We start from the raw sequence: 57,671 nt of genomic DNA, 5'->3' as shown, positions 1-57,671 counted from the left end.
GAAGTGTTATTACACCAGAGCTCGTACAAAATAATAAAGAAAATATTACGTTTCAGTTCCCGGCTGATGCTGAGAAAAAATTTACCGAAGCGATTATGTCTGGCCAAGAAAAGGATTATAAAGAACAATTGGAGCTATTGTTTCAACAATCAAGAGAAATGCATTATAACAATATGATGTATTCGATCCTGCATTTATTGGCTCTAGTCAACAACGCGGTGAGGGAAATGAATAGCCGTGCCGTTAGGCAAATCAATTTGGACTTAAAATGGCAGTTTCAGTACGTACTGAAGCAGGAAACACTGGAACCGATATATGCCCTTTTTCTGGAGATCTTTCAAGAAATTCAGAAGCAGCGCTCCCAAGATGTCAAAGTACAGTCCAATCAGATCTTGATCGATACCATCAAAGAAATGATCGAGGAACAATATCAAGATTTGAATTTGAGCCTTCAAAGCATTTCTGCCGCAATGAAGTTGTCATCTGCACATGTGAGTAAACAATTTAGATTGTATGAATCGAAATCGATCAGTGAATACATGAATGATGTCCGCTTGCAGAAGTCGCTGCTATTGTTAGAAACCAGCGATTACAGCATCAATCGTATTATGGAAATGGTCGGTTATAGTAATGAAAGCTATTTTTTCAAGCTTTTTAAGAAAAAGTTTGGTACGACGCCGAAAGAATACCGTTTCAAGAGAGTCATCGATGAATAAGCTTTCTAGGGCACATAAGCCCCTGGAAAGCTTTTTTTCTATGGATAAACGGGGGATTTATTGAAAATACAGTGTTTTCGGTATTGTGCGGGGGAAAAGTAGAGCGTTTTTCATTTATTACAGTAGTAATTTATACAGTTTTATCGTGATAATAAGGGCATACAACAAAGGTTGAACACACAAGGAGGGGAGCAAATGCTAAAGACGGAGTGGAAACACTTCAAGCGTAATCGGGAATTGTTCGTCATGTCATTGCCGGCAATTCTGTATAAATTGATTTTCAATTACTTGCCCATGATTGGTTTAGTGATTGCTTTCAAAAATTATCGGTACGATCTTGGCATATGGGGAAGCGAATGGGTAGGATTTAAAAACTTTCAGTTCTTTTTTAAATCGGATGCTGCATTTACGGTTACACGCAATACGATTCTTTACAATGTTTCTTTTATTCTCTTAACGTTGGTTATTGCATTGACGCTATCGATCCTGCTGAACGAAATTTCGAGAAAATGGATAAAATTGCATCAGACGGTTTTATTCCTGCCTTATTTCTTATCTTGGGTGGTTGTCGGCTACGTCGTATTCGGGTTCCTCGACCATCAGAATGGATTTATGAATGTCATCCTGGGGATGTTTGGACAAGAGGCGATTAAATGGTATGAGCAAGCGCAATACTGGCCATTTATTATTGTTCTGACTCAAATTTGGAAAGCGGTCGGGTTCTCTACGCTCATCTACTACGCGGGAATTCTCTCCATTGATTCGAGCTATTATGAAGCTGCCCGGATTGACGGCGCTTCCAAGTGGCAAATGATACGCCGTATCACGCTGCCATTGCTGACGCCGCTGATTGTCATCTTATTCATCGTAGATGTGGGTAAAATATTCCGTTCCGACTTCGGCTTGTTTTACTTTATCCCTAACGATACGAGCTTCCTGTATAACGCGACAGACGTTATCGACACGTATGTGTACCGTTCGCTCAAGGTTGTCGGCGATATTGGTATGTCTACCGCAATCGGGCTTTATCAAGCCGTCATTGGCTTTGTTCTGGTCTTGCTCGCTAACTGGGTTATCAAAAAAATAAACGAGGATAATGCGCTTTGGTAAGGGGGGAATGTCTATGTCAAATTCGGTCGGCTTAGAAAGAAACGGATCTAATTGGTCAGCGAGAGTAATCAATGTGTTCTTCTGTCTATTATCTCTGGCTTTTATCGTTCCACTTGTTCTGGTCATATCCATTTCGTTAACGGATGAAAAATCTCTCCTCGAAAAAGGGTATCATTTATTTCCGAAGGTATTTAGCCTACAAGCCTACAAGATCATTTTGCAAGCTCCTGATGCATTGCTGAATGCTTATGGAATAACGATTCTGGTCACAGTTATTGGAACGTTCATCGGCTTACTGCTCACAAGCTTAACGGCTTATACGATTTCGAGGCGCGATTACCGATATCGCCGGGTCATGACCATGTACGTCTTTTTTACAAGTTTGTTTAGCGGGGGACTTGTTCCGTTTTATATACTGGTCACGCAGTATTTACACCTGAAGGATTCGTTCTGGGCGCTCATTGTTCCTTATTTGCTCAGTCCGTTTTACATCCTGGTGATGAAAGGCTTTATGGATAAACTCCCGATTGAAATCTTCGAATCTGCTAAAATAGATGGCGCGAATGAATGGCGCATTTTTTTCACCATGGTGCTTCCATTGTCGATTCCCGCTCTCGTTACGATCGGGCTGTTCATCTCGTTCCAGTATTGGAACGATTGGTGGCTGGGTTTATTGTTCATAGATAACCCTAACCTGGTCCCGCTTCAGTTGCTGCTTTATCGCATTATGAGTACAATTGATTTCTTGTCCAATAATATCGGTACGGTCAATGTCAACATCAATATGGCGGATTTCCCGAGTCTGTCGGCAAGAATGGCCATGGCGGTGCTCGCGGCAGGTCCGATGATGATCATTTTTCCGATGTTCCAAAGATTTTTTATCAGCGGTCTTACAGTTGGTGCAATTAAGGGTTAATTAAGACGATCGTTATCACATTGCAGCGCGCTATTAGCGGAGCTGCAATTGATATAAATGAAATGTAGACGTTTACATCAGTTCGAAAAAACATTTAGTAGGGGGTAATCGATTTGAAAAGAGAATTGGTTAAGGTAGCTGCCGGGGCTATGAGTATGGCTTTGGTTTTAACGGCGTGTGGCGGTGGCAGTACGAAGTCCGGAACTTCAACAACGAGTCCGACTTCGACGGCAAAAGCAGAATTGTCTCCTGTCGAGTTGATTTGGAATTTCCCATTGAGCGCCATTCCGCAGGATCTGGCAACCGTGCAAGAGGCCGTCAATAAAATTACGAAGGCGAAAATTAATGCGACTGTCAAGCTGCAGCCGCAAACATTCGCAGACTACAAGCAAAAGATGAATACGGTCGTTGCCTCCGGTGAAAAATTCGATATTGCTTGGGTGTCTAACTGGAACTGGGACTATGTGCAAAATCAATCCAAAGGAGCATTCTTGCCCCTGGACGACCTAATCAGCAAAAATGCGCCTACACTTGCAAAGTCAATGCCGCAATTCGTCTGGGATGCAACCAAGATTCAAGGGAAAATCTATGGAATTCCAAACTATCAAACGGTGACGAATAAAGAAGGATTTATGATTCAAAAGAGGTTCGCAGACAAGTACGGCTTGGACACAGCTTCCATTAAAAAGCTTGAAGATATTGAACCTTTCTTACAGAAAGTGAAAGCCGGCGAATCCAAGGATGTCGTTCCGTTCCTCAGCGATCGTCTCGGAAGATTCGGCAACATGATGCGGACTTACGGGCTGGAGGGAATTACAGGTAATTTTGGCGGGGTTGATCTCAAAAATCCGGACAAAGTGATTAATTACTATGAATCCCCACAATTTAAACAATATTTGGATTTGATGAAAAGCTGGCATGATAAAGGTTATATCAATGACAACGCCGCAACGCTCAAAAATAAAGCGGACATCGAGAAAACAGGTAAAGCTGTAGTCCAATACCACAACGTTCTTAAACCAGGCGGCGAGGTTTCAACAAAATTAGCAAACGGCGGACAAGATATTATTTATGTACCAATTACAGAAACATTCGCCAACACAGGCTCTATCATCACGACGATGCAGGCGATCAGTAAGAGTTCCAAGAATCCGGATCGTGCGATGATGTTTATTAATTTGTTGAATACGGATAAAGAGCTTTATAACACAATCAGTTATGGCGTGGAAGGAAAGCACTATACGAAGGTATCCGATAACGTTATTAAAATAAACAAAGACGCTGGTTATAACCCTAACGCTAGCTGGGTATTCGGCAACACGTTTAATGCCTCGCTCGTTGAGGGTATGGACGCAAGCGTTGTGGAGCAAACGAAGAAAGAAAACGAGACAGCTAAACCATCTCCACTAATGGGTTACAAATTCGACAATACCCCAGTCTCTGCAGAAATTGCGAATATAGCTACTGTTATCGACCAATACCTGCCAGGTTTGACAACGGGTACTGTGAGTGCCGACGAGAAATTAAAAGAATTCCAAGACAAGTTGAAACAAGCGGGCAGTGATAAGGTCATTGCTGAAATGCAGAAACAGTTGGATGATTGGAAGAAAACAAAGTAAAACATTCATGCATAATTGAAGAATCATGCTTACGGTGATCAGACAGCTTATGCTGCCGTAAGCATGATTCATTTTATAGGAGAACAGTCTGATCCGCATCTATTATTTAATGTATTTCCTTGATATGGGGGTTACTAACGTGTTAAATCAATTGACGCTTCGGCAACTGAAGAATGCTTTGGAAGATACGAAGCACGAGTCCTATTCCCTCTTCGCGGAAGCAAGCTCTCCCGAACGTTGGAAGAGGGCAAGGGAAAATGCCAGATATCAATCTTATTGGTTAAAGCAAGAGGAACAGGCAAGACAAGTAATGGAAAATCCGGCTAGTCCGCCGCTTTTCTCCGAATTTACCCTTTTTGGCGATTCGGGCGACAGAGGAATTTATCAGACGAAGCTAAATCAATATTATGCTGGGCTCAACGCATTCAGCATGCTTGCAATAACCGAGAACAGACCGGAATGGAAGACGGGTTTGGAAAATGCCATTTGGGGTATATGTAATGAATATACATGGGTGCTGCCTGCTCATGTAGGGCTTTATCATAACGATTATCCGAACGGCATATGGGACCAGCCTGTCCCGCCTCGCGAAACCGTGGATCTGAACGCTGCTGCGATCGCATTTAGCCTCGCAGAAATCGTCCATTTGCTGGGGGATCGATTGCACCCGTGGGTCGTCCATCGCGTGAAGGAAGAGATCGACCGGCGCATCTTTCAAGTTTATTTCAATAGCCCCCTTCCTCAAAACTGGGAGCTGAAAACCAATAATTGGCCTGCAGTCTGCTCGTCCAGTATTGGAGCCGCGGCGATTTACATGATCGAAGATAGCGAGAAACTTGCAGGCATGATCTGGCGTGTGCTTGGCGTACTCCGAAATTACTTGTCAGGCTTTGATGAGCAAGGGGCGACCCCGGAAGGACCGGCGTACTGGCATTACGGCTTCTCTCATTTTGTTTATTTCGCTGAATTGTTGAAAGAGCGTACAATGGGACGAATCTCGCTCCTTGAGGATGCCAAGGTAGGAAGCATATCGCAATTCCCTCAATTGTGTATGTTGTCCGGCGGCAAAGTGGTCAATTTCTCGGATTCAGCCGACGAAGTTCGGATGAGTACAGGACTCCTTCATCGCTTGCAAAGCTATGTGCCTGCACTTCAACTGCCCTCCGATGCCTATTGGTTGGACCCGTCTGCGTGCAGTTGGCTCGATGCCTCCAGACTCATGCTATGGTCACCGGACCGGCTGGTTTCTGAAGGAAATCAGCAAGGGATTCGGGAACAAATTTTCACCGGGAATCAGTGGGTGATTTCCAAAGTCAGCTATGCGGAAGGACGCACGTATGCCTTTGCTGCCAAAGGCGGATATAATGAAGAGCCACACAACCATAATGATTTGGGGCATTTTATAATCCATGTGGATGGCGAGAATGTACTGGCAGACACCGGCATTGGTGTCTATACCAAACAGTATTTTCAACCTAAGTATCGGTATGAGTTGATCAATGCAGGCTCTCATGGTCATTCCGTCCCCATCGTAGACGGTTGCAGACAAGGGTTTGGAAAATCGTACCGGTCGGAAATTCTGTTCAGCGAAATATCAGAAAATGAAGTTGAGGTCCTGCTGGATCTAACAAAAGCTTATGATTGCGCCTCATTGAAACGTTTCACTCGTAAATTTGTATGGAGCCGATCCAAGAATGAGATTCCTCAGTTAGTCATCTCAGATATGGCGGCCTTTTCCCAGGTGCCCGCATCCTTCCAGGAAGTGTTCATCAGCAGTAGGTTGCCCCAAGAGGCAGGTTCAGGACGACTTCAGATGGGCCCTGTGATGTTGAACTACGATCCGGAGGTGTGGAATGCGGACGTGGAGACTATAACGGTAGTTAATCATTACCATGTAAGCCATCTGTTTTATCGTGTGTTGTTGAACTGTAAAAATCTGAAACCGGAGATAGCCTCTGAGTTTCGTTTCGAAATTGTTTGAATTCGGCGTCTCGCTTTCCAGGCTTGCGAGCAATATGGTGCGCCCCGGAAGCTGGCCAATGTATAAGTGCCCGGAAAGCTTTTCTTTTTTCATGTTTAGTTGAAAATACAGTGTTTTCGGGATTGTACGGGAGAAAAGTGGAGTGTTTTTCATTTATTACAGTAGTTATTTGTACAGTTTTCCCCCAATAATAAGGGCATACAACGACGATTAAACGCCGCAAGGAGGGAAGTAAAGGCTGCAACGGGTGTGTAATCGCAAAGCGTCAGCGCAAGTATGGAAAGTCAATTCCGGTTTGAGATCACGAATCAACGGGGATAGTTACTCCGGCAGTTCAGGTTTGCCCGTGAGGCTGCAGCTGCAGCCTCACGGGCAGCCTATCGCATACAGCATCTAGAATACAAAAGTTTTGGAGACAAGAATCTGTCAGCAAACTCTGATTATATTTTTTCAAACATTGATAACGCTTACAAATGACTGATTTCCAAAAAAGAAGTTAGAGCACGATCGTCAAGGATGAATTACACATAGGAGGTAATAAAATGCTTAAATCAAGTGGAATTAAGACGTACAAATGGATTTCCCTGGTATTAGCGTTGCTAATGATTTGCACACCAATTTTATCGATACCGGCGAAAGCGTTTGCATCGACGGCAACAAACTTCTACGTTGATGGTACGAATGGGAACGACGCTAACAATGGTCAGTCCGCATCGACAGCTTTTAAGACGATCCAAAAAGCTGCCGATATTGCGGTTTCTGGCGACAAAGTCAAAATTATGGCCGGTGTTTACCGTGAAACAGTCACACCTAAAAGTGATGGGGTGACGTTTCAGAACTACAATGGTGACAAAGTAACCGTGTCCGGAGGTGATTTGGTCACTGGATGGACGCCCACAGCAGATGCTGGTATCTATTCGGCACCTATGCTGTGGGATTACCAGAACGGTTATGGCAACATTGTCTATTACACGGATGCTGCGGGAAATGATACATCGCTAAGTCAAGCTAGATGGCCCAATATTCCTGACAGTATGATGTTTAACAAAACAAAGTATGCCAAATTTTCATCGACAGCGGCTATTAACGGTACGATAAGCAACGGGGGAGCCAATCTGCAGATGAACAATATCGCCCTTGCCGCTGCAAATCCATTGCCTAATACTACAACAGATGCTTGGAAAGATGCTCTGATTGTTGCATCAGCAGCCAATGGGTTCGTCATCTATACTGGAAAGGTTACAGGCAGTAGCACTACTTTGAATTTTGAGTGGCCTTACACCACCGGTTACCTTCCCAAATCCGCATCTCCCGGGTTTGGTCTATACCTCACAAATTCCTATCAGGCGCTGCTTTATGATGTGGCAAATCCGATTACTGGCGTAGCTGGCGTACCGGGAGTAGCCGCATGGTATAAGGACGTTGCGAATCAAAAATTGTATGTTGCTGTTCCCAATGGAGCAGATCCAAATACCGGTAAGATTGAGGCCAAGAAACGAGAGTTTGCTTTTGACTTAGCCGGTCGTAAAGGAATTACCATCAGCGGGATTAATGTACGGGCTGCTGGTGTCAACTTTGCAAATTCCAGTAACAACATGTTCAAAGGTGCTACCGTTGAAATGGTGGATTCCTACAACAAGCCTTTTGCTGTTGATACACCGTTGTCGGGATTTGTATCTGGTTTTGTATTGGATGGTGACCACAATACGATTCGTGATAGTGAAATTAAAAATATGTTTGGCTTTGGAATCATTGTCAAAGGCCACGACAACAATGTGATTAACAATGACATTCACGATTTTAACCGTTATGGACTCTATGCTGATGGGATCAATGTTAATGGGTACAATCATCTGATTAGCCAGAATAGTATACATCTGGGAGGTCGTGCTGCCATAGGTGGCAGTTTCACAAGCACTGTTATTTCGTATAACGACATCTATGACGTTATGAAGATTTCCTTTGACGGTGGTATTCTTTATGTTGTGAACAGCGATTTTGGCAGTTCAGAGATTCACCACAATACCGTGCATGATACTCTGTCGGGTGAAGGAATTTATTTTGATAACTTGAGTTTTGATGCCGCGGTTTATAACAACATTGTCTGGAATGTTAAGGTAGGTATGCTAATTAACACAGCCAATGAACGGATGATTTTGTTAAATAATACAGTATACAACACTACTGATAAGGCTTTTGGACATTGGGGTGATGCTGCCGCCGATGGAATCGGTGCTTATGGAACCGTTCTTATGGGCAATATCATGGAAAATGCTGGGTTTCAAACTGCAGCTCCAAACGGTGCATATGAAGTACTCAATACCTTAGATACAGACGCCAATATTCAAAATATGTTTGTAGACCCAGTCAACAAAAATTTTGCACTTAAAAACCCAGACAGTCAACGAAGTGTCGTGATTCCCGGTGTTACCGACGGATTTACTTCCGCTGCACCTGTAAGGGGTGCGGTTCAACCCGGCGTGCCATGGAAAGCGGGACACAATTTTGACAATGCAGCAAACATCAACCCGACTTTCAAGCTAAACGATATTCCTTATAAACAGTTGCTGAAAAATGCCGGTTTTCCTTTCGGTGATCTGAACGGTTGGACTAAAACGAATACGCCAGAAATCGTAGTACATAATGGATGGGATTTCAGAGCCAGCGGTTTGATAAGAAACGGGATTTATGGTGTTGCCTTGAACGAAGGTGATGGTATTGCTCAGACGGTTACAGGTTTGAAACCAAACACCACCTACAATGTAAGTGTTTGGGGTAAAGTACTGGGAAAACATGTTGCAGCAACCACTATGGCTTCCGGAAGTGATCCTGTTACTCCTGTTAATTATCGCTCAATGAGTGGTTACATGATTCCAGGAACGAAAACTACCCTGAAATTTACAGGTGTTGATTTCGGAGCGAGCTTATACGACAAAGTGAATTTTGCTACAGTTGCTGCTTCCGGTACCGGCAAGATTGAGATGTACATTGGTGACCCCATGAACGGGGGTACTCTAGTTGCGACGGATCCTCTTTCCGATGACACAGCGGGACAAAAAGGCCAATGGTATTATAGAAATGCCATACCATTATCAGCCGTATCAGGGACTCAAGACGTTTATTTAGTTTTTTCTAATACGAATACAACGGTTCCTCTGAATTGCTATTTTGCTGATTTTACATTGTTTGATTCTACAGTTGATCCAGCTACGGATTACATTGAGCTAGGAGCTAGCGGGCTTGTCAATGGTACAGTGTCAAATAAGATTACTACTACTACCTTTACTAAGGGTGTAACAAGCCGTCCTAGCAACTTTTCCTTTACTACAGGACCAAGCGATACCAGTGTGACCATCTATGCAAAAAAAGCAGGTGGTGGCGGATTGACCGGTTATGTGGATGAGTTTGGTTTGGCAGAGAGTACAACCCCTGCTTATCCGGCACCCTACATTTATAAGGATGGTTTTGAAGATCCAACATGGAACCCGCTCAACTGGACATGGGGACTTGGTAACCCGACGCAACTGGACGGAACCATTTATAAGGAAGGCACACGCAGCTTTCAACTGGATGGAAGTGCTGATCAGAGTGCAATCTACAAAACATTTGGTGCGTTGAACAAAGTTGCCAGTGTAGATTTCTATGACAACTTGTCTGAATCCAACAACATCATCGCACATGTGGATAATAGTGGAACTGCAAATTTATCGACGCTAAGCAAAATGTATGGTATGGGAGTAAATACAGACAATTCAGTACAGTATTACTCGTATACGCTAGGTACAGGAACATGGGCAACATCCAGTGTTCATCGTACAAAAGGCTGGCATACGCTGGCGTTTGATTATTCATCCAATACCCATGTGGATATATACATCGATAATACATGGGTAGCGGCTTCCAGCACCATTACTTCTTTTAATACGATTGCACTGGGAGATTTCTTTGCAAATAGTGTAAAAAGTACAGGTAATTTTGATAATGTTTTTATTACAGATATAACGAGTCTTATACCACTTACGACGGATGATGCGAATCCGGCTTGGCAGAACACTGCGCAGACTGTTCATTTGACTGTAACGAATGGGTTGAACAGCAATATGCGCACGTTCTACAGCGTGGACGATAGCGAGTTTGTAGAAGGCAATACGGTTACCGTCGATCAGGAAGGCATCCATATCATTAAGTATTACAGCATCAATTCGTCAGGAGGTCAGGAAGCTGTCAAACAGGCGACGGTGAGAATCGATCTGACGTCTCCCGTCGTTCAAACAACGGTAACGACATCCGTGTATCAATCCGCAGAGACGATTATCGTGTACCATTCGGATGCAGTGAACATTCCGTTTGTGATCAATGATGCCTTAAGCGGCGTCGCCGGAACGGAAGTGAAGCTGGATGGTGCAGTCGTGAATCAGCCCATTGCCGCGGCGCCATTATCGTTAGCCATCGGAGATCATCCGATTATCGTTACCGCCAAAGACAATGCCGGCAACATCACGGTACAGCAATACGTGCTGAAGGTGACGATGGATATCCATCACCTGGACGAAGTACTTCAAGCAGCCAGCAGCCAAGGATGGATAACGAATCATGGCATATTGAACAGCCTGCTTGCAAAAGTTGATGCAGTCCAAAACCAGCAAAGCGACAGCACGAATGTGTTGAATGGATTGAACGCCCTGGAACATGAGGTGCAAGCGCAATCCGGCAAAAAGATCAACGCGGAATTTGCGGATTTGCTGTTAAGCGATATCGCCTACCTTATGAATCAGATCAGCAAGTAGAGCAGAAATAGATGAGAACCCGCGGCATACTTCGATGATGTCAGTATTCAATAAATAAGCAAGAAAATGCTGCTGCCAGATACGAGTCATTCGACTTGTATCTGGCGTTTTCATTATTCGTGGTGCCTCCACGTAAAAACACAGTCTTTTCCTCATTGTATGGAGGAAAAGTATAGTGTTTTCCGTTTATTACAGTAGTAAAATGTGTTGATTTAACGGGATAATAATGCAAGAGCAGTAGCAGTATGAAGTGAAAGGGGGTTAGAGACCGTATGAGAAATCGACCACTCCGAGTTTTTTGCATCGGATTGCAGGATCAATGGCTTTCGCACTGGGTTTCTTGCCCTGATGTGCAGATCATAGGTGTAACCGATATGTATCGTGAATTGGATTCTCGTGAATTGGATTCTCATTTTGCCAGTTTGCCGCAGTTTGAGGATATCCCGAGCGCATGCAATTACTTCGTCCTGATCTCGTGACCATGGTGACTCCGCCACACGAAAAAACGTGTCCGGATACGATTAGAACGGTTCTGGAATGCGGTTACGATGTGTTTCTTGAAAAATTCAGACCTCGTTCCTGGGAAGACGGGGCGACACTGTCGGCTCTCTGCCGATCGACCGGCAGACAGGTTGCGATTTGAGAGTCTTATAGATTCGATAAGATTGTAGAGAAAGCCAAGCTGGTCATTCAAAGTGGGCGCCTCGGCAAGCTTGGGCAGATCGTATGGAGATGTCAGCGGCCTAAAATCCAAGCGTCATGGATGAACGCATACGAGCATGTCATACTGGAGGATTTAACTTATCATCATCTCGGTGTGCTCCATTACTTGCTCGGAGCCGATCGCTTCAATCAGGTATATGCGACCTCATTGCTGCCATCCTGGTCAGTGGAGCAGTCACCTTCGGTGGTATCGCTGATTGCACAAGGCCAAGAGGGACTTCAGCTCAACTATTATGCAACGTGGGCCGCTCATGGCGGCGGCGAGGTTACTTCGTGGCTCGGAGAGTTTCAAATCGATGGCTCGGAAGGGACGCTGCTGCTTTGTGACGGTACATTAAGATTCATCAATCGTGAGGGGCAGGAGGAAGTTCTTTCACCTTGCGAGTTGGTTGATTTTGAATTTCGTGCAGGTATCGTTAAGGAATATGTAGACTCCTTTCAGAATGGACGAAAGTTCATTTTGAATATTTTTGCTTTTCATCCAGTAATTAGGATGATTCAAGCGGCCTTGGAATCTGTGAAAACCGGGAAGCCGGTTGACATTTAGCGTTGTATTTTACAAAAAGAGGCGGGAGAAACGATGGAATACGCGATCTTGGGGAAAACAGGCTTCAGGGTGTCGAAGATCGGTCTGGGCGGCGCTCCGCTCGGCGGCGATTTTGGTGCGACGACCGATGAGGACGTGACTCGTGTGATAGATGGGGCCTTGGATGCCGGTATCAATTTTATCGATACGGCGCCTTTATATGGCCGAGGGGAAAGTGAGCGAAGAATTGGGCAGGCGCTCAAGGGCAAACGGGATCAAGTGATTTTGGCGACGAAGGCAGTTATGCGGGGGGACCCCTACTCTTATGAAAATACGATAAAGTCAGTGGAAGATAGCTTGAATAGACTGCAAACGGACTATATTGATCTGATTCAAATGCACGAGTTGGAGCAAACGACGTATGAAGAGGCGGTGAATGAGACACTGCCTGCCTTTCTTAAACTAAAGGAACAAGGAAAAGTAAGAGCGATAGGTGTGAATGCTGGCAAACTTGAGCTGTTGATGCCCTTCCTCAAAGAGGATTTGGTGGATACGATTCAAACTTACGCTAAGTATACATTGGTTGATTACACGGCTAAGGACGAACTGCTGCCGCTCGCGAAAGAAAAGAATATTGGCGTTATTCATGGCAGTCCACTGGCGATGGGCATATTGGCAGATCAGCCGGCCCCCTTTTTACAGAATAATGCGGCTTTGCTGGAAGAAGCGAACCGGAGAATGGTGCAGCTGCAATTTTTGCGAAAAAGCGATCAGAAAGGTTTGGTGGAGCCGGCGCTTCGATTCAGCCTAACATGTCCCGACATTGCGGTTACATTGATGGGGACGACTTCTACTCGTTCTTTGCGCTTAAATGCGAGTTATTGCGATGGGGTAGGGTTGCCGGCTCATGAATTGGAGAAGTTATATACTTTGTTCCCTGGGCAACGATTGTTTTAACAGGATGAATGGGAGGATATCGATATGGAAACGGGAGTAAGAGAACCATGGGTTGAGGAAGTTTGGAATAAGGTTGTTGCCAAAGTTGAGAGAACGAGCAAGAGGATTGGTTCAACTTTCCCTTATGTATCTTTGGACGGCAAGTACAACGCGGAACCGGCGGAATGGTGGACAGCGGGATTCTGGCCAGGGCTGCTTTGGCTGATCTATCGGGAAAATGGGAACAAGGACTTGCTGGACATCGCTGTATCCTGTGAAGAGCAAATGGACGAACCCTTGTTAGGTTACGAGAAGCTGCATCATGATGTAGGCTTCATGTGGAGCTTGGCTTCAGTAGCTCAATACAAGCTTGTGGGTACGGATCGGTCACGACAACGAGGGCTGATGGCGGCCAGCCACCTTGCCTCACGATACAATGTCAAGGGACAGTTTATAAGGGCGTGGAATGGCGAGAATCAGCAAGGCTGGGCGATCATCGATTGCCTCCTCAACCTGCCGCTGCTCTACTGGGCAAGTGAAACAGCAGGCGATCCGCGCTTCCGTCATATCGCGGTTTCACATGCGGATACGGTATTGCGCGAATTTATTCGCCCGGATGGTTCTTCTCACCATATTGTATGCTTTGATCCCGAGACCGGGGAGAGGATCGAGGCAAGAGGCGGGCAAGGCTACTCGCCCGATTCGGCTTGGTCACGTGGTACAGCGTGGGCTTTGTACGGGATGGCGCTTAGCTGCCGGTATACCGGGCATGCCAGATACTTGGATGCGGCGAAACGCGCAGCTCATTTCTTTATCGCGAATATGGACGCAAATCTTGCGCCATATTGGGATTTTCGCGCTCCGCGAGAGGAAGAAACGGCCTATGATACGTCAGCGGCTGCCTGTGCGGCAAGCGGACTGTTAGAGATCAGCCGATTGGTCCCAGAGCACGAAGCGCAGGTATATACAGAAGCAGCGAAGCGTATTTTATGCATGCTAATTGAGCGTTATGCCACATGGGATGAGGAGGAAGAGGGCATTTTGACCATGGCTACGGCTAATTTTCCGAAGAGAACCTTTGTCAATGTGCCGATCATTTATGGAGACTTCTTCTTTGCTGAAGCTCTTGCGAAGCTTAGAGGGCGTACGGAGTTGTTTTGGTAATGAAAAGAAACCTGTTTTACGCGCAATTACGAAAGGATGCATCGGACGGGTTTCGTTCTGCTATTGAACGTGACGGGGAGTCATTCAGGAATCAGCTGGTATCAAAGGGAGTACTGACCTTTTCACTTTTCATCATCGGATGCCATGCAGGCGTATATTTGGAATCGTTGGACAACGAGTATGAGTGGGATTGGCCGGATGCCTACCGGATCTGGCTGGAGGAATGGCCGGGGGAAGGCGAAGCTCGCCTTTCTGTACCGATGATTGACATTTTCCATGACGGAGTGCCGGCAGATCCTGCATCCTGGCGAGGAGCGAGTGATGTGGAAAAGAGAATTGGCTCCTTTGCAAAGCTGAAACCGGATATGGCGGCAAGTTATATATTCTATCATTATCAAAAGCAGGAAGAGACGCCAGATAGCTTCAATAAAACGTATATCATCGGCGCGCATGGTCCGTTGCTTTTTTCTTACTATGAACTGCCTGCAAGCTTGAGCGAAAGCAAGAGAAAGGGAGTGCTTTCGACGAATAACTCGCCTAAGGATTGGCATGCGGTCATGCAGCCTCATTTTGTCCCATGGGGAGATGCGGCAGATGGTCAAGAATACTGGCAGCCGGCAGCATTCATATATGGATTTTAAAGGAGGAAATGTTCAATGAAACCGGATATAAGCGCACTCGGAAATTGGCTGATGTCCTGGTTGCAAGAGGACGGAGCCATTCACGGCTTTCATAATCATTCAGTGTGGGGGTCCAATCCGTACCGGTGGGCCGACTTCACTAGCGGACACAGCACCTGGGCCAGTCCTATGATGGCTGCTCTCAGCCGCATTGCAGCGGAGCAGGGGGATTCGGAGCTGAAAGACCAAGTGCTGCAAATGATTCGTTTTCAAACGAGCCGGTTCCAGGAAGACGGACAATACAAGCACATTGGTTTTCAGGTTGGCGAGATGCTGAATCAGGGTTTAATTCATAATATGATGCCTAACGTGGCTCTGGGGCTAACGGCGATACATGGCAGCTCATGGCTTCCTGCGGAGGCATTGACAAGTATCCGGACGGCTATCCTGCGCAATATGAATGCTTGCGATGCGATTTATCCATTCAAAAAAACAAGGAATATCAGCAACCAGGAGTACTGTCGTCTATGGGGGAAACTGCTTTTTCAATCGGCATTTCCTGACTCCCCTTGGTCCGGGGACATTCAAAACGATCTGAATTTTATGATTGAACATTTCCATGTAAGCGGAATTCCCGATCAGGACTGTGAAGCCACTTACCGATATTTGGGGGATTCCACGATTGTTGAGCCTGCCGAATATTATGGCTTGATGATAGCCCCGTTGGTGCTGGCTTACGAAATGTTCGGAGATCCCAAATATTTGAATCACGCCGGTGCGCTATGCCGTCACGTGGCTCGTTGCGCTTGGAACGATCATAGGGGACAGAAACGATTACATCGCATGTGGCTGCGCAGCGGAACCGAGTGGAGAAAGATGAACGGTCCTATGCTGATCGCGGGAATGGGAATGACACTTTATGGTATTGCGCGCTATGTAGAGCACCAGCAGGAAGAAGAGTTGACTCTTTTTCTAAAGGAATGCGATGAAACCTATGCCCATTATCAAACGCCCAGAGGTTATTTCGCTTCGGCAACTGGTTGGCACAATGAAGCAGATATAGCGCCGAGCTCAGCTTGGCACGCACATGATTTTTATTATCTGCTGCATCGTCATGGTCTTGTAGAGCATATGGCCGATCAACTCAGGAAGCCTTATCACGGGATGTCCGTTCTGCTTGGCGAGCAATGCATGTGGGTGGAGGATGGCGAACACTGGGCAATCAACGATTATTATTGGCAGGATGTCCATAAGCTTATTGGCCGTAAGGACGAGGCCGTTTTTGGCCGTGATACGGGTTGGGTCGGTGGAGAACGTGCGCTTCCGAGCCACTTCTTGTTCCCGAATCAGCCCATATTTGTGAAAACAGATGAAGGCATTTATTTAAAAGCGGACCGTACAGCTGCTCAAGAAATTGAAGTCAGCAGCATCACCGCGGTACCTTATTTAGGCTTGTGGGAATGAATGGAGGAGTGTTTACCTATGAGTGATGTTGAAATCCGGCAATCGATTCCGCGAATGACGGCTAGCCGGCAAGTGGTTCCGCCGCAGTGGGCATTAACGGAGCGCCTGCTAATCGATCAATTGGATAAGGCAGCAATAGAATTTGTCGCGCGCTATACGCGAGCAGACGGAACCTTGATATGGCGTCAGGATTGGCCGGGCATGGACGGGTCGGACGACCCCTATGAAGGCTTTATGAATCTGGCGCTTTTATACATGCTTGGCGGAAGCAGCAAGCTGCATGAGCTGGCACGGAAAATCTGGGAAGGCATTACTTGGCAGTGGACGGAATATGGCCAAATTCATCAGGAGTTTGATAGCTACTACGATTGGATGCATCACGGGGAAGGGTACTTATATGTTTATTTCCTCGGGCTTGCAGGCCCTGTAACCTTAAAGGATCGTCAGCGCGCCGTTCGATTTGCAGGCATGTACACAGGGGAGGATCAAGAGGCTCTTAATTATGATGCTGAGCACAAGCTGATCCGCTCGCCGATTACAGGCAGCAGGGGACCGCAGTTTGAGCTGACAGCAGAGGATTGGAGTACTCATAGGGGTATTTTGGATGATTACTTGGCGCCTTATGAGGATATCCCTGGTGTGGATTTTGCAAGCGGCAAATGTCAATGGTCGAACGATGAGGTGTATGCGGACATTATACGAATGATGAATGAACGCATGACCCGTGGGGATGTGCCGCTTAATCTCAATGCGACGGGTCTTGTGGCCAACGCTTTTCTACACACCGGCGAAGAGAAATATCGCAGCTGGGTGCTGGATTATTTATCAGTTTGGGAGAAGAGAACGCAGCAAAATGGCGGGATCATACCGGATAATGTAGGACTATCCGGCGAAATCGGACAATACAATGACGGCAAATGGTGGGGCGGTTATTACGGTTGGCGTTGGCCGCACGGGTTCATGACGATCATCGAGCCGCTAACGAACGCCTGTATGAACGCTGTGCTTCTCACAGGGGATATGAGCAAGCTCGATTTAGCCCGTAAACAGTTGGATGCCAACTGGGCGCTGCGCAAGGAGCAGGATGGCATGTGGCTTGTTCCGAATAAACATTTTGATACTGGGTGGACCGATTATCGCGAAGCTACGCCGAAATATCCTGTGTATTTGTGGATCATGTCGATGGCGGATGAAGATTTGGAACGGATTGAGCGTATCCCAAGAGATCATGACTGGAATGAGGTGATCGTTCCGAAGCTCTCCGGTACCGATAAGAAGACAGGAAGAAATACCAAGCATTACATTGGCAATACGCAGCCGTGGTTCCAATATATCAGAGGGTTGAATCCTGGGTATCCGCAACAGATCTTGGACGCGAATATCAGACTGGTTGAACAACAGCTTACGAAAATGCGTTCTGAAGCGGGAGATCCTCTGAACTGGACGAATCAATACAGTGAAGATGATTTCTCAAGTATCCACGCATGGCAGGAAATGTGCCCGGTTTACATGGAAAGTCTTATCCAGTTGACCTTAGGCGGTCCGATGCATATTTCTCATGGGGGATTCCAGCATGCGAGGGTTCGTTATTATGATGCAGAAGCGAAAAGGCCGGGACTTCCGGAGTCGGTTGCTGCTCTGGTAAAGGAACTCACAGCTGACTCTGTCATCCTAGAGCTTGTGAATATAAGTTTGTTTGATATGCGTTCGACGATCATTCAGGCAGGTACCTTTGGGGAACATCAATTTAAAGAAGCCCATGTGTTGAACGAGGAAGGGGCTGTTATAGAAACGACTTCCGTTAACGCACAATGGCTATTAGTCGATCTTCCGGCAGGCACTGGAGTGACACTGCGATTAAGCATGGATCGGTTTGTGAATACACCTTCCTATGATATGCCTTGGTCAGATCGTGAAAAGAACGTTTTGCTCGAAGGTAGAAAGCTTTAGGAATGGAAGTCTGGAAAAAAGAATATGCAAGTAGCGGGTTTTGTGGATGATGGCGTTGCGAACCGTGGGATTGAGGTGAATACACCGACCTCAACGACGAAGTATTGCATTCGCTTTAGGCGGGACGCATACTGCAACTTCCGTCACACGTACGACCGATTGGCATGAATTCAAGTGGTATTATACGTCAGGCACGAAAGTGGATCTATACATTGACGGTACACTTGTTGCATCACCGACAGGTTTGACTAGCTTTAACAGGATTCAAATTGGGGATCTATGGTCAGGGAATACGAACACAGCTTATTTTGATGATGTAACTATTCAATAAAAGATGAACCTGGACTGGACTCATCAGACTTCAGTCCAGGTTCATCTATTTTAGGAGGTGCAGCATGTTTTCCACAGATGAAATGGATTATCTAGAAATTTTAACGGGACCCAATCCTATTCAACCCTACATCGATAGGTTTAAACAAGAAAGTAAGCAAGATAATTTTGAAGAAACCGGGTTATCTCGTGACATATATTTGGATTTTGCCGAAGCGCGAGTTCGTCAATTTGTTCTCTTTCAAAGTGAAAACGGAGGGATCTTGGATCCTAGCGATGGGAAAGAGCATGAATATGCTACCGCTTCTTTTGCCAAAGCTGGGGCGATTCTTAAAGCGAATGGTCGCTGCAAGGATTTAGAAGAACAGATTTTGCTTGCGATGGATTGGGCTTGCACCTGTTTAGGCGAGAATAGAGTTCCTGACGATCACGCTGATTTCACGACATACATGCTGGTTCGGGCCTATCAACTTCTGAAACCGATGGTCGATACGAAGAGGAGCGATGCTTGGAAAATAAATTTATCCACCGTTGAGCCAGAATCCTATTATTGTCAAACGGTTCGGAATTTCCCTGATATTCGTACCATTCGTAACTGGGCTACCTATGCCATGCATGGTGAAATGATGAGGCATAGTGAAGGGTTCACGAACTCGATGGCTTTCATCGATAAGTATTTGAAGCCGCAAATGACACGTTTCACGCGGGAAGGGCTTTATCGCGACCCGAATCTCCCAACTGCCTATGATTTGGCGGCGCGTCAGCAGCTCAGCGGATTAATCGATGCCGGATATAACGGCGAATGGAAGGTATTCCTGGAGTCACAGCTGCGCAAAGGTGCCCAAACGATGCTGTTTATGCAATCTACAACAGGGGGGACGAGCTCTGGAGGCAGGAGTAACCAAATCATTTGGAATGATTTGACCTTTGCCAATCTCTGTGAACGTGAAGCCGCGCGCTATGCGAAGGAAGGAGATCTAGCATGGGCTGGTATCTTCAAGCGCGCTGCACGCAAAGCGCTGCAATCGATTATGCGCTGGATCGAAGATCCCGCCGAATTCCGGTTGTTGAAGAATCGGTTCGAGAGCGAACTTCGAAATGGTTGGGAATTTTACGCTTATTATTCGACGTACAGTTTATATGCTGCGCAAATCGCTGCTTCGTGCTTTGAAAGTGCGGACGAAAGCATTCCTGAAAAGGCTGTTCCTTCGGATATAGGCGGGTATGTGGTGCCGATTGAATCCTTTCATCGGATCTATGCAACAACGGGGCCGAAGCAAGGTGGTTATCATGTAACGATGGATACGGCTGCGCAAATGGGACATGATGCAACCGGTTGGGTGAGGCTGCATAAAGCAGAATATCCAGAGGAAACAGCTCTTTCGATGGGGATACCTGGTTTGAGCGGCAATATTCATTTGAATTATTTTGTGGCCAAACAAACCATTCCACGCCCGCATACACCAGCAGCTATCGGTCTGACTTGGAGGGATGGGCACGGCGTCTGGCATAGGCTTGCGGGCTATGGCAGAAGAAAGCATGAAACATTTGCATCATTGAATGAGGAAGGTGCACCAGTCAAACCTGAGAAGCTGCATTGGCAGGCTCATCTTGACAAAGTGGCTGTAGATCAAGAGACGCTTTCCTTCCAACTACGTTACAACTCAACGGGACTGCAGCTTTTAAACGATATGGATTTACGTACACCAGATGATGATCTTCATCCAGCCTATAGGCGAGGCGTAGCTGATATGCTTCCAAGGCCAGGGATTGAAGGCGTTACGGCCATTACAGAATCATATCGGATTGCACAAGAAGGTGTGTCCACGTCGTGGTCAGTGGAAGCGGCAGAGGAGACTGAATTATCCGCGATTGGTGTAACGGTTCCGGTACTCGTATCAAACGGAACAGATGAGAGTGTTATTCGTCTGGATGGAAATAAGCTTGTTATCTCCTACTCCAATGTCAGCTATGTGATTCAACCTGAAGATAAATCAGACGATGTAGAACTAGAGCTTCTTCCTGGGTTGATGCCGAATCGAAATGGCAACTATCGTCTCGTACAATGGATTCGTAAGGATGCGAAGAAGGCAATTACGCTTCATTTCTCAATGGAGAAAGACCTTACCCCTTCGGAACATTCCGATAGGCACTAGGGGCAGAACCGGTCATTTTTTTAAATAATCTTGAAAAGTAATAAGGATCCGTGATCCCGATGGATGCAGCAACTTCTTTGATCGTCAGACCTGTTAAACTGAGCATTTGGGCAGCCCTCTGAATTTTCATACGCAAGAAGTACTCAATCGGCGGGAATCCGGTCTCTTCATTGAATAACAAAATGAGATGCTGTTTCGACAAACCCGTGTGCTTGGCCAATTCAGGGAGCTTAATCGAATCCTCCAAACGATCACTCATGTACCGGATGGCGAGTTCGAGATATTGCTCTCTTTTTTTGTCTTTTGCTGTGCCACCAGCGCTAATGCCTATGCCGCTAATCAGCTGCCGAATAGACTGCGATACGTGCGTATGGATCGGCAACGAATAGGTTTTGTCAGATAGAAGGGCATAGCACTTATCAAAAACATCTTTGAAATCGGTCTGTGCGCCAATCGGTAGATGGAGTGGGCCGGCATCCATGTCATACATGCGGATAAAAGCGGCAGCGTGGTCGCCTTGAAGATGAAACCAGTAAATACTCCATGGAGCATTTGAGGATGCTCCATATCGATGCGGTGTTTTGGCAGGAATGACAGCTAGGTGATTCTGGGTCAAAGGGAATGTTTTATGCTGATCTAACTCGATCCAGCCTTCTCCGTCTGAGCAAAAAATGAAAATATGGGAGTCGCTCCCTTCAGGGCGTTCCCGGTAATGATGACGGGCACGCGGGAAAAATCCAATATCGCTAATGAATAAATCACGCGTTAGCTCTGAGCGGGATAGTTCTGTTTGCATGTAATCGGGCAGCACAAATAATTTCTCTTCTTCAAAGCCTTCTGGTTTCCTAGTGTTATCCAATTATGAGCCTCCCATCTGAATAAGAATATAATCCATTACATTAAGCATTTTGTCAATTGGCGATTGGCTTCTGTCAAGGTAAAGTAGAGACAATAAGATAAGGGAGTGATGATTGTGAGTCAGCAAGTTCGCATTTGGGAAGAAGAGACTTTGATTCCGACTTATGGCATCGGAGAACCAGATCGCAATCCGATGTTTCTAGAGAAGCGTGTCTATCAAGGAAGCTCCGGTAAGGTATATCCGCATCCGGTTATCGATAAAATTGAAGATGAGAAGAAACCGCAGTCCTATCGGATGGTGATTCTGGAAAACGAATATGTTCGCATCGAGATCATGCCTGAGCTAGGCGGACGCATTTACCGTGCGTTAGACAAAACGAATGATTACGATTTCGTCTATTACAATCGCGTTATTAAACCGGCGCTGGTTGGCTTAGCTGGTCCTTGGATCTCTGGCGGTATCGAGTTTAACTGGCCACAGCATCACCGTCCGAATACGTATGGTCCTGTTGAATACAAGCTCACCGAAAATGAAGACGGAAGTGCTACCGTATGGGTGAGTGAGATCGACCGCATGTATGGGACGAAAGTTACTGCTGGTTTCACACTATATCCGGGCAAAGCCTATTTGGAAATTTCCGCACAGCTGTATAATCGAACACCGGAACCACAGACATTCCTCTGGTGGGCAAACCCAGCTGTTGCGGTAAACGATCATACGCAATCCGTATTTCCGCCAGATGTAACGGCTGTTTTCGACCACGGTAAACGTGATGTTTCCAGGTTTCCAATCGCAACGGGAACGTATTACAAAATGGACTACTCCGCTGGTGTTGATATTTCACGCTACAAAAATATTCCCGTACCTACTTCATATATGGCTTATAAATCCGACTATAATTTCGTCGGTGGTTATGATCATGGCGTTCAAGCCGGATTGTTGCACGTGGCGAACCATCATGTTTCACCAGGTAAGAAACAATGGACGTGGGGGAACGGTGAATTCGGGCAAGCATGGGATCGCAACCTGACGGATGAGGACGGTCCTTACATCGAGCTCATGACCGGCGTCTACACCGACAACCAACCGGATTTCACGTGGCTGCAGCCGTATGAAGAGAAATCGTTCAAACAGTATTTCATGCCATACAAAAATATTGGCGTCGTCAAAAATGCATCCATCGATGCTGCCGTCAACTTGGAAGTTGACGAGAAGACGCGAGAAGCTGTCGTACTTGCATATGCGACCTCTTTGTTTGAAGGCGCTGTCGTGGAGCTAAAAGGGCGCAGCCGTACGTATGTGAAGGAAGTCATCGAGCTGTCGCCAACCCAAACGTTCAAGTCTGTGATTACACTTGATGATAACGATCAACCACATGACTTGAAGCTGACAGTTCGGGATGCAAATGGCACCCTACTCATTGCCTATCAGCCTGCGAAGCCATCGATCGAGCAGGTGCCGGATGCAGCCAAGCCGCTGCAGTCACCTGAGGAGCTGAAGACAAATGAGCAGCTGTACCTCGCTGGTTTGCATCTAGAGCAGTATCGTCATGCAACGTTCGAGCCAGAAGCCTATTATCTGGAAGGATTAAAGCGAGATCCAAGCGATAGCCGCATTAACGTGGCGTACGGTACACTCTTGCTGCGCCGCGGGTTATTTACCGAGGCAGAAGGTTACTTCCGTACGGCAATAAAGTCACTTACTTGGCGGAATCCAAATCCTTATGACAGTGAAGCTCTCTATCAGTTAGGGATTGCGCTTAAAGGGCAAGGACAACTGGAAGCGGCTTTCGCAGCGCTATACAAATCGACGTGGTCCGCGGCTTGGCAGGATGCTGGCTTCTTCACGTTGGCACAAATTGCATGTGAGAAGGGTGCTTGCGGAGAAGCGTTGGAACTGGTTGAGCGTTCTCTCATTCGCAATTCCCGTAATTACAGAGCAAGGCACTTGAAAGCTGCGCTTCTTCGCAAGCTGGGTCAGCTGCAGGAAGCATTAGTCTACTCGCAGGAGACACTGCTGCTTGATATCGCTGATTTCGGTTCAGCCAACGAACGATTCCTTACGCTTGCAGCACAAGGGGATCAAGTAACTGCTAGCGAAGCGAAAGCGGAGCTAGTGCGACTCATGCGCGGAGATGCTCATAATTATTTGAACCTAGCATCCGATTATGCCAACTGTGGGTTAGTCGAGGAAGCGATTGAATTGTTGAATCGCATCGTGGAAGGTCACGATTCGTCAGAAGTCTACCCTATGGTCCATTACACCTTGGGCTATCTGCATGAGAAAGCAGGAGATTTGGAACTTGCTCAGCTCCACAGAAAGGCAGGAAATGCAGCTAAATCAGATTATTGTTTCCCCAATAATTTATTCGATTTGCAAGTGCTGACAAGTGTCATTAAGGCCGATTCTAAGGATGATAAAGCACATTATTACCTGGGAAATTGGTATTACGACAAACGAAGACACGAAGCTGCGATTATCCACTGGGAAGCTTCGCGTTCTTTACGAGATGATTTCGCGACGGTACATCGGAATCTGTCTCTTGCATATTTCAACAAACGCAGAGATGCAGCATCAGCGCTTATTGCCATGGAGAATGCTCTTGCTTGCAGCCCGGATGATGCACGCGTCTTCTATGAGCTTGATCAATTGTATAAAAAGCTTGGTTATAAGGATGAGATTCGCTGCGGGAAGCTTGAGGAACATCAAGCTTTGGTTAACAAACGCGACGATCTCTTCGTGGAGTACATTACCCTGCTGAATGCGCAAGGTTATCACTTGAAAGCAGCTCAAGCACTGCATGCACGCAATTTCCACCCTTGGGAAGGTGGTGAGGGCAAAGTGACGGGGCAGCATGTTTTTGCCCATATCGAGCTGGCTAAGCGAGCTTTGGCCGAAGAACGATTTGAAGAGGCAGTCACCCTATTACGGCAAGCGCTTGTCTATCCAGATAATTTAGGAGAAGGTAAGCTGTCGGGTGCGCAAGAGAACAATGTCTATTACTATCTCGGACTCGCTCATAAAGGCTTAGAGGAGGCTAAACAAGCACAAGAATGCTTCATTATTGCTTCCCAAGGATTGGAGGAGCCGGCTAGCGCGATGTATTACAACGATCAACCGCCTGATATGATTTTCTATCAAGGGATGGCCTGGCTTGCACTAGGCAATGACAAGGAAGCGAAGCGTCGCTTCAATAAGCTAATTGATTACGCGGAGAAGCACTTGTTCGACGAAGTGAAGTTCGACTATTTCGCGGTTTCGTTGCCGGACTTCCTGGTTTTCGAGGACGATCTGAACGTGCGGAATGAAGTTCACTGCCGATACATGATGGGACTCGGGCATCTCGGTTTAGGTAATTTGGAGCTGGCCAAAGATCAATTTGAGAATGCGCTTCGTCTGGAACCTAACCATTCTGGATCGCGCATTCATCGTGTCATGTGCTTATGAAGAAAGAGAATATGGTCCACGTAACCACGGGAACCTATAAAAGCTTCTTTTCCATAACAATCGAAAGTAAACAGATCAGCATTGAAATGGTACCTGAACTCGGAGGGAAATTGGTTTCTATCGTTTATAAGCCAACAGGTAAGGAATGGATGCTGGACTCAGGTCACCGTTCCTTACAAAAGCCGATACACGGATCCACCTTCACAGATTGGGATATGAGCGGTTGGGATGAATGTTTTCCGACGATTAATGCGTGTAAATCAGGAATGGATAAGGACATTAACTTACCCGACCATGGTGAGCTTTGGGCGCTTCCTTGGGCGTATAAGATCGAAGAGAACGAGGTAGTTTGCTCGGTCCAGAGTCTGCAGTTTCCATGTCGGTTCACGAGACGAATTTCATTCCCTTCTGCGGATCGTGTACGGCTGGATTATCGTGCTGACAATGATAGTGACCAACCGATACCATTTTTGTGGGTGCCGCATCCACAATTCACTGTCACGGAACCAACACGTATTCTACTTCCGGAATCCATGGAGGAGATGCTATGTGTGTACGAAGGTCATACCCTTAAGACTGGGAAATTGTATGCTTGGGATGATGTATCGCTGCTTTCCCCAGCGGTTACAGGGGATGCGAGAAAGTTTTATTACGGTGGTCAAGTGCCGGTAGGTTGGTCAGGGTTATACGGTGTAGAAAGCGGCAACTTTTTGATCGTTACAGTCCCACAAAACAAGGTCCCCTACTTAGGCGTTTGGATGGACGAAGGTATGTTCAATGATCGGGTTACTTGTGCATTGGAGCCGAGTATAGGATATTACGATTCACTTGAAATGGCAGTCAGTAATGGGACTGCACAAATGATACCGGCAAAAGCATCCTTTGAATGGCATTTAGAGCTTTCGATAGGTGCAGGAGAATGGCGTGATGTGATTAACAGAAGGGATAAGATCTCATGAAAGTTTCTTTATTCATCACATGCTTAAGCGACCTTGTATATCCCGGTGTTGGCGAGTCAATGGTTCAACTTTTGGCTCGATACGGAGTGAGATTGGATTTTCCAAATGTACAGACATGCTGCGGTCAGCCAGCTTTCAATAGCGGTTACTGGGATGAAGCGAGGGGTGCGGCATTAACACTATTTGAGGCTTTTGATGACAGTGATTTTGTCATATCGCCATCTGGATCATGTACGAGCATGATTCATCATTATTATCCGAAGCTTTTTGAGCATGATCCTGTGAATTTAGCTAAGGCGAACCGTCTTGTTGAGAAAACGTACGAATTTACGCAGTTCCTCGTTCAAGTACTGGGTGTTTCCGACTTGGGAGCTATGTTTCCTCATAAAGTTACCTATCACCCGTCTTGTCACGGTAGTCGGTTATTAGGCGTAAAAGAGGAGCCAAAGCTGCTTATGCAGCATGTTCGTGACATGGAATTGGTACCACTCCCGCATGCAGAGGATTGCTGCGGATTTGGGGGCACGTTTGCTGTGAAAATGTGTGAAATTTCCGGTGCGATGGTGTCCGAGAAATCCGATCATGTATTGGAGACGGAAGCAGAAGTGCTGGTGGGTCTGGATATGGGATGCTTGATGAACATTGCTGGAAATTTATCATACCGTGGAAAACCCGTGAGGGTCATGCATTTAGCGGAATTACTGGCTGAAGGAGTGAAGCTGGCGCATGAGCGAACATAGGATGCATAGGCGAGCAGTTTCCGTAGGAAACGACCAGCCTAAAGTAAGTGGGTCCGTCAAAGAAAGATCGAAAGTCGCTCTGAATAATGATTTCTTGCGGAATGCCGTGAAATTCACGACCGAGCGGCTCAAGAAAGGGAAGCTGGCTGCAACAGAAGAACATGGGAACTGGGAGGAGTGGCGGGAGCGCGGTAGGCAGATTCGTCTGCATACGATTGCTCACTTAGACTACTACTTAGCTCGATTTGTAGAAAATGCAAGAGCTCAAGGCGTTCACGTACACTTCGCTTCTGATGCAGCTGATGCTGTTCGTTTGACGATGCAAATCGCTGAGCACAAGAAAGCCAAGAGTGTCGTAAAGTCCAAGTCGATGGTGTCTGAGGAATTGCATATCAACCACGCACTTGAGCAAATAGGGGTCGAGGCGATCGAGACGGACCTTGGCGAATATATTATCCAACTTGCTGGCGAAACGCCTTCGCATATTATTATTCCGGCCATTCATAAGAATCGGTATCAGATCGCCGAGCTGCTCTCTGAGGATGCAGGGGAGAAGCTCGCACCTGAAACCGGAATATTGGCTGGTTATGTACGCAGAAAGCTGCGAGAGAAATTTCTCGAAGCCGATATCGGCATGACGGGTTGCAACTTTGCCATCGCAGAGACCGGTTCGATCGTACTTTTCGAAAATGAAGGGAACGCCCGAATGGTGAGCACCATCCCTAAAACGCAAATTACATTTATGGGTATGGAGCGAATCATCCCCACCTTGGACGATCTAGAAGTGATGGCGACACTACTCCCTCGTTCAGCTACTGGTCAAAAGCTAACGGTATATATGTCTGTCATATCGGGACCCAAGCGTGAGCAAGATGGGGATGGTCCGGAAGAAATGCACGTCATCATCTTGGATAATGGACGTTCCTTGCAGCTCGGAGATCCACAATTCCAAGAACTGCTTAATTGTATTCGCTGCGGCGCCTGCCTTAACGCTTGTCCGGTGTACCGACATATTGGAGGTCATGCTTACGGCGGTGTGTATAGCGGACCCATAGGTGCTGTACTGACACCTGCACTAAATAAAAATGTCGACCAATGGGATGACATCGCAAGTGCGTCGAGCCTTTGCGGGGCCTGTTATGAGGCATGTCCAGTGAAGATTCCGCTGCACGATATGCTGGTTTACTTGCGTCAGCGTAAAGTGGAGAGCGGGGCGACCAATCTCGTGGAAAAAGCCGGAATGAAAGGCTTTAACTTGTTGATGTCAGATGCCAAGCGAGTTAAAGCGCTAATTAAACTTGGACGAATTGGCCAGAAATTGTTGGTTCGTGACGGACATATTAAAGCCAGGGTTGGCCCATTAAAAGGTTGGAATTCGTATCGTTATGCACCAAGCCTAGCTAAGAAGACGTTCCGAGAATCTTGGAAGGACATTGAGCAGAGATTGGAAGGCACATTGCCTGAGCTTGATTTGGTGATGAAAGCACGAATGGAGAGGCTTGTGGCTGCTCGTAAAGAGGAAGGAGGAAATCATCATGGCTAAATCAGATATGTCTTTTCTCCAGAAGCTAGAAGTAAAAGCACGCAAGGACCAGGCATCATTTTTCGAAAATATTGCTGCACGGCTCGGAAGAGCAAAGCCTTTGCAAACAGCTCCAGTACACAGCATGAAGGGGGCTCCTGAATTTTGGGATCTGGTGGATCTGCCTCTTGAAGGACGAATACAATTATTTATGTCGAACTGGCACAAGGCTGGTGGCCATGCCAAACGATTGATAGGAATGGCTGAAGCCGAATCCTTTATTGAACATTTCATTGAAGAGACACAAGCAAAGCACTTGATCATCCAGGATCAACCCGAGCTGGAGTCTCTTAGCACCGCACTTACGGATAAAGAAATTGACGTCACGGTTTGGAATGCTTTCGGAGTTAATTGCGATGGCAAAGATGAACTCATCGCTATCGCCGCAGGAGCCGACATTGGCGTTATAGCGGCTGAGCATGCAATTGCTTATACAGGTTCGCTTGTTATTACTTCAGCCCCGACTAGGGGGAGAAGTGTCAGCTTGCTGCCCACAACGCTTATCGCTATCATACCTGTGGAGCGACTAAAGACAAGTTTGGGTGAAGTGCTCCGGCCTTTCGATGATTTGGAAATGACGGACATGCCTGCAGGTATTCATTTTATCTCTGGCCCCAGTCGTTCCGCTGATATTGAGAATGATTTAACCATCGGAGTTCATGGTCCGGGTATTGTATATGCACTTATAATTGAATAAAAGCCTTTATAAAACTCAATGCGCTAAAGGCGGAACCGGTCATTTTCTTAAACAGTCTCGAGAAATAGTAGGGGGCGCAAAATAAATGGAGCCACGCGGGCTCCGTTTTTACTTTTTCAAAATCGGTATCCATATTTCACTTTTAAAAGTTGGTGAGGTTACATCTTTGTTCTCATTCCAAAGGATTTCTGGACCTTCTATTGCTTCATAGTTTGAGGATGGAAACCACTCGGAATAAATGCGTCCCCATACAGTTTGCAGTGTATCAGGAAATGGTCCGATTGCTTCGAATACAGCCCATATTGAGGCAGAAACATCAAGTTGAGTTAAGTTATCAGGACACTCATTCGTTGTTGCTACGCCAATATAGTGATCAAACTCCCCTTTTTCCTCCATCCTGCCTTCAGAAAAGTTTGTGGATGCACTAAGCAGTCCCATAGGCTCAACATTAGAAAGAATTTTAAGGTTATTGATCGTTTCGCTATCTAAACTTTTCCACATAGACGCAATCTCCGGATTTACCCCGTTGAATTGGATAGGTACTCTTTTCTTAATTCCAACAATGCGAAATGCCTCTTTTTCTTCAATTCGATAGATCATTTCATTTCCTCCTTTGATGGATAACTGGAAGGTCATTGGTGGGTAGGCTTTAAGTGAATGGCCATTAATTCTGGCTTCTGACGGTGCGATACCATGCAAATTTTGAAAAGCTCTTGCAAAAGAATCTGGTGAGTTGTACCCGTATTTCACTGCAATGTCAATGACCTTTACGCTGCTGCCTTTAAGCTCAAATGCTGCAAGAGTAAGGCGTCTGCGGCGGATATATTCCGATAGCGAAATACCAGCAAGGAAGGAAAACATCCTTTTAAAATGGTATTCGGAGCAGAAAGCCCTTCTTGCTACTTCTTTAAAATCAATATCGTTCGAAAGATTTTCTTCCATGTACTTTAAAGCCCCATTCATGTTTTTAAGCAAATCCATTTACTGACCTCCTTTATCAAAAGAATAGCAGGAATTGAATGTATCCATCCGACATATCGTGCACAATTATGTAGGGTCTCGTTGGTTCATCGTTACCCCTTCGGAATTTTGCGATATTCTGTTGGGGAAACCCCCATCATTTTTTTAAAGAGTCTGGAAAAGTAGTAGGCATCGGATATGCCGATTGCGTTTCCGATTTCCTTGATCGTGAGGGCGGTCAAGTCGAGCATTTGGCTCGCTTTTTGTATTTTGAGACGTAAAAAGTACTCCACTGGCGGAAAACCGATTTCCTTCTTGAATAAGAAAATCAAATGCTGTTTGGATACCCCAGTATGCTTGGCTAAATCGGAGAGTGTAATGGAAACCTCCAAATGGTCGTTCATGTACCGGATGGCGCTTTCCATATAGTTCTCCCTTTTTTTGTCTTGCGTAGACCCCGCTGAACTCATTCCAATATCGCTCAAAATCTCCCGAAACACATTGGAAACATGAACTTGTATCGCCATAGAATACGCCTTATTCGAAAGCAATTCATAGCAGTGTTCGAATTCCGTCAGAAACTTTGCGTTTATGTTATGTGGCAGATAAATGGAGCTCTCGTACAAATTGTACATTTTAATTAATGGAGCGGCATGATCGCCATGCAAATGAAACCAGTGAATACTCCAGGGTAAATGGGAAGATGCTCCGTAACGGTGCGGTATGCCTGCAGGTATGATGGCCAAATGCCGCGCGGTTAATTGCAGGGGCTTCCGATTTTCAAGCTCGATCCATCCTTCGCCATCTGTACAATAGATAACAATATGGGCGTTGCAGCCGTCAGAACGTTCCCGATAATGGTACTGGGCCCGCGGAAATACGCCGATATCGCTGATATATAGGTGCTTGGTCAATTGAGATTGCTCTAATTCTTTCAAAATATATTCGGGCATGACATGAAGTAATTCCTCTTGGAAGCCCTCTGGCTTCATAATCGTTTCCATAAATCTCACACCTCTAGTTGAAATAAGAATATCATCCATCATAAACCGCATTTCGTCAATTGGCAGAACAAACTCCTAGAAGTAAATTAGATATATAATCTAGCAGGAGGTCATCCAATGAGGAATGATAAGACAGATTCAATGGCTCAGCATAACGTTCAAGCGGTTCGAGTATGGGAAGAAGCAGTTGAAATTCCTACTTACGGAATCGGAGTACCCAATCCAAATCCAATGTTCTTGGAAAAACGAGTATATCAAGGCAGCTCCGGCCGCGTCTATCCGCATCCTGTCATTGATAAAATAGAAGACGAGAAAGTGATGAAAAGCTATCGACTTGTTATTCTTGAAAACGAATATGTTCGAATTGAAATGATGCCGGAGCTCGGAGGACGGATCTATCGCGCGCTGGACAAAACGAATCATTACGATTTCGTTTATTACAATAGAGTGATCAAGCCTGCGCTTGTTGGCCTCGCCGGACCGTGGATCTCAGGAGGTATCGAGTTCAACTGGCCGCAGCATCATCGTCCCAACACATTCGGCCCCGTAGAATATCGCTTCACGGTGAACGAGGATGGCAGCGCAACGGCGTGGGTGAGCGAAATTGATCGCATGTACGGCACGAAGGTAACCGCCGGTTTTACGTTGTATCCAGGTAAGGCGTACTTGGAAATCTCGGCGCAGCTTTACAACCGTACGCCAGAACCGCAAACCTTCCTGTGGTGGGCGAATCCCGCGGTTGCCGTTAACGAACACACGCAATCCGTATTTCCGCAGGATGTGACTGCTGTATTCGATCACGGCAAGCGGGATGTGTCCCGATTCCCGATTGCAACCGGCACGTACTACAAAATGGACTATTCCGCCGGCGTTGATATCTCGCGGTACAAGAACATTCCAGTTCCAACTTCTTATATGGCGTACAAATCCGATTACAACTTCGTCGGGGGTTATGATCACGGCGTACAGGCAGGGCTTTTGCACGTCGCTAACCACCATATTTCCCCAGGGAAGAAGCAGTGGACGTGGGGGAACGGTGAATTCGGGCAAGCATGGGACCGCAATCTGACCGACGAAGACGGGCCTTATATCGAATTGATGACCGGTGTTTATACCGACAATCAACCCGATTTTACTTGGCTGCAGCCCTATGAAGAGAAATCCTTTAAGCAGTACTTCATGCCTTACAAAAATATTGGGGTCGTCAAAAATGCTACAATCGATGCCGCAGTTAACCTTGAAATCGACGAAGCAACCCGTGAAGCTGTTGTCCATGTTTATGCAACTTCGGTTTTCCCGGATGCTGTTGTGGAGCTAAAAAGCCGTAAGCGCACCTATTTAAAGGAAAAGCTTGAATTATCACCAGTCTCAACGTATAAATCGGTGATTATACTTGATGAAGCACATAAACCGCATGATTTGTTGGTGCAAGTTTGGGATCAAAAAGGCAATTTGCTCGTATCCTATCGTCCAATTAAACCTTCGATTGAACAGGTGCCAGATGCGGCCAAGCCGCTTCAAGAACCGCAGGAGCTGATTACGAACGAGCAGCTATATTTGGCTGGACTGCACCTGGAACAATACCGCCATGCAACGTTCGAGCCGGACGATTATTATTTGGAGGGGCTCAAGCGCGATCCGAACGATATCCGAATCAATGTCGCGTATGGAACGCTGCTGCTCCGCCGCTGTTTGTTCCGCGAGGCCGAAGGACATTTCCGCACGGCGGTGAAGTCGCTTACGTGGCGTAACCCGAATCCGTACGACAGCGAAGCCTACTACCAGTTGGGTGTATCTCTAAAACTGCAGGGTCGTTTGGATGAAGCGTTCGCTGCCTTTTATAAAGCGGTCTGGTCTGCAGCTTGGCAGGACAGCGGCTACTTCTCGCTCGCTCAGATCGCCTGCGAGAAAGGAACTTATGAAGAGGCGCTAGAATTGGTCGAGCGTTCACTCATCCGCAATGCGCATAACTATAAGGCACGTCACTTGAAAACGGTGTTGCTGCGCAAATTAGGATTCATCGAGGACGCGCTCGCTTTTGCCCAAGAAACAATTAAGCTTGATATTGCTGATTTTGGAGCATATAACGAATGCTATCTAGTGAATTTAGCCCTAGGTGATCAAGAAAGCGCCGATCGTGTGCTTGGAGAGTTAGTCCTGCTCATGCGCGGCGATGCTCATAATTACTTGAACCTCGTATCGGACTATGCCGGGTGCGGTTTATATGCCGAGGCGATTGAAGTGATGAATCGAATCGTTCAGAACGAGAGCATGGATGCATACCCGATGCTGCACTACACACTTGGTTACTTACATGAGAAAGCGGGCTACCCGGAAGTCGCAGCGAAACATCGGCAACAAGGAAATGCAGCGGCGCCGGATTATTGCTTCCCAAACAGTTGGTTCGACTTGCTTATTTTGGAAAGCGCCATTGCCTTCAATGACAATGACGATAAAGCGCATTACTATCTTGGTAACTTGCTGTATGACAAAAGACGCTACGAGGATGCAATCTGCCATTGGGAATCGTCCCGAGATATTCGCGGCGATTTCGCAACCGTTCACCGCAACTTAGCACTGGCCTATTTCAATAAACGCGGTAACGCTCAAGCAGCGCTTGTGTCCTTGGAAACAGCGTTTGAATGCCAGCAGAATGATGCAAGGGTGTTTTATGAGCTTGATCAGCTTTACAAAAAGCTGAGTTACTCGCCGGAGAATCGTTTTGAAAAACTTGAAAAGCACAAGGCTTTAGTCGTTCAGCGCGACGATCTCTATTTGGAATACGTTACACTGCTCAATGCTCAAGGCAAACACGAGCAGGCTGCAGAGGCTCTGGCCAATCGTAAGTTTCATCCCTGGGAAGGCGGGGAGGGTAAGGTAACCGGCCAGTACATTTATTCACATGTAGAGTTGGCCAAATGCGCATTAGATGAAGCTCAATACAAGCAAGCGCTTGAACTTTTGCAAAAAGCGCTTCATTTTCCTGAAAACCTCGGTGAAGGAAAGCTTGCCGGCGCGCAAGATAACCAAATCTTTTACTATTTAGGCTGTGCTTTTGAAGGTTTGAACATGACGGATAACGCGATTGCGTTTTTTGAGAAGGCGTCCTTAGGTTTGGATGAGCCTGCCAGTGCGATGTACTACAATGATCAGCCGCCGGATATGATTTTTTATCAAGGCTTGGCATGGTTGAAGCTGCTAAATGAAAAAGAGGCTAAGCGCCGATTCAACAAACTCATTGACTATGCTGAAAAGCATATTTTCGATCAAGTGAAATTCGATTATTTCGCTGTCTCGCTGCCGGATTTCCTTGTGTTCGAGGACGATCTAAACATGCGTAACGAAATCCACTGCAACTACATGATGGCGCTCGGTTTCATAGGAATCGGCAAGCTTGAACAAGCCAAATTGCAGTTGGAAGAAGTGCTTCGTTTAGATAAAAATCACCAAGGGGCATGTACGCACCTCCGTTTGTGCAAATAAGCAGGTGAAGTGAGGGGTAGACTTGGGAAGTTGGACACAAATCGAAAGTGAAGGCTATTTAACTTGGGTTGGACAAACAAACAGCATCTCGTTAAGCGTGATTCCAAGTCTCGGCAGTAAGGTAGCCTCACTAGTGAATCGAAAGACAAACCGAGAGTGGCTCTGGAGAAGCGGTAAACCGCTTGGAAACACAGGCTTTGGCTCATCCTTTGCGACTGGAGACGAGAGCGGATGGGATGAAATGTTTCCAAGCATTAATAAGTGCTTCTATCCGGAAAAACCGTGGCAGAACCAGATGATTCCAGACCATGGGGAAGTATGGTCCTCGGAATGGAGCAGTCAATGTGTGGGAGATGAGCTATATTGCCGAGTGAATGGTGTGCATTTTCCGTATACGTTGGAAAAGGTGTATTCTTTTGCTGCTGAAGATACCTTGCGTATCGATTATAACTTGAAGAATCTTTCCTTATCACCATTTTCCTTTCTTTGGGCAGCTCATCCATTATTTCAAGTCCGAGAAGGTATGATATTGAACGTTCCGAACGACATGATAGAAATTGAAGTCTCTTATTCTGAACGGCAACGTCTTGGCGTCTTTCAGGACAGGAAACCCTGGCCTCTCATTCGAACGGAAAACGGTCGCGTAGATCTTAGTATGATCGAAACAGCGGAAGGGGAATTTGCGGAAAAATACTATTTCGCAAATAAGGTTAAGCATGGCTGGGCCCAGCTTAGTGATCCTGCGACAGGCGAAGCGGTAACGATCCGGTTCCCTCCGGAACAAGTGCCTTATCTAGCAATTTGGGCTAATTATGGTGGATATGGCGGCCATTATCATTTTGCAATCGAGCCTGCGACAGGAAAGATGGATGATCTTGCCCATGCGATACGACAAAACGAAGCGGCCATTGTCGAAGCTAACGGGGAGTACAGGTGGTTTATCGAAGTATTAATAAATTAGTGGGCTACTTCCATTGGATGAAATCCAGTGGAAGTAGGGAATTAACAACCTTGAAGCCAATTCCATTGGAAAATTTCCAATGGAAGTATTCATTTTCATGCTGAATACGATTCGAATGTTGCATAAGGTCAAATGAACTTAAAGGGCTGTCCTTAAGTAAATTTATGAACTATGACCCGAAAGATGGACACTTTGAAAAAAGTGACTTCTCTCGGGTCTTTTTACGTTATTAATCAATGAATAAGGAAGGTTGAGGCTTACATGTGTGAAATGGTTGGAGTAGGGGGAAATAAGGTGTGAATGAGTGAAAGAATGAATCGGTCGAATGATGTTGTAGGAAGTGCAACAATTCTGCCTAGATCTCACCTCTATCCCTTCGATGTTGCATAATGTACAACAATTTAGCCCCTTACAGGCTATTTCGCGAAAAATGGGTTCGAAATGTTGCACAAACTACAACTTTTACTCGCAAAATAGCCTTTAGACATGTGAATTGTTGTAGAAATTACAACATTGGTAATCACTGTAGCCCATCGAAGTTGCTGAACGAAAAGGTTTTTCTTTTATGTGTCCTCAAAAGGGGTCACAGTTCATTACCTACGTATAGGACAGCCTAGCGTTCGTGCTGAGTTATTATGGCGTACCTTAAAAAGTACTGACTTTACTTGTATCCGGACACCAGCGGGAAGTGCGGTAATATCGAATCAAGATATCGACCGCTTCCTCCGTTCGCAGATGGGTGAGTGTTTCCGCAGCATAAGCTCTAACGTAACGGTCCTTGCTGTAAAGCGCTTGCTCCAAGGAGTGGACAGCATCTTTCACGTCGCCAGTCTTACCAGTGCGCAGCAGTGAAAGTGCTGCAGTATATCCGACTTTATTGGTAATGTATGTCTGATCGCCTACATACGACTTTTTCGAATCCGTATGATTTGATTCTGAAGCATCGTCAGTTTTGCATCGTAGAGAATCCTTCAATACTTTCGCTAATGCCGAAACAACCTGTTCACCAGCATTCTTGAGCATACCTAATGATTCAACCGCATTCCTGCGAACCCATTCGCTCTGATCCTGCAAGCTTGAGATAAGCGACGGCACCACTTCATCTTCGGCAGATCCTATCATCCCGAGCACGAAAACCGCCAAAGCTCTTCGCTTCTCATCCTCATGCTTCAAAACACGGAGAAGCTCGGGAATCGCCTCAATGCCAGCTCCTTGCAAGCCATATGCGGCCCGTTCTGCTGTCATGCTCGACCCCTCCGTTATTTGCTTGATCAGCATGTCGATCCCTTGAGTTCCAAGTTGCCCAAGCGCATAGGCTGCATTCAAAGCGGTCGTTTCCACTTGATCGTTTAATAAAAGCGCTAGCGAGGGAGCACAAGAAGCTGCTTCTGCTCCGATGCGTCCCAATTCGTCCGCTGCCCGCCCGCGTTCGGTCGGGTTCTCTGACTCAAGCTCTTGTCGTAATGCCAACAATCGCTCCTCGGTCGTTGTCGTGCCAACCTGCTTTGTCGTAGGTTCTCCGAGTAACCAATCCCATACGTCTTGCCATAAATTCAAATGAGTAGCGGGTGTTCCTTCCGGCACAATCATCTCCCTGCTTTGATGATTCCAGCTCGGAAACTCCGGTGCGCTCAATCTGAGAAATTGAAATTTAAGCATATAACGATCTAGTTCTGATACATTAAGCGAAGCTCTATGCCACAAGTCGAAATGCACGAGTACCATAGTACCCGCCTTGCCTGTAGGCAGCAGCGTCTCACCTTGGTCGCCGAGAAATTTTTCGTAGTATTGGGTGCCTGGCATGATCGCAGTAGGCCCTAAATCTTCGGTAATATCGTGGGTGTAATAGAAAATCATCGCCCACCACGGTCGATGGCTGCGCATGGAAGACCAATAGCCGTCTTTGTGCCATTTTCCGCCACCAGGCGTCTGATTTCCCGGTTGGTTGTAATGACAGTGGCGATGTGGATGCATGTAATAGTCTGAACCAAGTACACTGCTTAAGGCTCCCTTGACGATCGGCGTATCGAACAGCTGCTGAATGTCCGGAACACGTGGCAGAATGTTGTTGCCGGGGTTGCCTTCATTATGCATAACATGATTGATCTGGTTCATGATGCTCAAATGAAGTTGATGAGGCATGTCGTTCTGAAGTACAAGATATCCTTTGGTAATAAATTGCATCATTTGCTCATCTGTCAACAAATACTTGGTATCTAACATGTTAAATCCTCCTTAGAAATCTTCGTCCTTACTTAGAAATACTACAGTATTCGGTTTATTTTGTATTTGCAAAATCGTCAATTATTTGTACAATCGTCATATCAATTACATTTTAATTTTTTTCGAATAAGGTGGTGATCATGGATGGATTTCGCCGACTTACATCCTTATGTGTACTATGCAACCCGGTACCCATTCTCCAAAGGACAGGCTAGCAACAATCGGATTTGTTATGCCTCCTCCCTATATTTGATCAGCGAGGGAAGAGGTGTCATTCACACCAACGGTCGCACGTATGAAACGGTAGCCGGCTCTCTCGTGTACATACCAGCAGGGCAGCCCCATCATTGGGTTGCCGACAGCCAAGACCCGATGGTCCACATCTGTTGCTATTTCGATTGGTCATACATAGATCGTAGGACCGAGTTCACCCACCCGAGCATGATCTGCTATGATACAGCCACACTGGTTTCTACCCTGATCGGACCTGCATTTCCTTATTCATTACCAGAGCATGTGAAAGTTGAGAAGCTGCGGCTGTGGATGGATTTTTTTGAGAAGTTTTATACCGAAAACCACTATACAAACCAACGGACGTACGTTCGCAGCTTAAAGGTTCAGAGCAGCTTCCAGCAGTTTATTGAGTTTTTTCTAACTTTTGCCCTGAAAGAGGAGCATATCCCTAATCTCCGTATGTCCAAGTTGCTCGAGCGATTGGATCAGGATCTGGTACAAGGCAATCTGCAGCCTTTGGAAAACTATTATAGAGAGCTTCGCATAAGCCGTGGTTACTTTTTTGATTTGTTCAAACATGCAACCGGATTGCCACCAACTCAGTATGTCATCCAATTTAGGATTAATCGTGCGAAGGACGACCTCCTCTTTTCGAATCTGAACATCACCGAGATCGCAGACAAACACGGATTTTCGTCTTTGCATTATTTTTCGAAGCTATTCCGCAAGATAAACGGTCTATCACCACGGGAGTTCCGAGAAGAGAACAGAGAAGGTCTATGACGATAGAGAAGCAAAGGAATGAATACGGTACTCCGCTGGATAGCCGGGAAACTTATACGAAAGTGGATTGGCTCATATGGTCAGCTTCGCTCGCGACTGATCGGGACGATTTTATTAAGCTAGTGGAACCGTTATGGAAAATGATAAACGACACCCCGGACCGGGTAGCTTTCTCTGATTGGACGGATACGATTACAGCCCGGCAGCTGAATTTCCAGCATCGCAGCGTCGTGGGGGGATTTTACATGAAACTGCTGAAAGAAAAAGGAATAAGGCAAGTATAACAAAAAGGATCACCTTCTCCGCTGAGCAGCAGCTCATTAGCGAAGGGTGATCCTTGTTGTATCTGTTATATATGTCATAAGGCTGCTATTTAGCTTTTTCTTTTTTAAGGAATAGTTTTTTTATTGAAATTTTTTGTCCGTATGTTGGCTCTTTTTGGCGTTCTTGTTGAAAATGCAGGAATAGGTTGGTAACCCATTTGGATAAAAAAGAGACTCCCAAAAAAATTAGGAAGATGTAAAAATAATTCATTCCTTTATATAAACGGAATAAGCCAAATGTTACCAAAGCAGGTTTAAACAAAAAGGAAAGAAAGAAAGAGTATGCTGTAGCATATAGGTAGTAATTTCTACGATTATTTAAAGTCCATTGGTAAAGCAACATGAAAGTCACTGGAATGAAAGACGTATCAAGAGAAACGCTTGCAGGCAGAAAAGGAATTAACTTATAAGGATAAATCACAAGTCCGTTTGTTACGCAAAAGATATCAGCATAGTGGAACCACATATGAATATTAAAACCAAAGAAACCGATAAGCAGAGCCTTTCTTCTGTCGATTAAGAAATAAAGGGCTATTAAAGGAATAATAAATAACCCTAAAGTAAACCAAAATTCCCAAGTGTTTATATTTGAATTTTTAAACCAATAATCAATTGATGTACTTGAAATTCTTTCATGTAATTTTCTGATTTGTTCCAACTGATTAGTTTGGTCAGGACCCAAATCTATCTCCTCCTTTCGGTTGTATTTACCTATTTTGTCCAGACACGTAGTACTTTATTTATAGGATTTTGACAAGTTGATCTCCTTGCGATGTGCGTGAAACAAAGGGACTTATTTCAGCACTAAAAATTCGATTAGAGTCCGTTTACTTCGGACTAAAATGATCAGTCACTTTGCGAATAAAGGCTTTAGCCGCTTGACCAAGAAACCGATCGGATCGGTAGATGACACCGATATTGCGGCTAGGCGCATTTTTGGAAATGTGAATGCATCTCAGATCTGGTTCATTAATGGATTGGATTAAAGGAAGAGGGAGGACGCTCGCTCCAATGTTTGCCCTTATTAAATTAATAATGGAAGTCGGAGAGGTGGTTTCCATAATTGTGGTTAATTCAAACCCATACTCACGGCAAAAATCGTCAACGAGCTCTCTACCAATCATACCTTTAGGAGGCATGACGGTTTCAACATGGCGCAGCTCGTCAATATCAATAGAATGACTGCTAGCCAAAGCGTGGTTCTCGGAAACCGCTAGCACATATTCTTCACAGCACAGAGGAATTCGTACCAAGCGTTCATCCGGCTGAGGCATGATTCCAATGCCTATATCGACTTCATTTGCCAGTACTTGTTCAACAATTTCAACGGAAGATACGATTCTGAGCTTAATTTTAGGGAATTCGTGGTAAAAATCAATTAACATTTTTGATATTCTGTAATCCAAATCCGAGGGTAATACACCTACGATTAATGTGCCTCTCTGCAAATTATGAAGTTCACCGATAAATTCGTTGACGTTTTTCAGACTTCGCAGGACAACATGGCTTTGCTCAAGAAGAATGGAGCCTGCTTCCGTGATCGCGATTTTTTTGCCGATCCGGTCAAACAAAGGAATGTTTAATTCATCTTCTAACGCACGGATTTGTTGGCTTAATGCAGGTTGTGAGATTCCTATTTTTTCCGCAGCTCTAGTGAAGTGCAATTCCTCGCATACGGCGATAAAATATTCTAATTGACGAAATTCCAAGCGTTTCACCTCTATATATCATAAGTATTTCTTATGATTATAATAGGAATGATAATATTGATCAATTATTCGTTTTCTTTTACACTAGTGTAATTGAGCGCTGCTCGATCGTACTAAAATGAAGTGTAAGGGGAAATGCAAGATGAAATTAAGGTTTGGATATTTAGTATGTGCATTGTTTCTTGCTTCCATTAATTTACGTCCGGCCATTTCGTCGATTGCTCCATTATTGGAAACGATGCGTAAAGATCTTGGAATAAACGGGGCTTTGGCCAGCCTTCTTACTTCAATTCCGGTACTATGCATGGGTTTGTTTTCGCCTATAGCCGTTAAGATAAGTAATCGGTGGGGGTTGGAGAAGACACTGACTTGGTCTCTATTGCTTATAGGTGTAGGCACCATTCTTCGCTATTTTGCGGCTTCCTCGCTGCTGTTGTTGCTTACCGCTTTTCTGGCGGGGGTAGGCATTGCGATAACCGGACCCTTGCTATCTGGATTTATTAAAAGATATTTTGCTAATCGTGCATCTTCCTTAGTAGGAATTTATTCCTCAGCAATGGTCATTGGGGCAGCTCTTAGTTCAGGATTATCCGTGCCGATTCAGCATCTTTTTCACGATTCGTGGCGCGCTTCGCTAGCATCTTGGGCTATATTCGCCATTGTTGCACTTCCAGTATGGTGGCGGCTGGCCGTGCATGCATCGCACTCGAATTCAACTGCTTCAAAGAACACGTCAGAAAGGGTTAAGCTCCCATGGAAAAATAAGAGAGCACGGATCATAACGCTGCTCTTTGGCTTTATGGCGGTCATTTTTTATTCTTTAACAGCCTGGTTGGCTCCAGCGTTTGAAAGCATGGGGTACGATAAAGCATTTGCCGGGGGAATGCTAACGTTGTTCACGTTTATTCAAATACCGGTCAGTTTCGTGCTGCCAATCCTTATTGCGCGCTTTCCTAAACGGATGTACTGGTTATTGAACTGCGCTATTTTTCAGCTTGCAGGATTGCTTGTCTTCATGATGAACGGTAATCCATGGTACTGTGCCATGCTACTCGGCATCGGTGCAGGCGGATTGTTCCCGATTGTTTTAATGCTGCCGCTCGAAGAAACGGGTGATGCGGAAGCCGCGAGTGCGTGGGCAGCGATGAACCAGTCTGGTGGGTATGTTATAGGCTCTTTGGGTCCGATCTTTGTTGGTTGGCTACATGATGCTACAGGCAGCTTCGTTCCGGCATTTGGCGGAATGGTCATAGTCGTTGTGCTAATGATGCTGCTCCAGCTTATCATTGGCAATAAAAAAGAGCAGTCAAGCTTGGAGATTCCTGCTCAAGCGGCGACTTCGTCATCTCGATGATAAAAGAGGATGATTTGATTTGAAGTTTTAAAAATAACCATTCAGCTACTGCTGTATGGTTATTTTTATTGTGAAATTGGGTATGCTGAATGAATTATGGCAGCTCCAAATCATTTCATAAACCTTTCCAGTTGCATTTCTTTCCAGCAATATTGTGCTAGTGATCCGAATTATTATCTAGAGCACAATCCTTAATGAGCGATTATAATTTGTTTACTGCAGCATAACTCAAAGGAACACTGGTAATTTGAAAACGCTTTAAAGCGCTTTGAAACAAAGAAAAGGAATGGAATGTATCCGTTTATTCGTAACAATCAATTATGATCGGTTCAATCTGAATCTAAATTGGAAAGCAAAATCGTGCTAGTGTTTAGTGGTTACTTGCCTCCGGAGGGCTTAGTCAAGACATTTATAAAATCGATTTTCATAAACGGGGGTTACTGCTATGTCCGTACAACTATCCATGAAACCTTATAAGATTGATGACGCGCCACTCAATAAATTTCATCTCAAAATTACAGCGCTTACGTTTGGATCTAATTTTTCGGATGGGTATGCTCTTGGTATCATAGGGATGGCTCTGACTTTGATTGGTCCACAAATGAATCTTAGCCCGATTTGGAGTGGATTAATAGGAAGTTCAGCGTTGATCGGACTCTTTTTCGGCAGTCTGCTCCTCGGAGGATTATCCGACCGTATAGGCAGACAGAAAATCTTCCTTGGTAACTTCGTAGTCATTGCTTTAGCGTCTTTCTTACAATTTTTTGTACAAGATCCTACGATTCTGTTCATCCTGCGTATATTGATTGGTTTTGCTTTGGGTGGCGATTACGCGATTGGGTCGACGCTGCTTGCTGAGTTCGCGCCTAGAAAACATCGAGGTTTTCTACTTTCTTTCTTAAATGTCATGTGGACCGTCGGTTATGTAGTCTCCAACATTGTCGGTTATTATCTGCTAAAGACCGGCCCAGATTCCTGGCGGTGGATGCTAGCCAGTGCGGCTATCCCGGCAGTAATCGTTCTTCTAATGCGGATCGGAACACCTGAATCCCCAAGATGGCTCATTAGCATGGGGCGTGTGGAGGAAGCAAGGGAAATCGTGAAGAAGCATATCGGTCCACTTGCGGAGCTTGATGAAACGCGTTTGGAGCATACCTCCAAAACGTACCGGTTTCAAGACCTTTTCGGAAAACAGCTTTGGAAGCGTACGGCATTTGGCGGTCTCTTCTATGTCTGTCAAGTGCTTCCCTACTTCGCAATTTATACGTTCCTACCGGATATTTTAGCTAAAATGGGATTTGAAGAGACGTTCCTTATGGACACGATTTTAAATTTATTCCTGCTTGTCGGTTCGATTGCCGGTCTGTGGTTTACCGAGAAATATTCGCGCAGAAGCTTTACGATTAACACGTTTATTATCCTTACAATATCCTTGCTTGCGCTTACTCTTTTACCTGCTGGTTCACACATCGTGGCTATTACGATCTTTTGTTTATTTACCTTCGTCATGTCAGCCGCTTCAAATCTTACCTTAGTATATCCAGCCGAGCTCTTTCCAACCGAAATCCGGGGATCTGGCGTCGGTGTCGTGACTGCAATAAGCCGAATCGGTTCGGCGGTTGGAACATTTCTGTTGCCGGTAACAATTAATTCCATGGGACTAACCCCTTCTATGATTGGTATGACAATAGTTCTGCTGATCGGGACCATTGTTTCCATTGCCTGGGCGCCGGAGACGAAATCACTTGCCCTGGATGATGACATCCATTATCATTAAAAACTTTGACAAGAGATGTCGGAAGGCATCTCTTGTATGAATATTTAACCGACAACTATTGCATAGTATGTATTGGTTTTAAAAGGAGATGTTCTCATGAAAATTGCTTCTGCTCCCACTCATCCTAAAGACATCAATCAAGTAATTCTTGGCGATCATCAGGTCTCTATTGTCGAATTTGTCGCTGTAGCTCGTTACGGGGCTAAGGTATCGTTTTCGCCGAGTTATTGCGATCGCGTTAATCATTCCAGAAGTCTTATCGAGAAATTTTTAAACGAAAACCGCATCATTTATGGCGTAACGACCGGCTTCGGGAGCAATGTGACCGAGATCATCTCAACCGAAGATGCTCAAGCCCTGCAGCGCAATATCGTTAGATCTCATGCGGTTTCCGTAGGCGATCCACTGGAGAAAGAAGTTGTCAGAGCGATTCAACTGATGATGCTCATTCATTTGGGTCATGGCTATTCCGGCGTCCGATTGGAACTGCTAGAGCTCATAGCATCGCTCTTAAATCAAGGAGTCACGCCGTTTGCTCCAGGCGACGGATCCGTCGGTTATCTTGCCCCGGAAGCACATATGGCGTTAGTGCTAATTGGGGAAGGCAAAGCTTGGCACAAGGAGGTACTCCTTCCAGGCAGAGAGGCGCTTGAAAGAGCTGGGTTAACCCCTACCACATTAAGCTGTAAAGAAGGGCTGGCGCTGACGAACGGATCGTCGTCTGTCACAGCCATGGCCATATTAACTCTATATAATGCCATTCAAGCGGTGAAAACAGCGGATATTGCGGGCGCAATGTCATTTGAAGCTTTAAAAGGTACGATTCATGCCTTCGATCCAAGGCTCCATGCTTTAAAACAACATGAGGAGCAGGCCAAGACGGCGCAAAATTTATTGCGAATCCTTAAAGGCAGTGAAATTGCCGAAACATATAAAAACTATCGCGTGCAGGATGCTTTAAGTTTAAGATGCATCCCCCAGGTTCATGGAGCTTCTAAAAGAAATTTGAAGGATGCCGCCTATACCATTAATAATGAGCTTAACTCTGTAAGTGATAATCCTGTTATTGTTCCCGAGGAAGACGACGGGATTGCCTTAATGGGGGGCAATTTTGACGGCACTTATGTCGGTATCCAGGCAGATGTCATGTGTATAGCCATGGGTAATTTGGGGAAAATAGCGGAGAGACGAATCGATCGATTAGTAAATTTTCACCTGAGCGAGATGCCTAGTTATTTAGTGAGAAATCCGGGATTAAACAATGGATATATGATCCCTCAATATACAGCTGTTGGGCTGCTGGGGGAAATCAGGATTCTTTCTCATCCAGCCTCCGTAGAAAGTGTTCCCACTAGCGCCAATCAAGAAGATGTTGTCAGTTTCGCGTATGCGGCCTCGAAGAAAGCCTACCAGATTTCGAAAAAGCTGTCGTATATTTTGGCGATTGAATTAATGACTGCCGTACAAGCTCTCGATTTTCATCGGCCGATGAAATCTTCTCCAGTTATTGAGGGGGTCTATAACCTGATACGAACGCAAGTGCCAACGGTGGAGGAAGACCGCTTTTTCTATCCGGACATCGTGACGATCTATCATCAAATTCATGAGGGCGAAATCGTTAAGGTTGTTGAAGACATGATTGGTGAAATAGAATAAAATAACATGGAAGCAGTTTTCTCTGAAGTTTAGGAGCAAAACGGCTTCCTTTTTTAAGGTAGGGGAGGTGATTAGACATTGAAACTGGATACAGCCCAAGCATCCTTTTCGCAACTTCTCATTTCGGGGACGTTAATCCATGAAGCGGATTTTGAAGAAATGCGTGAACGGCTTGGCATTGAGCCGCGGCCCCAAGTCGTTATCGTTTTGTCCATAGACCGTTATACCGATTTGGCTTTGGACAAATCATTACAATGGAGTATTGAGATCGGGCAGGTGTTGGTGGAAGCCATTTTTGAGAGTATCACCTTGCCATTCCTGTGGGTCTGGGTAGGAGAAGGCGTGCTAGCCGTATTATTGGAACTCCAATCGGTTCAGCCTGTTGAACCAACCTATAAACAAGTTACGTATGGCATGGTCAAGAAAATTCAAAACTTCGTAGATACGAAGGGCTTTTCCGTTTCAGCTGGGATAGGCACCTATTATGAAGATCCTTACAAGCTTCATCTTTCCTACAGCGAAGCCAAAGAATCATTAATCAACCGTTTCTTTCAAGGAAACCGGATGATTTTTCAATATGAAGGACAAAGAAGCATTCAAGAAGAAAGTGCAAAGCCGGTGACACACGAAGAGAAAATCGAATTGCTGTCACGTGTCCGGATCGGCGATGAAGAAGGGTCGATTGCTTATTTGGTCGAGTTATTAGAAAATCTATCCCAATCGTATAAGCATAATATTGATCTATTTAAGTCGGAAGCCTATGATCTAGTACTTTCTTTGTCAAGAATGGTTGTGGACTTAGGCGGTAATGCTTCTGAAATTTTATCTGAAAATGCAAGAATGCTCCAAGACTTGTACAGTACCATTCGATATGACAAATTTGTTAAAAAGCTGTGCGCATACTGGAGGAAGCTGGCCAAGCAAGTATCGGATGATCATGCCTTAGAGGTGTCCCCCATTGTGCGATCAGCTATTGTTTATATAAGAGAGCATCATCAAGACAAAATGTTATTAAAAGAAATTGCCCAGCATTGTTACTTGAGCACCCACTATTTTGCCCATGTATTCAAAAAAGAAGCTGGTGTAAGCTTTGTTGACTTTTTAAATAAAGTTCGTATTGAGAAGGCCGTTTATTTGTTAGAGAAAACGGAATTAACCATGCAAGAGATTGCCGCACGAGTCGGTTTTCAGGATGCGAACTATTTTGCAAGGAAATTTAAAATGATTATGGGGTGCAGCCCGTCGGACTATCGGTCATCTGCCCAGTGCTAGTGTTATTGCAATAGCTTCTTTAAGCCAATCCGCTCAGGGGTTGGCTTTTAAGCGTTTTCATACAAATTATCACTTTAAAGTTAAATCGTAATATTGTGCTACCTTTCAGCAAATTCGACTAGATTCAGATGCCTCTTTTTTAAGTATGATGTATTCATAGAAACAAACAAACATTGTTTTATCAACCTACAGGAGGGAAGCAGCTTTGAGACAAATTGAACTGCTGAATCCGCCAGAATTCGTACGAAACTCTAATTGGCGGGATCGATTCGAGACCAAGGTATCCCAGTGGTTGACCCCTTGGGAAGGCGAGGAAGATGTCCAAGTCGGTTTCATCGGTGTTCCGCTTTCTAAGACGTCAATCAGTATTTCAGGCGCTTCGATGACACCGAATGCCTTACGGGAATTATTTGCAAATGTTACGACGTACAGTATCGACCACGGTGTCGATTTGCAGGAATTGCAAGCGCGTGATCTTGGTGATATCCAAATGCACGTGACGGATCTGCTGCGCTGTCATGCCAATATCGAACAAGGGCTGAAGAACATTTACGCAGCTATGCCTCATTTGTTCCCGATTATTGCTGGTGGTGATCACTCCATTACTTGCCCCTCAGTGAAAGCGTTTAAGCACCATGTCGGTGGTAAGGTGGGTATCGTTCAGCTTGACTCCCACATGGATGTCCGGAATCTGGAGGACGGAGGTCCTTCCAACGGAACGCCAATCCGCGGGTTGATCGAATCGGGCACGGTTGAAGGTCGCCATATTGCGCAAATCGGACTTCACAGCTTTGCCAATTCAAGAGCGTATCATGAATACGCCATGGCGCAAGGAATTACCCAATATACGGCGCGTCAAGTAGCCAAAGAAGGAATCGAGGCTTTGGTGGAAAAGGCGCTAGAGGTTGCCGGTGACGGGACAGATGCCATTTATGTAACCGTTGACATGGATGTACTAGATCAAGCTTATGCGCCAGGTGTGCCAGCACTCGTTCCAGCCGGAATGACCTCATGGCAGTTGTTGGAAGCGGTATTCCTATTAGGACAGCATTCTAAGGTACGAGGCTTTGATATTGTTTGTGTAGATCCAATGCAAGATCCCCGTAGAGCGACGGTCAGGACTGCCTTGCATGTCATCTTGACTTTCTTGACGGGATATATGAAAAGAAACTAATTCGAACACAACATAGAGGAGTGACTATTCATGGAACAAACAGTCAAACGTACGATTCGAGCAGCACACGGAACGAAGCTAACAGCAAAAGGGTGGCAGCAGGAAGCTGTCCTGCGTATGTTGATGAACAATCTGGACCCTGACGTAGCCGAACGTCCGGAAGATCTCGTCGTCTATGGAGGAATCGGCAAGGCTGCACGTAACTGGGAATCTTATGACAAAATCGTAGAATGTTTAACGAACCTGGAAGCGGATGAAACGCTTCTTGTACAATCCGGGAAACCGGTTGGCGTATTCAGAACGCATTCGCATGCGCCGCGGGTTCTCATCTCGAACTCGGTCATTGTTCCGGCATATGCCAACTGGGAGACGTTCCATGAACTCGATAAACAGGGTCTTATGATGTACGGCCAAATGACGGCTGGCAGCTGGATTTATATCGGTACGCAAGGCATTTTGCAAGGAACCTATGAGACCTTCGCTGAGGCAGCTAGGCAGCATTCGGGAGGCACATTAAGAGGTACCTTGACATTAACAGCCGGACTTGGCGGCATGGGTGGCGCTCAACCGCTCGCTGTAACGATGAACGATGGCGTGGTCATCGGTGTAGACGTTGATCCGACTCGTATTCAACGCAGAATCGACACGCGTTATTGCGACGTCATGGTTTACGATCTGGATGAGGCTTTGAAGCTTGCGAACGAAGCGAAAGCTGAGGGGAGAGCGCTCGCTATTGGGCTAGTAGGAAACGCTGCAGAGGTGTTCGCGGAATTTGTGAAACGGGGAATTGTGCCTGATTTCGTAACCGATCAAACTTCGGCTCACGATCCGCTTAACGGCTATGTGCCTGTCGGTTATTCATTGGAAGCTGCGGCTGACTTGCGTAAAAACGATCCGACGCAATATGTGAAGCTGTCCAAGAAATCGATGGCTGCGCATGTGCAAGCGATGCTTGATCTTCAAAAACTTGGTTCAACCGTATTTGATTACGGCAATAATATCCGCCAAGTGGCTCTTGATGAAGGGGTTAAGGATGCCTTTAACTTCCCTGGATTTGTTCCGGCTTACATTCGTCCGCTCTTCTGCGAAGGAAAAGGACCGTTCCGTTGGGCGGCTTTGTCCGGTAATCCGGAAGATATCTATAAAACGGATGAGCTTGCTTTGAAACTGTTCCCAGAAAATGCGCATTTGCGTAAATGGATCGAATTGGCAAGAGAAAAAGTAGCGTTCCAAGGTTTACCAGCTCGTATCTGCTGGTTAGGTTATGGGGAACGGGCTAAGATGGGTCTGGCGATTAACGAAATGGTACGCAATGGAGAATTATCCGCACCGATCGTTATTGGACGTGATCATCTGGATTGCGGTTCCGTGGCTTCTCCAAACCGTGAGACCGAGTCCATGAAGGACGGCAGCGATGTTGTGGGCGACTGGGCTATATTGAACGCGCTTGTGAATACAGCATCCGGTGCGAGCTGGGTTTCCGTCCATCATGGAGGCGGCGTAGGCATGGGCTACTCCCTGCACGCAGGTATGGTTGTCGTTGCGGACGGTTCCAAGGAAGCGGACGAAAGATTAGAGCGCGTATTGAACACAGACCCTGGAATGGGCGTCATCCGTCACGCTGATGCCGGTTATGACATTGCCATTGAAACGGCGAAGGAACGCGGCGTTCGCGTACCGATGATGGGCATCTAATCGTTACAGAACATATAAAATGAATGATGATAACTCGCAGCAAGCCCGATCGGGCTTGCTGTATTTCGAGGGGGAGAAACGATGGAGAACAATCGGATTGACCTGCTGATCCATAACATTGGTACGCTGATTACGATGCAAGGAACTCAGGAACCGCGCCGAGGCGGAGAAATGTCTGAAGTTGCGGCAGTTCGAAGAGGAGCTGTTGCGGTCAGAGACGGGATCATTGTTGCAGTGGGATCGGAAGAAGAAGTTTTAGCTCAAATCGGTGAACGGCCGGTAACTCATAAGCATGATGCGGAGGGGAAGCTTGTTACCCCTGGACTTATTGATCCTCATACCCATTTGGTTCACGGCGGCTCTCGTGAGAATGAACTAGCCTTAAAGCTGAAAGGGGCTTCTTATTTAGAAATTTTAGCTCAAGGCGGCGGAATTCTCAGCACAGTCCGTTCAACCCGTCAGGCTTCGGAAGAAGAGCTGTACGTAAAGGCTAAAAGAAGCTTGGATACGATGCTCTCTTATGGGGTTACCACTGCAGAAGCCAAGAGTGGTTATGGTCTAACTCTGGAGGATGAGCTTAAGCAGCTCAGGGTCACTCGTAAACTCAATCAGGATCATCCGGTCGATTTAGTGTCTACGTTCATGGGTGCTCATATGGTGCCAGAAGAATATAAGGGCAGGTCTCAAGAATTCGTTCAGCTGCTCATTGAAGAAATGCTCCCCGAAGTGAAGCGTCAGGGACTTGCTGAATTTTGCGATGTGTTTTGTGAGCACGGCGTATTCTCCGTAGAAGAATCGGAGCAAATTTTGTTGGCCGCAAAAGCGTTGGGCTTCGGTCTGAAAATCCATGCGGACGAAATCGAGCCAATGGGCGGCGCACAGCTTGCTGGTAAAATGGGCTGCATCTCTGCCGAACATTTGATTGCCGCATCCGATGAAGGGTTGGAAGCGATGCAGCGAGCGGGCGTCATTGCCGTCTGTCTGCCAGCTACCTCCTTTAATTTAAGGCTGAAGCATCACGCCCGTGCGCGTACGATGATTGAAATGGGACTCCCCGTTGCATTATCCACGGATTATAATCCGGGAAGCTCGCCAACGGAATCTATGCAGCTCGTCATGACGCTGGGCTGCCTGAATTTAGGGATGACGCCGGAGGAAGTTCTGACGGCTGTGACCATCAATGCGGCTCACGCGATCGGAAAAGCGGATACAATAGGCAGTTTGGAAGCAGGAAAACAGGCGGATTTGGTTATTTTCAATGCAGAAAACTTGGCTTATCTGCCTTATCACTTTGGGATCAACCATGTTCATTCCGTATTCAAGCAAGGAAAAATGGTAGTCTCGGACGGCAAACGGATTCATTAAATGGTTACATTCTGTAAGAAGACTCGAGGGGGATCATCATGGAAGCTCCGACGGAAATAAAAGAGAAGCCTTTGCAAGCGGAAAGCTTGAATGTTTTGAGTAGAACGCAGCTTGTTATCCAAGCTGCTCTGGATAAAATGGGATGCGCGGAATCCTTATACGAATTGCTAAAGGAACCGCTTCGGTTGTTAACCGTACGCATTCCTGTGAAAATGGACGACGGTTCGGTGAAAGTGTTCACAGGGTACCGTGCACAGCATAATGATGCGGTCGGACCGACCAAAGGCGGGATTCGCTTTCATCCTGGGGTCACCGAAGACGAAGTGAAGGCTCTTTCCATGTGGATGACGATTAAATGCGGCATTGCCGATCTTCCCTACGGCGGAGGCAAAGGCGGGATCCAGTGCGATCCGCGCACGCTATCCTTCGGCGAGCTGGAACGGTTAAGCCGTGGTTACGTAAGGGCAATCAGCCAACTTGTCGGGCCGACCAAGGATATTCCGGCGCCGGACGTGTTCACGAATTCACAAATCATGGCGTGGATGATGGATGAATACAGCCGGATTCGGGAATTCGATTCGCCAGGTTTTATTACCGGCAAGCCGCTCGTCTTGGGTGGATCGATTGGAAGAGAATCGTCTACCGCCATGGGCGTGGTGCTGTTGCTAAGAGAAGCGGCTCATGTCGCTGGGATTCCGATTGAGGGCGCGCGAGTCATTATCCAAGGCTTTGGCAATGCAGGCAGCTTTCTTGCTCAGTTCCTTCACGAGGCTGGAGCTAAAGTGGTAGGCATTTCGGATGCTCAAGGGGCTCTTTATGATCCTGAAGGCTTGGACGTGCAGTATTTATTAGATCGACGGGATTCTTTTGGAACGGTGACGAACTTATTCCCGAATGCGATCTCGAACCAAGAGCTGTTAATCCAAGACTGTGATATTTTAGTACCAGCTGCGATTGAAAACCAGATCACAGAAGACAATGCATCCGACATTAAGGCAAAGATTTTGGTGGAAGCGGCCAACGGACCGACGACCTTGAAGGCCACTGAAATTTTGACGAATAAAGGAGTTTTAATCGTTCCGGACGTGCTTGCAAGCTCGGGCGGGGTGATCGTTTCTTACTTTGAATGGGTCCAAAACAATCAGGGCTATTATTGGAATGAAGAAGAAGTTAATGAAAAGCTTCAACAAATATTGAAAAAATCGTTTCATAACGTCTATCAGTTATCCTTGCAAAAGCAAGTAGACATGAGATTAGCGGCCTATATCGTTGGTTTAAAGCGAATGGTCGAAGCGATAAAATGGCGCGGATGGATTTAATCTATGCTCTGATCAAAATTCCTTGGAAGGTGATGAATCATGAACAATTTACGTGAAGATGCTCTTCACATGCATAAAAAGTATGCCGGAAAGCTTGAGGTTATTGCTAAGGTTCCGGTAGGCACTGTCCGTGATTTGAGCCTTGCCTACTCTCCGGGAGTTGCAGAGCCGTGTAAAGAAATTTATATTGAAGAAGATAAAGTATATGATTATACGATGAAAGGTAACCTGGTTGCCGTCGTTTCGAATGGAACGGCTGTGCTCGGTTTGGGGAATATCGGTCCGCATGCGGCCATGCCGGTGATGGAGGGAAAGGCTTTGCTTTTCAAAGTATTTGCCGGTGTAGATGCGATTCCGATCTGTTTAGATGCGTTGGATAAAGAGAAAGTGATTGAGACGGTCAAGCAGCTTTCACCTTCGTTCGGCGGAATTAATTTAGAAGACATCGCAGCCCCGGATTGTTTTGAAATTGAAGAGAGGTTGAAAAAGGAATGCGCTATTCCTGTTTTCCATGATGATCAGCATGGTACGGCTATTGTCATTGCGGCCGGATTAATCAATGCTCTCCAATTAGTCGACAAAACGATGGACCAAATTCGTGTGGTTATTAATGGGGCAGGCGCAGCCGGCATAGCGGCCATGAAGCTTCTAGGCCATATGGGTGCTAAAGATATCATCGTATGCGATACGAAGGGTATTATCCATGAACACAGACAAGAAGGCATGAATCCATTCAAGCTGGAAATAGCACGGATGACGAATAAAGATCATCTAACTGGTAAGCTCGCCGATGCGGTGAGAGGAGCCGATGTTTTCATTGGTGTTTCTGCGGCTGGTGCGCTTTCAAAAGAAATGGTAAGCACCATGAACCGTGATTCCATCATATTTGCATTGGCGAATCCAGTACCGGAGATTATGCCGGAGGAAGCGAAAGCTGCAGGCGCAGCGATCGTTGGCACGGGTCGATCCGATTTTCCAAACCAAATCAACAATGTATTGGCGTTTCCTGGAATTTTTCGCGGCGTCCTAGATGTACGTGCTAGAGAGATTAATGAGGCAATGAAACTAGCTGCTGTTTACGCGATTGCCGGTTTGGTTCCAGCAGATAAGTTAAATCGAGACTATGTTATTCCTCATCCGTTTGATCCGATGATTGCGCCGAATGTGGCTGCTGCCGTTGCTCAAGCAGCCATGGATACGGGGAGCGCACGTTTAATCATCAATGCGGAAGAGGTTAAGGATCGAACAAAGAAACTGATCCGCAAAAACGATGCGGTTGGTTCGTATTTTTCTTGGTACGCTGACATGACAAAGGATGAGTAGGCATTGTTCGGACGAGTATGCGGGACTTGGTATTTCCAGGTCCTTTTTTTCATTAGTCACGGAATACATTCAAGGAGATGCTTTCATGTCTTATTCGATCAAAGTCATTAAAAAGCATGAGCAGATAACGGCCGCTTGGTCAGGCGGAACGACGACGCAGTTAGCCATATATCCTGAAAACGCGGAGTATAATAAGCGGAATTTTTTATGGAGAATCAGCACGGCCAGTATTCAAGATGAGCAGTCTTTGTTCACCTGCCTTCCTGACTTTTGGAGAAAGCTTATGGTTATAGAAGGAGAAGTGATTCTAGAATATGAAGGATCACGTCAGGTGGGATTAACGCCCTACGAGCAGGAGAGCTTCAGCGGAGGATGGGTCACCCGGAGTATGGGGAAGGTAACAGACTTCAATCTCATCACAGCGGCGGGATGCCGGGGAGAATTAGAAGCTTTATTTATCAAAAAAGGAACTTCACGTGAGATCGATTGTCACAAGGATGATGTAGAATTTTCACTAGTGACAGAAGCTTTTTATTGTACCGAGGGTCAAGTAAGATTTAGTATAAATGAAGATCAGTCTCTATGGTTAGAGAAAGGCGACATCTGCGTATTATCACGAAGAGCTTCATTGGATAAAGTGAATATTAAAATAAGCCATTCTGGCAATGAATCTGCAGCATATGTCATTCGAGCCCATATTGTGAGTTGAACCATTTTTCGGAGGAAGTGATGAAATGATGAACTATGACGTAATTATTGTTGGTGCCGGTTCGATGGGGATGGCTGCAGGCTATTACTTGGCCCTTGAAGGGAAAAGCGTTTTACTGCTGGATTCATTTAACCCTCCGCACGATCGCGGGGCACATCATGGTGATACCCGTATCATCCGGCATGCCTATGGAGAAGGGACGAGCTATGTCCCATTAGCGCTCAGAGCCCAAAAGCTTTGGTTCGATCTGGAGCGAGAGTCGGGAAGAAAACTGTTCTACCAAACCGGGGTGCTGAATGTAGCCACTCGTGATTCAACCTTTATTCAACAAGTTGTTTCTAGCTCCGAAGCCTATTCACTTCCGCTTCAAACAGTAGATTCCAGTAACATTCATACCGTATGGCCTGGGATTTCGCTTCCAGAGGGCTACGTGGGCTGCTTCGAATCGGATTCAGGTGTGCTTAAAAGCGAGGAATGTATCCGTGCTTATCGGGAACTGTTGGAACATCATCAAGTTACCATCTTAACGAATACGTCCGTTCAAGAGTTGTCTATTGATTCAGCCGGGGTGACGGTCCAAACAGTCGATGAAAGTTATAAAGGACGCGCCCTAATCGTTACAGCAGGGGCCTGGTCTTCAAAGCTGCTTCCTCTGATGAATGTCCATCCACCGCTTGTTACCAAAAGAAAGACGTTTGCCTGGTTTGAAGTGGATGACTTTTTATTCGGTGAGGAACGCTTTCCGGCGTTTACGTTTGAAACCTCCTTAGGACATTATTACGGTTTTCCCAGTATGGGGGGAGCTGGTCTTAAGGTAGGACGTCATGATGGGGGACTTCGAATCAATCCGGATGAAGCCATTCCCGAGTTTGGGGCACTGCAGGAGGATGAAGAAGACTTAAGAATGTTTTTAAGCCGGTTTATGCCACTTGCCAATACGGAACTGCGCATGGGTAAAACCTGTACGTACACCCTTACTCCCGATGAAAATTTCATTATAGATACGCATCCAGAGTATCCGCATATCGCCTTTGCTGCTGGGTTTTCCGGACATGGGTTTAAATTCAGCAGTGTAGTCGGCGAAATTTTATGCCAGTTAATTACGACAGGCAGAAGTGAGCATGACATTTCATTATTTTCGATGAATCGCTTCAAATAATAGGATGAGTCCTCGCTAGTTGTGTGCTAGCGAAGGCTCATTTTTATTTTTACATATCGCGCCGCGCTCGAAGATCGTTTGATTATTTTAGATCTAAGCCTGACGCAAAGAGTGAAATAATATTTCAGAAATGTATAGACAAAGTGAAATAAAACTCTATAATAAGAGTATGTACGTTCAAAGTTACACATGAAACCGTAGAGGGTGACTCCCATGTTAAAAGGTGGATTAGTAAGTATAGAAGCGGCTATGGGGAGCTTAAAGCCTATGGAGCGCAGGGCTGCACAGTATATTATGGAGCATCCGGAACAGGTCGTCAGTCTTTCCGTGCAGAAGCTAGCAGAGTTTGCTGACGTAAGTGAAGCAACGATTGTAAGGCTTTCACGCTCCCTTCACTGTAAAGGATTTCAGGAGTTGAAACTGAGGATCGCGGGTGATTTATCACAATCGTCGCTGCCTACAGATTCGTACCAAGAAATCCGTACCGACGGATCTATCGTAGATCTCATCAAATCGGTGTCCAATAACAATATTGTTTCTATCCAAGATACTTTGACGGTACTCTCTCCTGAAAGTGTGGAAAAAGCAATTAATTCGCTAAGCAGCGCAAGAAAAGTCGGCGTGTTCGGCGTAGGTGCATCGGCGGTTATCGCGAAGGATTTCATGCAAAAGCTAACGCGTATTAATCGTTGGTGTGAAATCGGCACCGGGTTTGATGCTCAAGCAACCATTGCGGCCAATCTAATTCCCGGTGACGTTGTCTTCGGTATTTCCTATTCTGGCCAAACTGAAGACATGATTCGTGCGTTGGCCGTAGCTAAGAACAACGGTGCCTCAGTCATTACGCTGACCCGGTTCGGAGCTAATCCAGTAGCGGAGCTTGCGGATATACAGTTGTTTATAAGTACCTTAGAGAAGAGTATCCGCAGCGGGGCAATGGCCTCAAGGATTTCTCAACTGAACGTGATCGATATTTTGTACGCTGGCATCGCTGGCCGACATTATGATGAAAGCATCAAATCTCTGGAAAAGACGCGACAAGCCGTCAGTGTGGGGAAACGCAATGGATAAAGTGGATCGCTTGGTGGAAGGATGGGTGCGCGATGGGCTGCTGCCTGGCGCTGTGCTCGACATTACTGTATCGAACCGATGTCGATTCCAAAAATCATATGGATTATACTCGGACGGCACAAGGGAACATCCAATTCAGCTCAACACAATGTTCGATATCGCATCCCTTACGAAGGTAACCGTTACGCTTCCAACTATTCTTGTTCTTGTGGCTCAAGGGAAGCTGTCGCTGGATAGTTCCGTACAGGCGTACTTGCCTGCATTCCGCCATCCGCAAGTCACACTGCGTCATCTATTGATGCATGCGTCAGGGCTGCCGCCGGATTTACCTTATCTTCCACGTAAAGCAGCAAGGCCTAGTCTAATCGAGGAAATTCTGGCGCAAGAGCTTTTATTTCAGCCAGGTAAGGACAAGCTGTATAGTGATCTCGGTATGATCCTTCTTGGGAACATTGTAGAACGTGTGTCCGGCGGGCCGCTGGATCGCTTTGTTAAGCAGCATATCTTCGATCCACTTGATATGCGGCATACGGTTTTTAACCCTGGCTCCAAATTTCGAGATCGTATTGCCGCAACCGAACAGGTAGATGGAACTTATGTCATCGGCGAAGTTCATGATGAGAAGAGCTTCCACCTCGGCGGTGTTACCGGCAGCGCGGGATTATTCGCAACAGCGGACGACCTAGCACGCTATGCGGCATGGTGGTTGCAGCCGGAACAGTGGGATATTGTTCCGCCATCGCTGATGCGAGAAACAACGGCGGCTCCCGTACGTGGCCGCGGCCTTGGCTGGGAGGTCAAGCATGATCCCGCAAACGTCCCGAGCTGCGGAGAA

General features: G+C 46.0%; 46 protein-coding genes (2 of these 46 running past the window's edge). 39 read left to right on the top strand and 7 right to left on the bottom strand.

From position 1 onward, the window contains the following. The 6 genes from GC098_RS11455 to GC098_RS11430 form a co-directional block, all read left to right on the top strand. Positions 1 to 716 carry the 3' portion of a helix-turn-helix transcriptional regulator gene (locus GC098_RS11455; RefSeq protein WP_171643290.1) on the top strand. The gene continues 1,573 nt to the left of window position 1, outside the view, so 716 of the gene's 2,289 nt are visible here — the last part of the coding sequence; the start codon falls outside the window, past its left edge; it ends in the stop codon at positions 714 to 716. A gap of 195 nt (positions 717 to 911) precedes the next feature. Further along, positions 912 to 1,826, top strand: a complete 915-nt coding sequence (locus GC098_RS11450; RefSeq protein WP_171643289.1) for an ABC transporter permease — start codon at positions 912 to 914, stop codon at positions 1,824 to 1,826. A 13-nt stretch (positions 1,827 to 1,839) separates the two neighbouring features. Further along, a complete protein-coding gene (locus GC098_RS11445; RefSeq protein WP_171643288.1) occupies positions 1,840 to 2,742 on the top strand; it encodes a carbohydrate ABC transporter permease in 903 nt (300 codons plus the stop codon). Positions 2,743 to 2,855: 113 nt separating this feature from the next. After that, positions 2,856 to 4,361, top strand: a complete 1,506-nt coding sequence (locus tag GC098_RS11440) for an ABC transporter substrate-binding protein (RefSeq protein WP_171643287.1) — start codon at positions 2,856 to 2,858, stop codon at positions 4,359 to 4,361. A gap of 139 nt (positions 4,362 to 4,500) precedes the next feature. Beyond that, positions 4,501 to 6,342, top strand: coding sequence for a heparinase II/III family protein (locus GC098_RS41170; protein ID WP_171643286.1), 1,842 nt, complete (start codon positions 4,501 to 4,503; stop codon positions 6,340 to 6,342). Between the two features lie 542 nt (positions 6,343 to 6,884). Beyond that, complete coding sequence (locus GC098_RS11430; RefSeq protein ID WP_171643285.1) at positions 6,885 to 11,129, top strand: carbohydrate-binding protein; 4,245 nt, start codon at positions 6,885 to 6,887, stop codon at positions 11,127 to 11,129. Here GC098_RS11430 and GC098_RS11425 read toward each other — a convergent pair. Further along, positions 11,088 to 11,243, bottom strand: a complete 156-nt coding sequence (locus tag GC098_RS11425) for a hypothetical protein (RefSeq protein WP_171643284.1) — start codon at positions 11,241 to 11,243, stop codon at positions 11,088 to 11,090. The genes GC098_RS11430 and GC098_RS11425 overlap by 42 nt on opposite strands. 158 nt (positions 11,244 to 11,401) lie before the next feature. Between GC098_RS11425 and GC098_RS11420 the strand changes: the two genes are divergently transcribed. The 11 genes from GC098_RS11420 to GC098_RS11375 all read left to right on the top strand — a co-directional run bounded on the left by GC098_RS11420 (position 11,402) and on the right by GC098_RS11375 (position 20,998). Further along, positions 11,402 to 11,608: a hypothetical protein gene (locus GC098_RS11420; protein WP_171643283.1), complete on the top strand. Its 207-nt coding sequence runs from the start codon at positions 11,402 to 11,404 to the stop codon at positions 11,606 to 11,608. Further along, a complete protein-coding gene (locus tag GC098_RS11415) occupies positions 11,581 to 11,772 on the top strand; it encodes a Rossmann-fold NAD(P)-binding domain-containing protein (protein WP_171643282.1) in 192 nt (63 codons plus the stop codon). Before GC098_RS11420 ends, GC098_RS11415 begins: the two co-directional genes overlap by 28 nt. Positions 11,773 to 11,793: 21 nt before the next feature. Next, positions 11,794 to 12,399, top strand: coding sequence for a Gfo/Idh/MocA family protein (locus GC098_RS11410; RefSeq protein ID WP_376773860.1), 606 nt, complete (start codon positions 11,794 to 11,796; stop codon positions 12,397 to 12,399). A gap of 33 nt (positions 12,400 to 12,432) precedes the next feature. Further along, on the top strand, positions 12,433 to 13,335 hold the full coding sequence (locus tag GC098_RS11405) for an aldo/keto reductase (RefSeq protein ID WP_171643280.1): 903 nt from the start codon (positions 12,433 to 12,435) through the stop codon (positions 13,333 to 13,335). A 24-nt stretch (positions 13,336 to 13,359) separates the two neighbouring features. After that, positions 13,360 to 14,478, top strand: coding sequence for a glycoside hydrolase family 88 protein (locus GC098_RS11400; RefSeq protein WP_171643279.1), 1,119 nt, complete (start codon positions 13,360 to 13,362; stop codon positions 14,476 to 14,478). After that, complete coding sequence (locus GC098_RS11395; RefSeq protein WP_171643278.1) at positions 14,478 to 15,119, top strand: hypothetical protein; 642 nt, start codon at positions 14,478 to 14,480, stop codon at positions 15,117 to 15,119. The genes GC098_RS11400 and GC098_RS11395 overlap by 1 nt, the downstream gene beginning before the upstream one ends. Before the next feature lie 15 nt (positions 15,120 to 15,134). Then, the gene (locus GC098_RS11390) at positions 15,135 to 16,562 is read left to right on the top strand and encodes a hypothetical protein (RefSeq protein WP_171643277.1); all 1,428 of its coding nucleotides are present in this window, start codon (positions 15,135 to 15,137) and stop codon (positions 16,560 to 16,562) included. An 18-nt stretch (positions 16,563 to 16,580) separates the two neighbouring features. After that, complete coding sequence (locus GC098_RS11385; protein ID WP_171643276.1) at positions 16,581 to 18,512, top strand: DUF8034 domain-containing protein; 1,932 nt, start codon at positions 16,581 to 16,583, stop codon at positions 18,510 to 18,512. A gap of 24 nt (positions 18,513 to 18,536) precedes the next feature. Next, complete coding sequence (locus tag GC098_RS11380) at positions 18,537 to 18,680, top strand: hypothetical protein (RefSeq protein ID WP_171643275.1); 144 nt, start codon at positions 18,537 to 18,539, stop codon at positions 18,678 to 18,680. Between the two features lie 31 nt (positions 18,681 to 18,711). Further along, positions 18,712 to 18,843, top strand: a complete 132-nt coding sequence (locus tag GC098_RS40795) for a hypothetical protein (protein ID WP_281366955.1) — start codon at positions 18,712 to 18,714, stop codon at positions 18,841 to 18,843. Between the two features lie 64 nt (positions 18,844 to 18,907). Continuing rightward, a complete protein-coding gene (locus tag GC098_RS11375; protein WP_171643274.1) occupies positions 18,908 to 20,998 on the top strand; it encodes a hypothetical protein in 2,091 nt (696 codons plus the stop codon). On the opposite strand, the gene GC098_RS11370 is transcribed toward GC098_RS11375, so the two are convergent. Continuing rightward, positions 20,967 to 21,857 (bottom strand): AraC family transcriptional regulator, encoded by an 891-nt coding sequence (locus GC098_RS11370; protein ID WP_171643273.1) that lies wholly within the window; start codon positions 21,855 to 21,857, stop codon positions 20,967 to 20,969. The two genes, GC098_RS11375 and GC098_RS11370, sit on opposite strands and share 32 nt — an antisense overlap. A 108-nt stretch (positions 21,858 to 21,965) precedes the next feature. Between GC098_RS11370 and GC098_RS11365 the strand changes: the two genes are divergently transcribed. From GC098_RS11365 to GC098_RS11345, 5 genes are read left to right on the top strand one after another with little or no spacing between them, the layout of a single operon-like run. Beyond that, positions 21,966 to 25,304, top strand: a complete 3,339-nt coding sequence (locus GC098_RS11365; protein WP_171643272.1) for a DUF5107 domain-containing protein — start codon at positions 21,966 to 21,968, stop codon at positions 25,302 to 25,304. Beyond that, positions 25,301 to 26,263, top strand: coding sequence for an aldose epimerase family protein (locus GC098_RS11360; RefSeq protein WP_171643271.1), 963 nt, complete (start codon positions 25,301 to 25,303; stop codon positions 26,261 to 26,263). Before GC098_RS11365 ends, GC098_RS11360 begins: the two co-directional genes overlap by 4 nt. Continuing rightward, a complete protein-coding gene (locus GC098_RS11355) occupies positions 26,260 to 27,003 on the top strand; it encodes a (Fe-S)-binding protein (RefSeq protein ID WP_171643270.1) in 744 nt (247 codons plus the stop codon). Before GC098_RS11360 ends, GC098_RS11355 begins: the two co-directional genes overlap by 4 nt. A 1-nt stretch (position 27,004) precedes the next feature. Then, on the top strand, positions 27,005 to 28,546 hold the full coding sequence (locus tag GC098_RS11350; RefSeq protein WP_171643316.1) for a LutB/LldF family L-lactate oxidation iron-sulfur protein: 1,542 nt from the start codon (positions 27,005 to 27,007) through the stop codon (positions 28,544 to 28,546). Further along, positions 28,539 to 29,282: a LutC/YkgG family protein gene (locus GC098_RS11345; RefSeq protein ID WP_171643269.1), complete on the top strand. Its 744-nt coding sequence runs from the start codon at positions 28,539 to 28,541 to the stop codon at positions 29,280 to 29,282. The genes GC098_RS11350 and GC098_RS11345 overlap by 8 nt, the downstream gene beginning before the upstream one ends. 108 nt (positions 29,283 to 29,390) lie before the next feature. On the opposite strand, the gene GC098_RS11340 is transcribed toward GC098_RS11345, so the two are convergent. Both GC098_RS11340 and GC098_RS11335 read right to left on the bottom strand, forming a co-directional pair. Then, positions 29,391 to 30,263, bottom strand: a complete 873-nt coding sequence (locus tag GC098_RS11340; RefSeq protein ID WP_171643268.1) for an AraC family transcriptional regulator — start codon at positions 30,261 to 30,263, stop codon at positions 29,391 to 29,393. Between the two features lie 92 nt (positions 30,264 to 30,355). Further along, positions 30,356 to 31,246: an AraC family transcriptional regulator gene (locus GC098_RS11335; protein ID WP_171643267.1), complete on the bottom strand. Its 891-nt coding sequence runs from the start codon at positions 31,244 to 31,246 to the stop codon at positions 30,356 to 30,358. Positions 31,247 to 31,363: 117 nt separating this feature from the next. Here GC098_RS11335 and GC098_RS11330 point away from each other — a divergent pair, with 117 nt between their 5' ends. Both GC098_RS11330 and GC098_RS11325 read left to right on the top strand, forming a co-directional pair. Beyond that, positions 31,364 to 34,729: a DUF5107 domain-containing protein gene (locus GC098_RS11330; protein ID WP_246358553.1), complete on the top strand. Its 3,366-nt coding sequence runs from the start codon at positions 31,364 to 31,366 to the stop codon at positions 34,727 to 34,729. A gap of 22 nt (positions 34,730 to 34,751) precedes the next feature. Then, positions 34,752 to 35,690 (top strand): aldose epimerase family protein, encoded by a 939-nt coding sequence (locus tag GC098_RS11325; RefSeq protein WP_171643266.1) that lies wholly within the window; start codon positions 34,752 to 34,754, stop codon positions 35,688 to 35,690. A 645-nt stretch (positions 35,691 to 36,335) separates the two neighbouring features. Here the strand turns inward: GC098_RS11325 and GC098_RS11320 are convergent. Beyond that, positions 36,336 to 37,913, bottom strand: a complete 1,578-nt coding sequence (locus GC098_RS11320) for a HEAT repeat domain-containing protein (RefSeq protein WP_171643265.1) — start codon at positions 37,911 to 37,913, stop codon at positions 36,336 to 36,338. A gap of 144 nt (positions 37,914 to 38,057) precedes the next feature. On the opposite strand from GC098_RS11320, the gene GC098_RS11315 reads away from it, so the two are divergent. Then, complete coding sequence (locus tag GC098_RS11315) at positions 38,058 to 38,930, top strand: AraC family transcriptional regulator (protein WP_171643264.1); 873 nt, start codon at positions 38,058 to 38,060, stop codon at positions 38,928 to 38,930. Continuing rightward, positions 38,927 to 39,214 (top strand): DUF1793 domain-containing protein, encoded by a 288-nt coding sequence (locus tag GC098_RS11310; RefSeq protein ID WP_171643263.1) that lies wholly within the window; start codon positions 38,927 to 38,929, stop codon positions 39,212 to 39,214. Before GC098_RS11315 ends, GC098_RS11310 begins: the two co-directional genes overlap by 4 nt. A gap of 85 nt (positions 39,215 to 39,299) precedes the next feature. Here the strand turns inward: GC098_RS11310 and GC098_RS11305 are convergent, their stop codons facing one another. Next, on the bottom strand, positions 39,300 to 39,935 hold the full coding sequence (locus GC098_RS11305; protein WP_216625238.1) for a CBO0543 family protein: 636 nt from the start codon (positions 39,933 to 39,935) through the stop codon (positions 39,300 to 39,302). A 145-nt stretch (positions 39,936 to 40,080) separates the two neighbouring features. Next, positions 40,081 to 40,971 (bottom strand): LysR family transcriptional regulator, encoded by an 891-nt coding sequence (locus GC098_RS11300; protein WP_312880062.1) that lies wholly within the window; start codon positions 40,969 to 40,971, stop codon positions 40,081 to 40,083. A gap of 133 nt (positions 40,972 to 41,104) precedes the next feature. On the opposite strand from GC098_RS11300, the gene GC098_RS11295 reads away from it, so the two are divergent. The 13 genes from GC098_RS11295 to GC098_RS11235 form a co-directional block, all read left to right on the top strand. Further along, positions 41,105 to 42,316: an MFS transporter gene (locus GC098_RS11295; protein WP_171643262.1), complete on the top strand. Its 1,212-nt coding sequence runs from the start codon at positions 41,105 to 41,107 to the stop codon at positions 42,314 to 42,316. Between the two features lie 445 nt (positions 42,317 to 42,761). Beyond that, complete coding sequence (locus tag GC098_RS11290) at positions 42,762 to 44,093, top strand: MFS transporter (RefSeq protein WP_171643261.1); 1,332 nt, start codon at positions 42,762 to 42,764, stop codon at positions 44,091 to 44,093. Positions 44,094 to 44,189: 96 nt separating this feature from the next. Beyond that, positions 44,190 to 45,749 carry a histidine ammonia-lyase gene (hutH, locus tag GC098_RS11285; RefSeq protein WP_171643260.1) on the top strand — a complete coding sequence of 520 codons (1,560 nt, stop codon included), beginning with the start codon at positions 44,190 to 44,192 and terminating at the stop codon, positions 45,747 to 45,749. Positions 45,750 to 45,827: 78 nt separating this feature from the next. Beyond that, entirely contained in the window at positions 45,828 to 47,021 is a 1,194-nt protein-coding gene (locus GC098_RS11280) for a helix-turn-helix domain-containing protein (RefSeq protein ID WP_171643259.1), read from the top strand. 205 nt (positions 47,022 to 47,226) lie between these two features. Beyond that, on the top strand, positions 47,227 to 48,195 hold the full coding sequence (locus GC098_RS11275) for an agmatinase family protein (protein WP_171643258.1): 969 nt from the start codon (positions 47,227 to 47,229) through the stop codon (positions 48,193 to 48,195). A gap of 30 nt (positions 48,196 to 48,225) precedes the next feature. Further along, positions 48,226 to 49,890 (top strand): urocanate hydratase, encoded by a 1,665-nt coding sequence (hutU, locus tag GC098_RS11270; protein WP_171643257.1) that lies wholly within the window; start codon positions 48,226 to 48,228, stop codon positions 49,888 to 49,890. 81 nt (positions 49,891 to 49,971) lie between these two features. After that, entirely contained in the window at positions 49,972 to 51,255 is a 1,284-nt protein-coding gene (gene hutI, locus GC098_RS11265) for an imidazolonepropionase (protein ID WP_171643256.1), read from the top strand. A 38-nt stretch (positions 51,256 to 51,293) separates the two neighbouring features. After that, complete coding sequence (locus tag GC098_RS11260) at positions 51,294 to 52,574, top strand: Glu/Leu/Phe/Val family dehydrogenase (protein WP_171643255.1); 1,281 nt, start codon at positions 51,294 to 51,296, stop codon at positions 52,572 to 52,574. A 39-nt stretch (positions 52,575 to 52,613) separates the two neighbouring features. After that, positions 52,614 to 53,897, top strand: coding sequence for an NAD(P)-dependent malic enzyme (locus GC098_RS11255; RefSeq protein ID WP_171643254.1), 1,284 nt, complete (start codon positions 52,614 to 52,616; stop codon positions 53,895 to 53,897). An 85-nt stretch (positions 53,898 to 53,982) separates the two neighbouring features. Further along, positions 53,983 to 54,606: a HutD/Ves family protein gene (locus tag GC098_RS11250; RefSeq protein WP_171643253.1), complete on the top strand. Its 624-nt coding sequence runs from the start codon at positions 53,983 to 53,985 to the stop codon at positions 54,604 to 54,606. Positions 54,607 to 54,631: 25 nt separating this feature from the next. Then, positions 54,632 to 55,765, top strand: a complete 1,134-nt coding sequence (gene solA, locus GC098_RS11245) for an N-methyl-L-tryptophan oxidase (protein WP_216625237.1) — start codon at positions 54,632 to 54,634, stop codon at positions 55,763 to 55,765. 213 nt (positions 55,766 to 55,978) lie between these two features. Further along, positions 55,979 to 56,836 (top strand): MurR/RpiR family transcriptional regulator, encoded by an 858-nt coding sequence (locus tag GC098_RS11240; RefSeq protein WP_171643252.1) that lies wholly within the window; start codon positions 55,979 to 55,981, stop codon positions 56,834 to 56,836. Next, positions 56,769 to 57,671, top strand: partial view of a serine hydrolase domain-containing protein gene (locus tag GC098_RS11235; RefSeq protein ID WP_246358552.1) — the 5' portion only. The gene runs 180 nt beyond the window's last position; the window shows 903 of its 1,083 coding nt (coding positions 1-903); the start codon lies at positions 56,769 to 56,771; its stop codon lies off the right edge, out of view. The genes GC098_RS11240 and GC098_RS11235 overlap by 68 nt, the downstream gene beginning before the upstream one ends.

The organism is Paenibacillus phytorum (genome assembly GCF_013141715.1).
GTDB classification, from domain to species: domain Bacteria; phylum Bacillota; class Bacilli; order Paenibacillales; family NBRC-103111; genus Paenibacillus_E; species Paenibacillus_E phytorum.
Note: the sequence above shows the minus strand (reverse complement) of the source record. Positions and strands in the feature narration are given on the sequence as shown.

Coding starts and splice junctions, on each gene's coding strand:
- solA (WP_216625237.1), top strand. CDS start 54,632: ATGATGAACTATGACGTAATTATTGTTGGTGCCGGTTCGATGGGGATG.
- GC098_RS11330 (WP_246358553.1), top strand. CDS start 31,364: ATGAGGAATGATAAGACAGATTCAATGGCTCAGCATAACGTTCAAGCG.
- GC098_RS11405 (WP_171643280.1), top strand. CDS start 12,433: ATGGAATACGCGATCTTGGGGAAAACAGGCTTCAGGGTGTCGAAGATC.
- GC098_RS11450 (WP_171643289.1), top strand. CDS start 912: ATGCTAAAGACGGAGTGGAAACACTTCAAGCGTAATCGGGAATTGTTC.
- GC098_RS11335 (WP_171643267.1), bottom strand. CDS start 31,246: ATGGAAACGATTATGAAGCCAGAGGGCTTCCAAGAGGAATTACTTCAT.
- GC098_RS11425 (WP_171643284.1), bottom strand. CDS start 11,243: ATGAAAACGCCAGATACAAGTCGAATGACTCGTATCTGGCAGCAGCAT.
- GC098_RS11350 (WP_171643316.1), top strand. CDS start 27,005: ATGCATAGGCGAGCAGTTTCCGTAGGAAACGACCAGCCTAAAGTAAGT.
- GC098_RS11250 (WP_171643253.1), top strand. CDS start 53,983: ATGTCTTATTCGATCAAAGTCATTAAAAAGCATGAGCAGATAACGGCC.
- GC098_RS11355 (WP_171643270.1), top strand. CDS start 26,260: ATGAAAGTTTCTTTATTCATCACATGCTTAAGCGACCTTGTATATCCC.
- GC098_RS11315 (WP_171643264.1), top strand. CDS start 38,058: ATGGATTTCGCCGACTTACATCCTTATGTGTACTATGCAACCCGGTAC.
- GC098_RS11320 (WP_171643265.1), bottom strand. CDS start 37,913: ATGTTAGATACCAAGTATTTGTTGACAGATGAGCAAATGATGCAATTT.
- GC098_RS11400 (WP_171643279.1), top strand. CDS start 13,360: ATGGAAACGGGAGTAAGAGAACCATGGGTTGAGGAAGTTTGGAATAAG.
- GC098_RS11375 (WP_171643274.1), top strand. CDS start 18,908: ATGTTTTCCACAGATGAAATGGATTATCTAGAAATTTTAACGGGACCC.
- GC098_RS11260 (WP_171643255.1), top strand. CDS start 51,294: ATGGAAGCTCCGACGGAAATAAAAGAGAAGCCTTTGCAAGCGGAAAGC.
- hutH (WP_171643260.1), top strand. CDS start 44,190: ATGAAAATTGCTTCTGCTCCCACTCATCCTAAAGACATCAATCAAGTA.
- GC098_RS11390 (WP_171643277.1), top strand. CDS start 15,135: ATGAAACCGGATATAAGCGCACTCGGAAATTGGCTGATGTCCTGGTTG.
- GC098_RS11345 (WP_171643269.1), top strand. CDS start 28,539: ATGGCTAAATCAGATATGTCTTTTCTCCAGAAGCTAGAAGTAAAAGCA.
- GC098_RS11380 (WP_171643275.1), top strand. CDS start 18,537: ATGCAAGTAGCGGGTTTTGTGGATGATGGCGTTGCGAACCGTGGGATT.
- GC098_RS11365 (WP_171643272.1), top strand. CDS start 21,966: ATGATTGTGAGTCAGCAAGTTCGCATTTGGGAAGAAGAGACTTTGATT.
- GC098_RS11385 (WP_171643276.1), top strand. CDS start 16,581: ATGAGTGATGTTGAAATCCGGCAATCGATTCCGCGAATGACGGCTAGC.
- GC098_RS11310 (WP_171643263.1), top strand. CDS start 38,927: ATGACGATAGAGAAGCAAAGGAATGAATACGGTACTCCGCTGGATAGC.
- GC098_RS11445 (WP_171643288.1), top strand. CDS start 1,840: ATGTCAAATTCGGTCGGCTTAGAAAGAAACGGATCTAATTGGTCAGCG.
- GC098_RS11340 (WP_171643268.1), bottom strand. CDS start 30,263: ATGGATTTGCTTAAAAACATGAATGGGGCTTTAAAGTACATGGAAGAA.
- hutU (WP_171643257.1), top strand. CDS start 48,226: ATGGAACAAACAGTCAAACGTACGATTCGAGCAGCACACGGAACGAAG.
- GC098_RS11395 (WP_171643278.1), top strand. CDS start 14,478: ATGAAAAGAAACCTGTTTTACGCGCAATTACGAAAGGATGCATCGGAC.
- GC098_RS11360 (WP_171643271.1), top strand. CDS start 25,301: ATGAAGAAAGAGAATATGGTCCACGTAACCACGGGAACCTATAAAAGC.
- GC098_RS11290 (WP_171643261.1), top strand. CDS start 42,762: ATGTCCGTACAACTATCCATGAAACCTTATAAGATTGATGACGCGCCA.
- GC098_RS11430 (WP_171643285.1), top strand. CDS start 6,885: ATGCTTAAATCAAGTGGAATTAAGACGTACAAATGGATTTCCCTGGTA.
- GC098_RS11240 (WP_171643252.1), top strand. CDS start 55,979: ATGTTAAAAGGTGGATTAGTAAGTATAGAAGCGGCTATGGGGAGCTTA.
- GC098_RS11415 (WP_171643282.1), top strand. CDS start 11,581: ATGCAATTACTTCGTCCTGATCTCGTGACCATGGTGACTCCGCCACAC.
- GC098_RS11420 (WP_171643283.1), top strand. CDS start 11,402: ATGAGAAATCGACCACTCCGAGTTTTTTGCATCGGATTGCAGGATCAA.
- GC098_RS11255 (WP_171643254.1), top strand. CDS start 52,614: ATGAACAATTTACGTGAAGATGCTCTTCACATGCATAAAAAGTATGCC.
- GC098_RS11295 (WP_171643262.1), top strand. CDS start 41,105: ATGAAATTAAGGTTTGGATATTTAGTATGTGCATTGTTTCTTGCTTCC.
- hutI (WP_171643256.1), top strand. CDS start 49,972: ATGGAGAACAATCGGATTGACCTGCTGATCCATAACATTGGTACGCTG.